A 57,067-nucleotide genomic window follows, 5' to 3' on the forward strand; every position below is an offset into this window, starting at 1 on the left:
GGGCCGGGGGCTCTATGCAGCCCGGCGAGCGTCGGCTATAACTAACTAGCTAGTACATTAACGCGGTTCGAACGGTCCGCCTGGTGGACCGGGTCGTTACTCCTGGACGCCGGCAGGAAGGCAGACCGGTCATGCTCATCGCCGAACATGACAGCGCCCCCGGTGAGACGGTCGGGCCGGCCGCTCGGCGGCGGCTGTCGATCTCCACCGCCTGCCTGTCCGGCACGCTCGAGGACAAACTCGCGGCCGCGGCCGCGGCCGGGTTCGACGGGATCGAGATCTTCGAGAGCGACCTGATCGCGTCGGCGTGGTCGCCAGCGCGGGTTCGCCAGGAGTGCGACCGCCGTGGCCTGACGATCGAGGTCTATCAGCCGTTCCGCGACTTCGAGGCGGTCCCGCCCCAGACGTTGCGGGCGAACCTGCGCCGTGCCGAACGAAAGCTTGACGTCCTGGAGAGTCTCGGCGCGGGCACGCTGCTGGTCTGCTCCTCGGAGTCGCCCGTCGCCGTCGACGACGATGAACTGGCCGCCGAGCAGTTGCGCGAACTGGCCGACCGCGCGGAGCGACGCGGGGTGCGGATCGCCTATGAGGCGCAGGCGTGGGGCCGGCACGTCCGGACGACGGCGCACGCGTGGCAGATCGTGCGCCGCGTCGGCCACCCCGCGCTGGGCCTGTGCCTGGACAGCTTCCACGTGCTCTCGCGGGGTGCCGACCTCGCCGCTATCGCGGTGATTCCCGGCGCCAAGATCTTTCACCTCCAACTCGCCGACGCCCCCCGGCTGAAGATGGACGTGGCGGAGTGGAGCCGGCACCATCGGCTCTTTCCCGGCCTGGGTGCCTTCGATCTGGCGGCCTTCGCCGGTCTGGTGCTCGGCACCGGCTATGCCGGGCCACTCTCGCTCGAGGTGTTCAACGACATCTACCGGCAGGCCGACCCGCGGCACGCGGCCATCGACGGCATGCGCTCACTGCTTGCCCTCCAGGAGGCGGTGACCGGCTTGCCACCGAGCGGCCTGCCGCCGGCTCCACGGCTTGGTGGGCAGGTCTTCAGCGAGTTGGCGGTCGACGACGTGTCCGGTCCGGTCGTCCAGCGGACGCTGCTGGCGCTCGGCTTCGTCAAGACCGGCAGGCACCGTTCCAAGCCGGTGGAGTTGTGGGAACAGGGCGCCGCCCGGATCCTTCTCAACTTCGCCCCGCAGCGGCTCGTGACCCCCGGCACGGCGGTGATCTGCGCCCTGGGCGTGGAGAGCGACGACCCGGCACGGTCGGCGGAGCGGGCGGACCGGCTGCTCGCGCCGGTGCTGCCGCGGGTCCGGCAGGCCGGGGAGGCGGATCTGAGCTCGGTTGCCGCGCCGGACGGCACCGCGGTCTTCTTCTGCCGAACCGGCGCCGACGGCAGCGGCTGGACGGCGGATTTCCTGCCGACCGGTGATGCGGCCCGTGGCGACGGCCTGGTGACCGGAACCGACCACATCGCGCTCACCGAGTCGATCGACGATTTCGACGAGGCGGCGGTCTTCTATCGCACGGTTCTCGGCCTGCGCCCGGGGCCGACGACCGAACTCGCCGCGCCGTTCGGCGTGCTGCGCAGCCGGTCGGCCACTGACGTCGGACAGACCGTACGGATCACGTTCAACACCGCACCGCTCCGCCGTGGCTTCTGGGCGCCCGGGATACCCAGTCCGCAGCATGTGGCGTTCCGCAGCCATGACGTGGTCGCCAGCGCGCGGGCGATGCGGGAACTCGGCGCACCGGTCCTGCGTATCCCGGACAACTACTACGACGACCTGGACGCCCGGCTCGCCCCGCCGCCGGCCCTGCTCGCCACGCTGCGCGAGTACTCGATCCTCTACGACAGCGACGACGAGGGCGAGTACCTGCACTTCTACACCCAGATGCTCGGCTCCCGGCTGTTCTTCGAGGTGGTGCAGCGTATCGGCAGCTACACGGGTTACGGCGCGGCCGCGGCTGTGCCGGTGCGGATGGCCGCGCACCGGCACACCCGGCTCCGCGACCTGCGCGACACCGCCGAACACCAGGACGGCCGGGTACACGACTACTCGCTGGCGCACCTGACCGCGCTGAGCCTGTCGCCGCCGGAACTGGTCGATGCCGCTGCGGAGGCGGGCTACCGGTATGTGGGTGTCCGGCTCACCAGGGTGACCGCCCAGGAACCGCACTATCCCCTGGCCACCGATCCGGCCCTGATGCGGGCCACCAAGGTGCGGCTGGCGGCCACCGGCGTCGAGGTGCTCGACATCGAGCTCGCCCGGATCGGCCCGGACGAGGATCCGCGCGACTTCCAGCGTTTCCTGGAGGCCGGAGCGGAGCTCGGTGCCCGGCACGTGATCACCCAGTTGCCGGATGCGGACCGGGTCCGCAAGGTGGACCGGTTCGCTCAGCTGTGCGAGATGGCGCGGCCCCTCGGCCTGACCGTCGACCTGGAGTTCCCGTCCTGGACCGAGACCCCGGACCTGACCGAGGCGGCCCGCGTCCTGCGCGCGGCCGCCCAGCCGAACGGTGGCATGCTCGTCGACCTGCTGCACTTCGCCCGGTCCGGGTCAAGCGTCGCCGACCTGCGCGAATTGCCGGCGGAGTGGTTCCACTTCGCGCATGTCTGCGATGCGCCCGCCGGGGTCCCGCCCACCAACGAGGGGCTGATCCATACGGCCCGGTTCGAGCGGCTCTATCCCGGGGAGGGCGGCATCGACCTGGACGGAATCCTGTCGGCGCTGCCGGCCGGTCTGCCGTACGCCCTGGAGATCCCGCGTGCGCAGCTGGTGGCGCAGATCGGTGGCAAGGAGCACGCACGCCTGGCGATCGCCGCGGCCCGGCGGCGGCTGGATGCGGTGCGGGCCGCCGCCTGACGGGGCCCGCACCGCCCGGTGGGCTATCTGCAGAACGGCTTGCGCCCCATGGTGGACTCGATGCCGCCGAGCACGTGAGCGAGGAAGTGCTCGTCGCCGGCCATCGGCGCGTCCGTCCACGCCTCGACCGCGTGGCCGAGAGTGGTCACCCAGGACCGGCCGCCGTCGTAGTACTGGCACCAGGAGACCGGGTGGTCGCGGCCGTGCCCGGGATGACCGCTGCCGCCGGTCGGACCGTCCGGGAGCGTGGCCTCGTCGATCCGGGCGAGGACGCGGACCTGGCTGGGAAACGGCACCAGGTTGTACCACTCGTCGGTGAACTCCCAACGGGCCGGGAGGCCCGCCGTGGACGCGTCCCGCCGGCTGGCGGTCACCACCGTGCCCGGCTGGTTGCGGCCGTGGTCGTAGTAGTTGGCCCCGCCGAGCAGTCCCTCGTACCACTCCCAGTTGTACTCGGTGCCGAAGGCGTTGTGGATCCCCACGAAGCCGCCGCCACCGCGGAGGTACTGCCGGAGAGCGGTCTGGGCCGGGTCGTCGAGCGTGTCGCGGGTCGTGCTCATGAAGATGACCGCGTGGTAGCGGAACAGACGACCGGGGGAGTTGAGCTGGGCGACGTCCTCCGTCCAGTCGACCGCGAAACCGTGGTCGGCACCGAGCTTGACCAGCGCGGACTGGGCGGCGTGTGCCGCGGTGAGCGGGGGGTTGAGGCCGGCGGCCAGCGCCGGGCCCAGGTGGGCGTGGCGTGGCCCGGCGGTGCGGCTGTAGACGAGTACCCGGTAGCCGCCGGCGGCCGGGTCGAAGTTGCCCCAGTCGTGGTAGCAGCCGGGGTTGGTGCCCCGGCAGACGCCGTAGTCGACGCGGCCGAGATTTCGCGCCGCGGTGTCCTGTTCGCCGGCCGGCTCCTGGCCGCCGGGGCGCAGCGCCGCGCCGCCGGCGAGCAGGACGGTGGCGGTCACCACGGCGGCGAGGCCGGCGCTGAGAGGTGCGGTGAGTCTTCGTCGCAGGGACATGATTTCTCCTTCCCGGCGGGGACCGGCCGTCAGGGGTCTCCGAGTTGGGTGGGCAGGATCGATGGCGGCATCGGTCCCTTGTTGCGCCGGCCCTGACCGGTCTCTTCCCAGGCGTGGGCCAGGATTCCGACGCTGCGGCTCAGGACGAACAGGCCACGGGCCAGCGGTGGGGGAAACCCGAGTTCGCCGTAGAGGACCGCGGTGCAGCCGTCGATGTTGATCGGAACCGGGTGGGAACGACCCTCGGCGAGCACCCGCTCGACCGCCCGGGCCGCACGTAGGTAGTGGCCGTCGACGGTTCCGTCGGCGGCGGCCCGATCGGCGAGGGTGAGCAACGGGTCGCGCCGGGGGTCGACCGAGTGGAACCGGTGGCCGAATCCCGGCAGGTACCGGGAGCGGGCCCGCCACTCGGCGGTGACCGTGGCCGCGGCGGCGTCGAGGTCGGTTCCGGCGTGGGCGGATATCTCGGCGAGCATGGTCATGCATTGCTCACCGGCGCCGCCGTGCACGTCACCGAGCAGGTTGACCCCGGTGGCGACGGCGTTGTTCAAGCCGACGCCGCAGGTGGCGGCGATACGCGCCACAGCGATCGACGGGGCGTGCGGTCCGTGGTCCACCGAGGCGACGAGCGCCGCCTCGAGCAGCCTCTCCTGCGCCGGGGTCGCGGTGGTGCCGCGGAGCATCAGCCAGATGATCCCGGCGAAGCTGGTCGAGCCGATCAGGCTCTGGACCGGCCGGCCGCGGAGTTCGATGACGTTCGGTTCGATCCGCGACACTGCGGTGGCCCACCAGTCGGCGACGTCGCGGACGGTCGGTGCGTGCTGATCCGGGGTCACGGGGCGGGTACCTCCTCGGAGGTGCTCCGGAACTCGGCGTTGTGCTCGCCGAGCAGTGGCGGCGGGGCGTGCGGGCGCAGTGGCGCGCCGTCGACCAGGACGCCGTTGCCGCTGACCCGCAGCGTGCGGTCCGGGCGAGCGGGAAACGCGAGATCGGTGAAGAATCCGCGCTCGTTGACCTGGTCGAGTTCCACGGCCTGCGGGACGGTGAGGATCCGGGCGGCCGGCACCCCCGCGGTGGCGAACAGGTGCTCCCAGTCCGCGGCCGGGCGCGCCGACAGCGCGCGGTTGATCTCTTCGTTGAGCTCGGCCCGGTGCTGTTTGCGGGCCTCGCGTTCGGCGAAGCGGTGATCGGTGACGAGGTCCGGGCGGTCGATGATCCGGCACAGCTGCTCGAACTGTTCCTGCCGGTTGGCGGCGATGTTGAGCGGGCCGTCGGCGGCGTGGAAGGTGCCGGACGGCGCGGCGGTGGCGTTCTGGTCGCCCATGGGTTCCGGCGGTACGCCACTGACCAGGTAGTTCGACACGGCCCAGCCCATCGCGGACAGCGATGTCTCCAACATGGAAACGTCGAGGAACCGCCCGTGGCCGGTGCGGTTCCGGCCGGCCAGTGCCGCGGCGATGGACATCGCGGCGACCAGGCCACCGACGGTGTCCGAGACCGGGAAGCCGACGCGCAACGGGGCGGTCTCCGGCGTTCCGGTGATGCTCATCATGCCGGCCAGGCCCTGAATGACCTGGTCGTAGGCGGGTGCGTGGCGCATCGGGCCGGTCTGGCCGAACCCGGAGATGGCGCAGTAGATCAGGCGGGGGTTGAGCCGGCGCAGCACCTCCCAGCTGTAGCCGATGCGGCTGAGCACGCCGGCCCGGAAGTTCTCCAGGAGTACGTCCGCGTCCCGGACGAGCTTCTCGAAGGTCGTCCGGTCGGCGGGGTCCTTGAGGTCGAGCTCGACCGACTTCTTCCCGGCGTTCTGGGCGAGGAACGAGGCGCCGAGCGCTGCCCGGTTCAATTCCGGGTCGGGCCCCAGCGAGCGGGCCAGATCGCCGCCGCCCGGTCTTTCGATTTTGACGACCTCGGCGCCGAAAAGCATGAGTTGATAGCTGCAGTACGGGCCGGCGAGAACGTTGGTGAGGTCCAGGACCCGCACGCCGTGCAGGGGTCGGTCGTCATCCATGAGTCGTGCCCTTCGGTCGTCTTGGGGCTCGCAGGCCGGTGTGCCGTAGGCGATCGATCGGCGCGCTGTGAGGTCCCGTAACGGTTTCCGCGGTCAGCCATTGCCAGGGGACTTCGCGGCCCGTACGTTACACCTAGTCCACAGAACGGTCTAGAAGGACCACAGAGCGGTTCGCACGAGGAGAACGGTGATGTCCGACAGCCCTGGCCGAACCACCCCCGAGAAACAGACGTCCGAGGTCGGATGCCTGATCGCCGGCTCCTGGGTGACGACCGGGATGCGGGCCGACCGGGTCGGTCCCTGGGCTCGGGTCGTCGTCAGCACCGCCAGGCAGGCGGACCTCGCCGACGTCGAGACCGCACTCGGATATGCCCGGCGGGGCGCCAAGGTGGTCGCCCGGATGGCGCCCGCCGCCCGTGCCGACATTCTCGAGCGGGCCGCCGCCGAGGCGGTGCGCCGCCGCGACGATCTGGCCGGACTGCTCGCCCTCGAGCTCGGCAAGCCGGTCAAGGACGGCCGCGGCGAGATCGACCGGGTGGCCGACACCTTCGCCGTGTCGGCCGCGGAGGCCCGCCGGATCGGCGGTGAGGTCCTGCCGGCGGCCGGCTGGGCCCGGGGCGTCGGCAACACCGCCTTCACCTACCGTGCGCCGGTCGGCATCGCGCTGGCGATCACCCCGTTCAACGCGCCCGCCAACCTGCTCGCGCACAAGCTCGGTGCCGCGTTCGCGGCCGGCAACACCACGTTGGTCAAGCCGCCGCCGCAGGCACCCGCTTCGTCGGCAGCCGTGGTGCAGCTCCTACTCGACTGCGGGATGCCGGCCGAGGCGGTGCAACTGCTGCACGGCGGAGGCGAGATCGGAGCGGCGCTCAGCTCGGCCCCGGACGTCGGTGTCATCAGCTTCACCGGCAGCCCGGAGACCGGTGCGGCCGTCGCCCGTGCCGCCGGTGCCAAACGGCTCGTCCTGGAACTCGGCGGGAACGCGGCCACCATCGTGTGCGCGGATGCGGACGTCGCGGCGGCGGCACGCAACTGCGCCGCAACCGGATACAGCAACTCCGGCCAGAGCTGCATCTCGGTGCAGAGGGTCTACGTGGATCGCCGGCGCTACGACGAGTTTCTGGACGCGTTCACCCGGGAGGTCGGGAAACTCTCCGTCGGCGACCCCGCCCTGCCCGGTACCGATGTCGGTTCGATGGTCGACGACGACGCGGCCGAACGCGTCGTCACCTGGGCCCGGGAAGCCGTGGCGGCCGGTGCGACGATCACCACCGGCGGTCACCGGGACGGCGCGACCGTCACCCCCACGATCGTGGCCGGGCCGCCGGCGGACGCCCGGTTGATCCGGGACGAGGTCTTCGGCGCGGTGGTGAGCGTGTCGCCCTTCGACGACTTCGACGACGTGCTCGCCGCGTGCAACGACAGCCGGTACGGCCTGCAGGCGGGTCTGTTCACGTTCGACGTCCGCCGGATCCTGACGGCCTGGCGGGAGCTGGAGGTCGGTGGCCTGATCGTCAACGGGTCGTCGAACTTCCGCCTCGACCACGTGCCGTTCGGCGGTGTCAAGGACTCCGGGTTCGGTCGCGAGTCGCCACGCTGGATGATCGACGACTACACGGTGGTCAAGACGCTCGTGCTGCGCGGCATGTCGCTGTTCGGTGACCAGGATGGCGCCCGATGAGCGCCGGCGAGACCCGGACCGCGGCCGAGGCGATGGTGGCGCAGCTCGAGTCGTACGGCGTCGAGCACATCTTCGGCACCTGCGGTCACACCAACATCGCCCTGCTGGACGCGATCGGGCGCAGCAGCATCCGGTTCGTCATCGCCCGGCACGAGCAGGCCGCCGCGCACGCCGCCGACGGGTACGCCCGCGCCACCGGCCGCACCGGCGTGGTCCTGATGCACGTCGGGCCGGGTCTGACCAACGGCGTGACCGGCGTGCTGACCGCGGCCCTCGACTCGGTGCCGCTCGTGGCGATCGCCGGCGACATTCCCTCCTACTACTTCGGCCGGCACCCGCACCAGGAGGTGAACCTCCACGCGGACGCCGACCAGACGGCGATCTACCGGCCCTTCGTCAAACGGGCGTGGCAGGTGCACCGCCCCGAGGACCTGGCTCGCTTCACCGAACGCGCCTTCTGGACCGCCGCGTCGGGACGTCCCGGCGCGGTGTTGCTCAGCGTGCCCATGGACCACTTCTCCCGGCCGGTGCCGCACGACGCCGCCACCTACCCGCTGGCCGCCCCGCAGCGGCCCGACCTGCCGGCGGACACCGCCGACCAGATCGCCGGAATGCTGCTCGCCGCCGAACGTCCGCTGATCTATCTGGGCGGGGGTCTGCACCGCGGCCCGGGTGTCGACGAGCTGCGTGCCCTGGTCGAACATCTCGACATCCCGGTCGTGCACTCGCTCATGGCCAAGGGCACGCTGCCCGACGACCACCCCCTGCTCCTCGGCATGCCCGGGTTCTGGGGCCTGGAGCTGACCAACCGCTTCACCCGGGAGGCCGACGTGGTCATGGCCCTCGCCACCCGGTTCGCCGAGACCGACGCCAGCTCCTGGGACCGTCGTTATACCTGGCAGTTCCCGCCCGCCAAGCTCGTGCAGATCGACATCGACCCCGCCGAGATCGGACGCAATTTCCCGGTCACCGTCGGCGCGGTCGCCGACGTGACCCGGGCGGTGCGGGCCGTCGCCGGCGCGGTGCAGGCCCGCCGGCCGGAACCCCGGCGGCGCGAAGGGCTGCGGGACACCATCGCCGCGGCCCGCCGTACCCTGTTCGCCGACAGCCGGGGTCGCGGCGCGAGTGACCGGTTCCCGCTGCGGCCGGAACGGATTCTTGCCGACCTGCGGGCGATCCTGCCGGCCGACGCGGTGCTCGTCACCGACGTCGGATGGAACAAGAACGGCGTCGCGCAGTGCTACGAGCTGCCCGAGCCGGGCCGGTTCATCACCCCCGGCGGCGCGTCCACCATGGGGTTCGGGCCGGCGGCGGCGGTCGGTGTGCAGATCGCCGATCCGCGCCGCACCGTGGTCGCCCTGATCGGTGACGGCGGCATGAGCGCGCAGTTGCCCGCCCTGCCGATGGCCGTCGAACAGGGCACGCCGGTGATCTTCGTGGTGATGAACAACCGCTCGCACGGAACCATCAGCGACCTGCAGTCGGCGAATTTCGGGCGCAGCCACGGCTGCGATTTCACCGACCCGGACGGCAACCCGTACAGCCCAGACTTCGCCGCTCTCGGGCGGGCCTGCGGTGCGGACGGCCACACCGTGCGCAGCGCCGACGAGTTCGGTGCCGCGTTGCGTGCCGCGCTCGTGGCTCGCCGGCCCGCGGTCATCGACGTGCCGATGGTGAACGAGCCGGTGCCGACCCCCGGCCACTGGAACATCAAGGACATCTACCAGGGCATCTTCGACTAGCTCGACCCTGAAGAAGAGGTGACTTCCGCGTGACCGCCCTCAACCGGAGAAATTTGCTCAAGGCGGCTGCGGCCGCGGCCGTCGGCGGCCCGGCCCTGGCCACCCCGGCCGCCGCCGGGCGTGCCCCAGCCGCGGCCGCTCTCAGCGCCTTCGACACGCCCGGGGACGCCGACTTCCCCAAGGTCGGCGGCAATCTCGGCAACCAGAACTACACCGCCCTGCGCCGCATCGAGCACGGCACCGTACGCCGCCTCCGCGGCGCCTGGATGAACTCGATCGAGGGCGGTCTGCGCACCGGCAACAACCAGAGCACGGCGGTGGCCGTCGACGGTGTGCTCTATATCGAGTCAGCGCTGGGCAATGTCGTGGCGGTCGACGGCGTGACCGGCCGGACCAGATGGCGGTACGACCAGACCCGCGGTGCGCTGACCCGCCGCGGCGTCGCCGTGGGCGGCGGATTCGTCTTCACGAAGACCAACGAGAACTACATCGTCGCGCTCGACCGGCACAGCGGCCAGGTCGTGTGGGAACGCCAGGTCGAGGGGTTCGGCAACATCGAGAAGGTGGCCGTGGTCTACCACGACGGCCTGCTGTTCTGCGGCACCAACGACGGTCCGCGCGGCGCGGCCGTCGCCGTGGACGCCCGCAACGGCGACGTGCTCTGGCACTTCTGGGGCACGCCGGGGCCGGGGGAGTTCGGCAACGACACCTGGGAGGGCGACTCCTGGGCCGAGGGCGGTGCGACGCCGTGGATCCACCCGGCCGTCGATCCGGAGCTGGGCCTGACCTACTGGACCTTCGGCAACGCCCGCGGCAGCAACTCATCGCAGGACGGCTCGAACCGCGGCGGGCAGAATCTGTTCGCGAACTCGCTGGTCGCGCTGGACATGCGGACCGGCGCGTACCGATGGCATTTCCAGTCGGTCCACCACGACATCTGGGACATGGACAACGTGATGTCCCCGGTACTGGCCGACGTTCGCATCCGGGGCCGGATGCGCAAGGTCGTCGTCTACGGCAGCAAGTCCGGGATGTTCTTCATCCTCGACCGAACCGACGGCACCGCACCGCTGGGCGTCGTCGAACGTCCCGTGCCACAGGAGCCCCGGCAGAAGACGTGGCCCACCCAGCCGTTCCCGGTGCAGGGCGGCTGGACCGAGCAACGGGTCACCGACCAGCCGCTCGGGACCTCGGTGCCGGGCGACCCCAACCGGGCGGTACCGAACTACGTGCAGGGGGCCTTGTACGACCCGCACTGGGAGACGCCGATCCTGTCCATTCCGGGTCACGGTGGTGGCGCGGACTGGTCACACCTGTCGTTCAGCCACCGCACCGGCCTGGTCTACACCGGATTCGGCTACGTGGCCGCGGCCCACTCGCTGACCGAGTCGAGCAACGGGCTGCGCCCACCCGGCGAATATCAGACCGGCGGTGTCGTCGCCGTCGACGTCAGCACGAACCAGGTGCGCTGGAAGCGGCGTATGCCGTACTCGCTCGGGCACGGCAACGGCATCCTCACCACGGCCGCCGACCTGCTGTTCATCGGCCAGCCGGACGGCAACCTGCTCGGCCTGGACGCGCGCACCGGCCGTGAGCTGTGGCGGTTCCAGACCGGTGCGGCGATCAGCTCCAGTCCGATCATGTACCGGGCCGGCGGAAAAGAGTACCTGGCGGTCCTCGCCGGTGGCACCAGCATCCCGTACGGGAACTCGGCGCCCCGCGGCGACTTCCTCTGGGCCTTCGAGATCGGCGGAGACCTCGGCCCGGTACCGGCACCGCCGCCCCCGGTCGTGCGCCGGCCCGTCTCCGGCGGCCCGGTGGACGGCGCAGCCGTGGCGAACACGGTGGTGATCGGCCGGACCTACGCCAACGGCACGGTGGGCGCCACGGAGTCGTTCGCGGTCGCCGGGATGGCGCCGACCCACCTCCGGGTGCCGCTCGGCACCACCGTCACCTTCACCAACCATCCGGGCAATGCCGGCCCGCGCGGGGTCACCCAGTTCTTCGAAGGGCTGTTCGACGTGGTGCTGGCGCCGGGGGAGTCCTACACCTACACGTTCCGGCGCGCCGGCGAGTACTTCTTCAACGACCCTGGAAGCCCGCGTTCCACCGGCAAGATCGAGGTCTACCTGCCGTGACCGAGCGGCTGTACATCGTCAACGGGCCGAACCTGAACATGCTCGGCCGGCGTGAACCCGCCGTCTACGGGCGGGTCACGCTGGCCGAGATCCGGAAGCGGTGCGAGACGCTCGCCCCGGAGCTCGGCTTCGACCTGTTCTTCGGTCAGTCCAACGCCGAGGGACAACTGATCGGCTGGATCCATCAGGCGTACGACGAGCAGGCCGCGGTGATCGTCAACCCGGCCGGCCTGTCCACCCGGTCGGTGGCCCTCTACGACGCGCTGCGCATGCACAGCAGGCCGGTCGTCGAGGTGCACCTGACCAACGTTTTCGGACGGGAACCGCTCTACCGGGAGCTGCTGACCGCGGCGGCCTGCTGGGGATTCCTGGCCGGCTTCGGCCCGCACGTCTACGAACTGGGCATGCGGGCGCTGGCCGGGCACCGCGATCTATAGCTTGCCAGGAGGCCGTCGTGCGTATCGGGATCATCGGCTGCGGCCGGATCGCCCGCAATCATGTGGCCGCTCTGCAGGCGATACCGGGGGTCGAGGTCGCCGCCGTGGCGGATGCCGTGCGGGAGCGCGCACAGGCGTTCGCCACCGCGCACGGCATCGCGCGAGCGTTCGGGGACGGCGCGGAGCTGCTCTCGTGCGGCGTCGACGCGGTGACGATCTGCACGCCGCACGCGGCCCACGAGGGTGCGGTGCTGGCCGCCGCACGGCACGGCGTACACGTTCTGTGCGAGAAGCCGGTGGCGCTCGACGTCGCGCAGGCCCATCGGATGATCGCGGCCGCGGACGCGGCCGGAATCAGGTTCGGAGTGATCTTCCAGCGCCGGTTCTGGCCGGCGGCCGCCCGGATCCGCGCAGCTCTCGACGACGGACGTCTCGGAGCGCCGATCTGCGGCGGCGTGCTCGCCCGGCTCAACCGGGACGCCGACTACTACGCCGAGCCGTGGCGCGGCAGCCGGGACGCCGAGGGCGGCGGCGTGCTGATCACTCAGGTGATCCACCACATCGATCTGCTGCAGTGGTACATGGGCCCGGCCCGGCGGGTCACCGGACACTGCGCGACCCTCGCCCATCCGGGCATCGACGTGGAGGACACCGCGGGCGCGCTCATCGAGTTCGGGTCCGGTGCGGTCGCCACGGTGCAGGCCGGGACGACCTTCCGGCCCGGGCTCGGCATCCAGGTGTGGGTCGCCGACGCGCGCGGCCGTACGGCGGGCGTGGCGGAGTTGCCGGAAGGCGTCGGGTTCACCGATGTCTGGACCGTTACCGGCGAGGAGGAGTTCACCGGCCGCTACCGCGGTGCCGATCTGCCGCTGGCTGCCATCCACGATCATCTCGCGCCCTTTCACGCCCGGCAGATCGAGGACTTCGTCGCCGCGGTGCGGGAGGACCGCGACCCGGCCGTCACCGGCCGGGATGCCGTACGTTCCCTGGAGATCGTGGAGGCGGTCTACGCGTCGGCGCGAACCGGCGCGACCGTGCTGTTGCCGGCGCCCGGATGACCCGGTTCAGCCGCCGTGGCCGAACGGCCGGTCGAAGCCGCGTTCGGACATCTGCTGGGCCATCTGTTTCAGGTCGTCGGCGAACTCGGCGACCCGGTCCGGTGTGAACCGGATCGAGGGACCGCTCAGCGCCAGTGCCGCCACCACGCCGCCGGACCGGCCGAGGACCGGTGCCGCCACGGCGGAGATCCCCGCCTCGCGTTCACCGTGGCTCTCCCCGTATCCCTGACGCGCTGCCTGGTCGATCCAGTCGCGCAGGACGGCGGCGTGTTCCCGGCCGTGCGGCGATTTCTCGGCGATGCGTTCCAGCATGCCGGGGTTGGCGTCGCGGAGCAGAACCTTCGAGGACGCGCCGGCCCACATGGGCAGCTCGTCGCCGACCCGGACGACGTGGCGCAGCGGTTGCGGGCTTTCCTGTTGCGCCACGCAGACCCGGTAGATGTCGCGGGTCACGTACAGGTTGACGGTCTCCCGGCGGCGGGCGGCGAGCTCCTGCATGCCGCGCCGGGTCTCGGCCGGCAACTCCCAGCTCTGCCGTGCCAGGTGCGCCCACCGCCATAGTCCGGGCCCGGCCATGTAGCCGTTGCCGGTGGCCCACAGCAGGCCGTTGTGCTCCAGGGTCGAGACGAGGCGCAGGACGGTGGTCTTGGCCAGCCCCGTGGCCTCGACGATCTCACGGACGGACACGATCGGACGGTCGTCGGTGAGCAGTCCGAGAATGCCCAGGGCGCGCTGGACACTGCGGACCCCCTGCTGATCGGCGGGTTCGGCGGAACTGCTCGTCGATGGCGCCTCCACGGTTGTCATTCTCCTCGCTGTCCGGTGCACGCGCTGCCGACCAATCGTGCCTGTCCGGCCGCGATTCTCGCGCAGCGGGGACCGGATTCACACATCCGTAACGGTCTGCGCTGCAGCTCTTGCCAGAACCGCCGGACGCCCGTACGTTACACGCAGTCCACAAGATGGTCCAGTTGGTCCGACTGGTGGTCCATGCAACGGTCCAGCATTCGGCACCGGCCGGGCGGCCTCGCCCGCACAGGTGTCATCCCGAGACAGACGCCCGCAGAGAGCGAGGTCCTTCGTTGTCCAGATTGATCCCCGTTGGCAGGCGCTCAGACGGCGAACAGCCGGTGCCGGCCGACTGGCGTGAGCCCGCGCCGCTGCGGGCCTGGGGCTCGATCGAGCTGTGGGTCGCCGTCGTGGCGCTGGTGGTCATCTTCGTCAGCGTGCTCTGGCAGGTGATCAGCCGCTACTTTCCTGCGCTGAACTGGCCCGGCGTGGGCGAACTGGCGGGTTACTCACTGATCGTCCTGACGTTCATCATGGTCGGCTACCTGATCGGCAACAACGGCCACATCACCATCCAGATCATCGACTATCTGGTGAAGGGCCGGGCCTTCGCCGTGGTCAAGGCAGTCTCGGCCGCCTGCACGGCACTGATCTGCGCGTTGCTCGCCTGGGAGGCGTACCACCTGATCCTGGCCTATCCGGGACGCCGCACCGCCGCCCTCGGCATCCCACTCTGGATCCTGTACGCGGTCCCGCTGATCGGATTCACGTCCGGTGCCGTGCGGGCCGTCGTGCGGATCTTCGCCGCCGGGCGACCGGATGCCCCCTTCGATGCGGCGGAGGCGAAATGATCCTCGAACTGTGGATGGTCGGCGTCGCCATCGCTGTCCTGCTGTTTATCCGGGTCCCGGTCGGGCTCGCGTTCATCGGCCCCGGCCTCTGGTATGCCCTCGCCGACGGGAGCTCCGCGGGCTTCTCCCTCAAGACCACTTTCGACGGCCTCAACAGCTTCCCCCTGCTCGCCGTCCCGCTCTTCATCCTCGTCGGCGTGCTGGCCAACCGCCTCGGCATCGCCGACCGGCTCTACGAGTTCTGCCTTGCGGCCCTCGGCCGGCTACGCGGCAATCTCGCGTACGTCAACGTCGGCTCGGCGGTCGGCTTCTCCTGGATGAGCGGCTCGGCACTGGCCGACGTGGCCGGGCTGGGCAAGATGCAGATCCCGCAGATGGTCAAGGCCGGCTACCCGCACGGGTTCGCCGCCGGGCTCACCGCGTCGTCGTCACTGATCAGCCCGGTGATGCCGCCGAGCATCCCGGCCGTCATCTACGCGGCGACCGCCACCGTCTCCACCGGGGCATTGTTCGCGGCGTCCGTGCTGCCGGCCTTCGCGATGGCCGCCGGACTCTGTGTCTACATCTTCCTCTGGACGATGCGCCGGCCCGAGATGACCTCGGTCCCGTTCGACCGGGCCCGATTCACCCGGGCGTCGCTGGGCGCGATCGGGCCGCTGTTGACCCCGGTCATCCTGCTCGGCGGCATCCTGTCCGGATTCTTCACCCCGACCGAGGCGGCGTCCGTCGCCGTGTTCTACATGCTCGTCCTCGGTGCGTTCTACCGAACCCTGCGCCGGCCGGTGATCCTGCAGGCGTTCCGCGAGACCGCGGTGATCACCGGCGGGATCATGCTGATCCTCGGAGCGGCCGCCCTGCTCGGCCTGATCCTCACCCGCGCGCACGTCTCGCGAAACGTCGCGGAGTTCCTCATCTCGGTCTCCGACAACCCCTGGGTCTTCATGATCCTGGTGAACGTCGTCCTGCTGATCCTCGGCTGCCTGATCGACGCGACCGCGATCATCCTGGTCACGGTCCCGGTCCTGCTGCCGATCGCGACGCAGCTCGGCATCGATCCCATCTACTTCGGCGTCGTCATGATCATCAACTTGATGATCGGCCTGCTCACCCCGCCGGTGGGCAGTGTCCTCTACATCACCAGCTCGGTGACCGGCAAGCCGGTCGACGTCATCTTCCGCGGCGTCGCACCGTTCCTGGTCCCCCTGCTGCTGGTCCTGATCGTGGTCACCGCACTTCCCGGCGTCGTGCTGTGGCTTCCCGGACTGCTCGGATTCTGATCGCCATTTCCCTGTCGGGGAGGAGAAGACCATGCTCCGTACGAAGATCGCCGCGGCGATCGTCCTGCCCCTCTTGCTGGTTACCGGATGCACCACCGAGGGCAACACGGCCCCGGCCGAGGGCGAGAACCCGAAGCTCTCGCTGAAGATCGGCAGTTCCCAACCGGAGTCACAGCCGAATTACTACTGCGGCATGAAGCTGCTCAAGGAACGGATCGAGGCGCAACAGGGCCTCAACCTCACCATTGACACGTTCCCGAACAGCCAGCTCGGGCCGGACGCCGAGCGATTCGCCGGCGTGCAGAGCGGCGACATCGACATCGACCTGCAGGGCGGATCGGCCATGTCGACGGCCTTCCCCAAGATCGGCGTGCTGGACGCGGCCTACGCCTTCAACGACATCGACCACTTCTTCAAGTGGGTCGACCAGAACGGCGAGGCGTTCTTCACCGAGTTCAACGGCGCCACCAACACCACCATCCTCGACGCCTGGTACTTCGGCATGCGGACGTTCACCGCGACGAAACCGATCCGCCAGCCCGCGGACCTGGCCGGCCTCAAGATCCGGTTCCCGAACACCCCGCAGTTCCTGGCCAACGCCAAGGCCCTCGGCGCCAACGCGGTCGCGATTGCCGTCGAGGAGCTCTACCTCGCACTCCAGCAGGGCATCGCCCAGGGCCAGGAGAACCCGGTCGTGGCCACCCACGCCCAGAAGTTCGACGAGATCCTCAAGGTCGCCAGCCTCACCAACCACCAGGTCGGTGCGCACTACGTCGTCGTCTCGGACAAGACCCTGGACAAGATGAGCCAGCCCCAGAAGGACGCGCTCGCCAAGGCCGTCCACGACATCCGCGCCGAGAACCGCAAGTGTGTCGACGACGAGACCGCGAAAGTCCTCGACGGATGGCGCGGCGACTCCACCCGCACCGTCGTCGAGATCGACCAGGTCGACCGGGATGCCTTCATCGGCAAGGCCGAGGCGTACTTCAACACCCACTACACCGGCGCGAACCTGGAGCTCTACAAGAGCATCCGGGCCTCCGCCTGACCGTTGTCCCGTCCCCGGGGGCCACGGCCCCCGGGGGGAACCGAGCGGTGAAAGGGGCACGGTGACAACCACGGCACCCGCACCTGTCCTGATCGGGCTGATCGGCGCCGGCATCCGGCAGTCGCACTCGCCGCTGCTGCACCAGCACGAGGCCGACCGGCACGGGATCCGGCTGCTCTACACCACCATCGACTCGCACGTGCTCGGGCTGCACGCCGCGGACCTCCCGGAGTTGTTGCGCTGGGCGCGCACCCTCGGTTACCGCGGCCTCAACGTGACGCATCCCTTCAAGCAGGAGATCGTCCGCCACCTCGACGATCTGTCGCCCGAGGCACGCACGCTGTGCGCCGTCAACACCGTCGTCTTCGACGACTCGGCCGTCGCGACGGGGCACAACACCGACGCGTACGGGTTCCGCACCAGCTTCGCCGAGCACTTCCCGGCGGCGCCCCGGGAACGGGTCGTCCAGCTGGGCGCGGGCGGCGCGGGTTCCGCGGTGGCCCATGCCATGCTGACCCTCGGCGCGCGGCACCTCACCATCGTGGACGTGGACCCGGACCGGGCGTCCACCCTGGCCCACGCGCTCGCCGGGCAGTTCGGTCCCGATCGGGTCGGCACCGGGTCGCCCGGTGACCAGAGCAGCCTGCTGGCCACCGCCGACGGTGTCATCAACGCCACCCCGATCGGCATGGCGCACCATCCCGGTTCGCCGGTGGCCACGGAGGATCTGCGGGCGAACCTGTGGGTGGCCGATCTCGTCTACCGGCCGGCCGACACCGCCCTGCTGCGGGCCGCCCGGGCGGCCGGAGCGGCGACCCTGCCCGGCGTTGCGATGAGCGTCCACCAGGCGGTCGCCGCCTTCGAACTGTTCACCGGGCTGCGTGCCGACCCTGGCGCCATGCTCGCCGACTCCGCCGAACTACTCCGGATCGGCGGCTGAATCCTCCAATGGCGGCACTGGGCGAGCGGCTGCCGGCGTGGAGCGTGGCGCCGTTCGTCCTGCTGCTGGCCGCGGTCGCCCTGCTCGAGGTGTTCGCCGCGGGGTGGTGGCGCCGCCTGGCCAACAAGGCGCTGGTGGCCGCGGCGCTCGCCGTCCCCGCCGCGGGCCACCTGCTGACCGAGCCCGGTGGCGCCGCGGCGCTCGGCCATTCCCTCACCGAGTACGTCTCGTTCCTGTCGCTCCTGGCGGCCCTGTTCGTCATCGCCGGCGGGATCGAGGTCCGCGGTTCGCTCGCCGGCACGCCGCTGGCGAACGCCGGCATGTTGGCCGTCGGCGCGGTCCTGGCGAACGTCATCGGCACCACCGGTGCCGCGGTCCTCCTGATCCGCCCGTTCCTGCGCGCCAACGTGCTCCGGAGGTCCCGGGCCCACCTGGTGGTCTTCTTCATCCTGATCGTCGCCAACGCCGGCGGACTGCTCACCCCGATCGGAGATCCACCGCTCTACCTGGGTTTTCTCAAGGGCGTGCCGTTCGGCTGGACCTTGCAACTGTGGGCGCCGTGGCTGTTCGTCAACGGCGTGCTGATCGTGCTCTTCAACCTGGTGGATCAGTTCGTGGTCAACCGCGAGGAGCGGCGTGACCGGGACGTCGGACTGCTGGACGAGCTGATCGAGCACCAACCGCTGCGCCTGGCGGGCCGGCGCAACCTGCTGTTGCTCGCGGTGGTCGTGCTCGTCCTGCTCAGCAAGAGCATTCAAGCCATCCCGTACGGCGTTCCGGAGGCGGCGCTGCTGGCGATCGCGTTCCTGTCGTACCGGCTCACTCCGCGCGCGATCCACCAGGGCAACCACTTCACCTTCGGCCCGATCGCGTCGGTGGCCGTCATCTTCGCCGCCATCTTCGTGACGATGACGCAGCCGCTGCTGCTCCTCAACGCCCACGCCGGGCGGATCGGTCTGCACCTGCCCTGGCAGTACTTCTGGGCCACCGGGGCGCTGTCGTCGGTGCTGGACAACGCCCCCACCTACCTGGTCTTCACCTCGGTCGCCGCCGGCCAGCAGGGCATCCAGGCGGACGACCCGCACTACCTGGCCGCGCTGGTCGGCAACCCGGCCGGTGACCGGCTGCTGATGGCCATCGCCTGCGGTGCCGTGATGATGGGCGCGCTGACCTACATCGGCAACGGGCCCAACCTGATGGTCAAGGAGATCGCCGAGCAACGCGGCGTGGCCATGCCGAACTTCTTCGGCTACGCCCTGGTCGCGGCGCTGTGCATGCTGCCGGTGCTGACGGCCACGACCTTCCTGTTCTTCGCGCCCGACCCGTAAGGAGGCCGAACATGATCAGTCGCACCGGCGCCGCATTGCTGGCGTCACTGCTTGCCGGAATCGTGGCCGCACCCGTACCCGCCACGGCGTCCGGACCGGGCACCGGAACTGTCCCGGTCCCCGTCGTCACCGGGCCGATCCCCGCCACCGGGGAGAGCCACCCCTTCTTCGCCACCGACCTCGACCTGGCCGCCCGCGGTTACCTCGAGCAGGAGTTCTTCTACCGCGGCGCGGCCAACGTCTACGACGCCACGGTGGCGCCGGGCATCGGCGCCCGGCCGTCGCCGTCACCGACCGCGGCCATCGTCAGCACCGGCCACCACTACCAGACGCGGATGGTGGTCCGGCGGCCCGCGCGGGCTGACCGGTTCAACGGCACCGTGATCGTCGAATGGCTCAACGCGACCAGCCAGTACGACGTCGAGGCTCTGTGGTTCCGCACCCACGAGTTCCTGCTCCGGGACGGTTACGCCTGGGTCGGCATCACCGCGCAGAGTGCCCCGGTCACCCACCCGGCGCTCGGTCTGAAGGCCTTCGATCCGCACCGCTACGGCGGTCTCGATCTCACCGCGGGCGGCACGCTCACGTCCGGTGACCCGCTGTCGTTCGACGTCTACGCCCAAGGCTTGCAGGCGGTCCGCCGGACCGGCGTGCTCGGCACCCTGCGGCCCGGGATCAGGACCGTAATCGCGGCGGGCGTATCCCAGTCGGCGGGTCGCGTCTCGGTCTTCGCCAATGCCATCCAGCCGCGCAACCGGCCGGTAGCCGACGCCGCGCTGCTCTACGTCGGCGGCGAGAGGTTGCGGGCCGACCTCACCATGCCGGTCTTCAAGGTCTTGTCCGAAACCGAGTTCGCCGCCGCACCGGCCTCGAACGCCAGCGAGGTCAGCTCGCTGCAGCCCGACACCGGGCTCATGCGGACCTGGGCGGTCGCCGGCACCTCGCATTCGGACTGGGCGTCCTTCGCGGTCCGGTACGCCCTGCTCCAGCGCGACCAGCCGACGGCAGCGCTGCAGGACAACTGTGCCCGGCCCAGCCGGAGCCGCATCCCGGACCGGTACAGCCTGTCCGCTGCCATGCACCATCTGGCCCGCTGGGCACAGCGCCGGGCCGTGCCGCCCACCGCGCCGCTGATCTCCCTGGCACCCGGCGGGCTCACCGTGGTCCGGGACGCCGGCGGCAACGCGCTGGGCGGTCTGCGTCTGGCGCCGTTCGAGGTTCCGGTGGCCGTGGACACCGGAGTCAACGAGAACCGCCCCGGCGCCACCGGGCTGTGTTTCCTGAACGGGACGCACCTGCCGTTCGACCGGGCGACGCTGACCAGCCGTTATCCCGACCGCCGCACCTATCTGACCAGGTTCACGGCGGCGGTCCGGGACAACCTGCGTGACGGCTACGTTCTCCCGGCCGACGCCGGCGAGATGCTCCGGGACGCCCGGAGTTCGCTGGCCGGCCGCGACCTGGAGTGCGCGGAGCTGTGCGCCAACGTCGCGCAGTTCCCGGTCCAGCCGTCCACCCAGCTCCTGCGCGACCACACCGCCTTCCTCTACCTGCGCGGCGCCGACCGCTTGCTGGACGCACTCGACCACGCCACCCTCGCGGTCGCCCGCGGCCAGACCGATCCGGCTCACCGGCAGACGCAGTATTCGCGGGCGATCCGGTGGCTCGAGACGTACCGGGTGCTGCTCGATCGCATGCGGCAGCACGGCCGGGTGACCGAGGGGCAGGCCCGCTTGCTCGACGGCTACTCCGCGGTGCTGATCGAACGGCTCTCGCCGGCGGATCCCGGCTGACCGGCCGTCCCGACCTGCTGCCCGGACCGGGCAGCAGGTCGACGTCGCCCGCGTGCATCGACCCGCCACAGTGGGCGCACCGCAGATCGCCGCGGCTGATCTCGCCGCACGCGTGGTGCCGGTACAGCAACCGGGTGGCTCGAGGGGACGAGGCGTGGGCGGTCATCGACCGGATCGCGATGAAGTACGTCGGGCAGCCCCATGGGCGCGACTAGGAGCGGGTGGTCGCGCTCATCGAGCCGGAGCAGCAGCGGGTCGGGATCGGCTAGCGGATCGGTCAGGACGACAGGCGGCGCCTGCGGTACTCGGCCACCACCAGGTCGGTCAGTTCCTCCACCGAGACCTGCGAGGTCGGCCGGTCGAACGTGATGGTGCCGTGCTGGAGCAGGTTGACCCGGTCGCAGACGTCCAGGACCTGGGCGTAGTTGTGGGCGATGATGATGACCGAGACGTCGCCGCGGGCCTTCAGATCGCGGATCAGATCCAGGATCAGCACGCCCTCCTTGGCGCCCATCGCGGCCAGCGGTTCGTCCAGCAGCAGGATCCGGGCGTCCGAATAGACGGCCCGGGCCACCGCCACCGCCTGGCGCTGGCCGCCGGACAGCTTGGCCACCTCGGAGCCCACGTCGGGGATGTTGACCCCCATGTCGGACAGGTGCTCGCGGGCCAGCCGGCGCATCGCCCGGTTGTTGAGCAGCGGGCCGATCCGCAGTTCCCGGTTGAGGAACATGTTGTGGTAGACGGACAACTCGTTGATCAGTGCCAGTCCCTGGTAGACGGTGTCGATGCCGAGCGCGCGGGCGTGGTCGACGCTGCGCAGCGTCACCTCCTGGCCGTCCACCACGATGCGGCCGGCGTCGGGGCGGTGGTAGCCGCAGATGATTTTGATCAGGGTGGACTTGCCGGCGCCGTTGTCGCCGATCAGGCCCAGCACCTCACCCCGGTCCAGCCGCAGGCTGACGTCGCGGAGTGCGGTGAGCGCGCCGAAGCGTTTGGCGACATTTTCGACGCGCAGCGCCTCCACCGTTTGCGCCTCAGCCATCACGTGCCTCCGGTCCGCCGCAGCCGCGACAGGTACTGGTTGGCGATCATCGAAAGGAGGATCGCGCCGCCGAGGATGAGGTTGAACGGGTTGGCACTGATCCCGATCAGGTTGAAGCCGTTCTGGAGTTCGGCCAGGATGAGCGCGCCGAGCAGGGCGCCGATCACCGTGCCGGAGCCGCCGGCCAGCGCGGTGCCGCCGATCACCGCGGCCGAGATGGCGGTGAAGACCAGCGCGGTGCCGCCGCCGATGTTCGGGTCGATGCTGTTGATCCGGAACGCCTCCAGCAGGCCGGCCAGCGCGCCCAGCATGCTCGCGATCATGAAGTTGCCGATCTTGATGCGGTGCACCCGGATGCCGGCCTCGGTGGCGCCGATCAGGTTGCCGCCCACCGAGATCGTGTGCAGACCCCATCTCGTCCGGGTCAGCACGACATGGAAGAACCCGACGATGCCGAGGCACCAGATCAGCGACGCCCAGTCGGCCGCCCCGAACATCGACTGGATCGTGCCCTTGGCCTCCTCGGGGATCTGCGCCGGGTAGGCGTGCGAGGTGGTCAGCAGCACACCGAGCAGGAAGTAGTACGAGCCCAGCGTGGCCACCAGCGACGGCACCCGCAGCTTGGTGACGATGAAGCCGTTGCAGAACCCGATGAACGCGGAGATCCCGAACGCCAGCAGGAACGCCGGGATGACCGGGACGCCGTACAGGTCGACCGCGTAGTGCACCAGGAACGGCGCCAGCGCGGCCACCACCCCGACCGACAGGTCGATCTCACCGCTGACCAGCAGCAGCACGATCCCCACCGCGACGATCGCGGCCGGCGCCGTGGCCTGCGCGATGTTGCGCAGGTTGTCGGGCGTGAGAAAGACGTCGGTGGCGGTGTAGAAGTAGATCGCCATGGCGACGGCGACCGCCAGCACGCTGGCCTCGCGCCACCGGACCAGCAGGGTGCCGACGCCGGGCCGGCGCACCGGGGGCTCGGCGGCGGGCGCCGAACCCCCTTGTTGCACGGTGTCGGAGCGGGTCATGAGTGAGCGATCGGGCCGGTACGCTCGACCAGCTTGACGTCGGTCGAGGAGCCCTCGTACCGGGTCTGCGTGGTCTGGTACTGGGTGACGTTGTCCTTGGTGACGAACAGCAGGCCGGTGTTGGTCTGCGGTGGCGAGATGAGGCCGCCGGAGACCTTGAAAAGGTACAGGTACAGCACCGGCAGGAAGCCCTGCAGGTACGGCTGCTGGTCGATGGTGTAGTCGAGATCGCCGTCCTTGATCGAGGTCAGCGTCTCCGGGATCAGGTCGAAACCGCCGGCCACCTTCAGCGACTTGCCGCGCATGTTGTACTTCTTGACCACCTGGCCGATGGACTGCGTCGACCCGGCGTCCACCGCGAGCATCCCGGCCAGGTCGGGATGGCCCTGCGCGTACGCGTCAATGATGGAAAGGCCCTTGGTGATGTCGGCGTTGGTCGCCACCGGGGTGAAGCGGACCGCGCCACCGGCGTCCTTGAACGCCTGCTGCGCGCCGTCGATCCGGGGCTGGATGTTGAGCTGGCCCGGCGTCGCGATGAAGCCGACCACCTCGCCGGACTGCACCTGGGCCAGCGCGCGCTGGCCCAATGCGTACCCGGACTCGTAGAGACCCTGGCCCACGTAGGTGAGCCGGTTGGTTCCCGGGTCGTCGCGCGCGCCGTCGGCGTTGTACGACACCACCGGGATGCCGGCGTCCAGGGCCTGGTCCACCGGGGCCTGGAACGCGGTCTTGTCCACCACGGCGAGGGCCAGCCCGTCGGCCTTGCCGCTGATCGCCGTGTTGGTGGCGTTGACCATCTCGGCCACCACCGAGTTCTGCGAGCCGGTCCATTGGTAGGAGACGCCGAGCAGCTTGCACGCGTCCTCGGCGCCGTACTGGGTGGGGGTGAAGAACGGGTTCGTGGTGACGTGGTTGATGAAGACGAACTTCCAGTTCGGCGTCTTCGGGAAGTTGCCGAGAGCGTCCGTGGTCTCCGGCTCTTGGCTGCACGCGGACAGCAGGCCGGTCGCCGCGAGCGAAGCACTCGCCAGCCCGGTGCCGGCGAGCAGGCGGCGACGCGTGACGCCGCCGGGAGAGAGTTTGTCGGCCGCCTCCGCGACCGTCGGATGAACAGGCATGTCACCACCTAGGGTTTAGCGCGCCACGCCGAGCCGGTAGATCGTCGTGGTCCGGTAGGTCTGTCCGGGCCGCAGGACGGTCGACGGGAAATTGGCATGGTTGGGCGAGTCGGGGAAGTGCTGCGTTTCCAGGGCGAACCCGTCGCCCTGCCGGTACATCCGGCCGCTCGTGCCGACGAGCGTGCCGTCCAGGAAGTTGCCGCCGTAGAACTGCAGCCCGGGCTCGGTGGTGAGCACGGTCAGCTGCCGGCCGCTGGACGGGTCGGTCGCCCGTGCGGCCACCTCGAGCTTGGTGAAGGTGGAGTCGCGCCGGTCGAGCACCCAGTTGTGGTCGTATCCGCGCCCGATGACCAGTTGTTCGAAGCCGGCCCGGTTGCGGGCTCCGATGGCGGTCGGGGTGCGGAAGTCCATCGGCGTGCCGGCCACCCGGTCGAGCGAGCCGATCGGGATGAGCGTGGCGTCCACCGGCGTGTACCGGCTGGCGTTCATGTACAGCTTGTGGCCGTCGATCGTCCCGGCGCCCTCGCCGGCCAGGTTCCAGTACGCGTGGTTGGTGAGGTTGACGACCGTGGGTTTGCTGGTCGTGGCGGTGTAGTCCATCCGGATGTCGCCGTTCACGGTGAGCGTGTAGGTCACCGTGGACCGCAGCTCGCCCGGGTAGCCCTGATCGCCGTCGGGGCTGGTGAAGGTCAGCCGCAGCGCCACGCCGTCGGCGGTGCGCATCGGGGTGGCCGCCCACACGTGCTTGTCGAATCCGACGGTGCCGCCGTGCAGGCTGTTCGGATCGTTGTTGATGGGCAACTGGTAGGTGACGCCGTCGAGCGTGAACCGCCCGAGCGCGATCCGGTTCGCGTACCGGCCGGTGATGCACCCGAAATACGGGCTCTTCGTCTCGTAATCGGCCAGATTACGGAATCCAAGTGCCACATTGGCGCGCTTGCCGTGCCGGTCCGGCATTTCGATGGTCTGCAAGATTCCGCCGTACGTGAGAATGCGTACCCGGATCTGCCCGGCGGTCAGGACGTAACGGTCGACGGACTCGCCGCCCGCTGTGGTGCCCCAACCTGCTTCCCTGGTGATGGTCGCCTTGCCGCCGGCCTGGGACGTAGCCGAACTGGCCACACCCATCCCGGCGACGATGAGCGCGACCGCTCCCAGCCGGATCATTGTCCGGCCTGATGAGATCATGGACATTGGTGCCTCGCCTCTCGTCACGCTGGAGGGCAGAGTGCATAGGAGAGCGACCCGGGGAGGGGGAGTGAGCACCCCGAGACGGGGAGAGTAACGTTTCGCCGGCCTGCGGTGACAGGGGCGAAACCAAGACGCGAAGTCGACGCTACAATTTGATCTAAAAATGTGTCAACATCGATCTCGAAATGCATTATGCGCGCATAGTATGCGTGCATGAGAAGCGGGGAAATGCGACCGCATTTAGCGCTTTATATCGCCCCGATAATCGATTTGTGTCGACGCGGCCCGGTCGGTACGCTGCCGCGGAACCAATCGACCATGGGGGATGTACCAGTGCCGAACCGACTTATCTCCACCCTGTCCTTCGCCCTGCTCGCCGCCGTCGCGCTGACCGCTTGCCAGCCGGCCGACGAGGCACCCGGGGCCGCGCCGGCCACCGCCGGGTCCGCGCCGGCGGCCACCACGCCGTCCTCGGCGGCGCCGGCCGGGCCGGGCACCGGCGAGACCTGCAAGAACGTGACCATGATCCTGATCGACGGGAGCGTGGAGATCGCCGACAACGCCGTGAAGTCGATCGACGAGCGGTGGAGCACCAAGAAGATCGCCGACGAGCTGCGCAACAGCTTCGGCGACATGGCCGGCAAGGTCTCCGCCGAGGCGGGCAAGGTCACCGACCCGGAGCTCAAGGCGGTCGTCGACAAGACGGCGGCCGAGCTGGCGAAGGGCGCCGAGGCGGCCAACCCGAACGGATTCCTGGACAAGGAGTTCCAGACCGTCAGCAAGGACCTCGACAAGGCGTGCGGCGCCTGAGCCCGAGGGGCCCAGACGCCGCAGGTGAAGCGGTTTGATCAGATGCCCGCGACCGACTGGATCCAGGCGCGGTTGTAGGCGACGCTGCCGTAGTACTGGCGGCTCGAGCCGTCCGCGGTCGACGCGACGCCCACCTGGGCGCCGTTGTAGACCTGCGGGCCGCCCGAGTCGCCACGCCACGCGTTGCCGTTGATCCGGGTGCTGCCGATCGCGCGGCCGCCGTAGGCGTCGGTCTGGTTCGTCGACGTGACCTGGACGGAGGCGGTCTTGAGGGTGGTCGAGGCGCTGCACCCGCTGTAGCAGGTCTGGCCCCAGCCGTAGATCGAGTTGGTCGAGCCGACCGGCGGGTACGCGCTCGACAGCGGCATGTAGCTGGTGGTGATCGGGCTCGACAGCCGCATGAGAGCCAGGTCGTACCGGCTCGACGTGCTGCTGACCGTGCGGGTGACGCCGCCGGAGCTGCGGTTGACGCTGCCCACCCGTACCGACATGGACCCGTTGATGCAGTGCCGGGCGGTCAGTACGTAGTTGGCCGAGATGATGGTGCCGGAGCAGGTGAAGCTGCCGTTGGCGAACACGGCGGCCGCCCACGGGGCGGACGACACGGTGCCGCCGCCGATGATGTTCTGAGGATCGCTGGGTGCTGCGACGGCCGCTGCCGGGATGGCCAGCACGGCGGCCATGGCGGTGCCGAGCGAGGCGCCGAGGATGCGGATCCGCATTCCGGGTCTCCTTCTTCCGAAGTTGGTCGATGCACCCACGGCACGAGGGGTTGGACGTCCCGTCGGTGTATCGAAACTCATCGAGGTGACCGTATGTGCGGCGGCCCCGTTCGGCTAGAACTCATTTGCCACATATCACCGAGTGATGACCCCGCCGGTATCAGCCGCTGGTGGCCCGCTCCACGAAGGTGATCACCTTGAGCGTCTGCTCCGGCCGGTCCGCGGCGTCGCATTGCGTGTACCGGATCACCTCGGAATTGACCCGGAGCACGTACGCGAAAGCATCCGCACACCGATTCGGCGGCACCTTACGGTCCGCCTCCCGAGCCAGTTGCGGCGCCGTCAGGAGGCCTTTCAGCTCGCCGAGCTGGCCGGCGTTCAGCTTGCCGGACACGGTGACCTTCTTGCCGTCGAGCCGCTGCCAGCTGCCGTCCGGCTTGACCGTGACGCTCTGGTTGACCCCGGCGAACCCGCCGGTCTTGGCCAGCTCGAGTCCCGTGAAGGCGGTGCTGGTCGACTCGGGCGTGCCGGGCCGGGTGGTCGCGCGGGTGGGCGGGGGAGTGGCGACCGGGGAGCGGGGCGGCGCGGCGGTCGGGCCGGCCGAGCTCGGCGGTGCTGCCACGCTGGTCGTCGGGGCCGGTCCCGGCGGCGTGGTGTCACCACCACCAGCGGAACACGCCGCCACCGCCAGCAGCGCCGCGACCGGCACCAGGCGCCGGAACTCCACTTTGATCATGGTTACCCCCGTCGATGACGGCCGAACGTATCCCGCGAGGGTAACCCGGTCACCTGACCCGGGTCGTACGGCACCTTTACCGAACCCGTACGTGGCGGGCCTAGCGTGACGCCCCATGAGCAACCGAAGCGTGGTGTCCCACGTCCTGCGCCGGCTCACCTTCGGACCGACCGCGGGCGAGGTGGACCTGGCGGAGCGGGACGGGCTGGCGGCCGTGGTCGAGCGCGTGCTCGCCCCGCAGTCGCTGCCGGGCCTGCCCGCCCTGTCCAATCGGCCCGGCCCGGACGAGGCCGCCGCGTGGTGGCTGGACCGGATGGCGGCCACCGGCGGCAACGCGGCCGAGAAGCTGGTGTTCTTCTGGCACGGGCACTGGGCGACCAGCGTGCGCAAGGTGCGTTCGGCCGCCCTGATGCTCGGCCAGCAGCAGACCTTCCGGCGGTACGGCACCGGCGCCACCGGTCCGCTGGTGCGGGCCATGCTGCGGGACCCGGCGCTGATCCTCTGGCTGGACGGGCGCCGCAACACCCGCCGGGCGCCGAACGAAAACCTGGCCCGCGAGGTGCTCGAACTGTTCACGCTCGGGGTGGGCAGCTATACCGAGGAGGACGTCAAGGCCGCCGCCCGGGTGCTCACCGGTTGGGTGGTCGACCGGGAGACGGGCGCCGCGCGGCTCGAACCCCGGCGGCACGACACCGGGCCGGTCACGCTGCTCGGGCGTACCGGGCGGCTGGACCTGGACGCGTTCGCCGACCTTCTGGTGCGGCATCCCGCCCACGCGCCGTTCCTGGCCGGCCGGGTCTGGCAGCGCTACGGCTCGGACGGCCCACCACCGCCCACGCTGGCCGCCGCCGGGACCAGCGTCACCGCGATGCTCCGGGCGCTGGCCCTCGACCCGGCCTTCCCGGCGACCGCCGGCCACCTGGTCAAACAGCCGGTCGAGTGGCTGGTCGGCGCGTGCCGTCAGCTGGCCCTCGGCGACGCCGGCCAACGCGGGCAGATGCTGCGGCAACTCGGCCAGGTCCCGTTCCGCCCGCCCAGCGTCGGCGGCTGGCCGGCCGGCGCCGCCTGGCTCACGACCGCCTCCGCGCAGGCCCGGTTGCGAGCCGGTCAGGCCCTCGCCGGTCAGGCTCCGGCCGCGGTCCAGGAACTCGCCGAGGCCGCCGCCACCGATCGCCTGGACGCGCTGGCCCGGCTGCTCGTGGTGGACGCGTGGACCGACCGCACCGCCGCGGTCCTACGGCCGCTCGCCGGCCAGCCGAGGCGGCTGCTGGCGCTCGCCCTGGCCACTCCCGAGTACACGGTCCACTGAGGAGATTCGATGGACACGATCACCCGGCGCCGGTTCCTGCTCGCCAGCGGGGTCGCCGCCACGGCCACCGGCGGCGCCGCTCTCGGGCTCACTGACCTGCTGGACACCGCGAGCGACCGCGATCCGGCGGCCGGCACGCTGGTCCTGGTCACGCTCTACGGGGGCAACGACGGCCTCAACACCGTGATCCCGTACGCCGATCCCGCCTACGCCCGGGCCCGGCCGGCCCTGGCCTATCCCGCCGACCAGGTGCTCGACCTGGACGGCACGTTCGGCCTCAACCCGGCACTGGCCGGCCTGCACCGGCTGTTCCGGGCCGGCCGGCTCGCGGTGCTGCACGGCGTCGGCTACCCGAAGCCGGACCGCAGCCACTTCCGTTCGATGGACATCTGGCAGACCGGCCGGCCGGACCGTCCGGAACGCACCGGCTGGCTGGGCCGCTGGCTGGACTCCGTGGGCGGCGACCCGCGGCTGGCGGTGTCGTTCGAGCCGGTGCTGCCGCCGCTGCTGGCCGGTGCGACCAGTGCCGGCGCCACCGTGACCGGCGCAACCGTGCGGCTCGCCGCCGACCAGTTGCGGACCCTCGGGCAGCCCGCGCCCGGCGAGTCCCCGCTGCGGGCCCGCGCGGCGGCCTGCTTCACCGACCTGGTCCGGGTCCAGGAGATGGTGCGCGACCTGGCCGCACCGGACGAGAACGAGCCGGACGACGCCGCGCCGGCCACCGCGACCGGCGGCAGCGCCCAGCCGCTCGACGCCCAGCTCGCGCTGGTGGCCCGGTGCGTCGAGGCGGGCGCCGCCACCCGGGTCTACTCGGTGTCGCTGGGCGGCTTCGACCTGCACGCCGACGAGCGCAAAGCGCAGGAGTCGCAGCTGGCCAAGCTGGACCGGCCGCTCACCGCGTTCGTCGAGCGGATGGCCGGCACCGAGCCCGGGCGCCGGGTGACGGTGGTCGTCTACTCCGAGTTCGGCCGCCGGGTGACGGCCAACGCCTCGGACGGCACCGACCACGGCACCGCCTCGCCGGTCCTGCTGCTCGGCGCCGGCGTGACCGGCGGCCTGTACGGCACCCCGCCCAGCCTCACCGACCTCGACCAGGGAGACCTCAAGCACACAACCGACTTCCGCAACGTGTACGCAACCCTGCTGAGCGACGTACTCGACACCGACCCCGCGCGGATCCTGCACGGCTGGACGGTGCCGGACTCCTTCCACTATGGACGACGCCCCTGACCGAAGTGCGGACCCGCAAGCAGAAGCTACTTGGCACCTTCGGCGTCGTTGATCAGAAGCTCAGGATGCCCCACCAGGAACTCAGCAAGCTTGTCCTCGGCCGTAGCCTTGAACAGATCCTGGGTGACGGCGTTGATGGTCTCCCCGGTCCCCGCCGCGTTGCTGGCGAACGTGCCGCTGTTGGTCTTGACCGGGATCAGGTCGGCTGCGGCCAGGTCCTTGAGGCCGAACAGGAAGTCGTTGACCTCGACGCCGTTCGTGTCCATCTTCAGTGACGAGCCCGCCGCCGCGAGAACCGATGCGACCTTGCCCGGGTTGGTCACGATGCCGGCGCTGGTTGCCTTCTTGGCCATCGCGCGCAGCAGTTGCTGCTGGTGCTTCTGCCGGTCGTAGTCGCCATTCGTGGAGTGCCGGATCCGGGAGAACTCGAGCGCTTCCCACGGCTGCATCGTGCGGCAGCCCTTCTTGAACCACAGCGCGTTGCGCGGCGGCGACTTGGGGTTGGCGCCGATCGCGTACTGGGGCTTGCCGTTCTTGTCGACGACGTAGTGGCTCGACCAGGCGTCCTTCTCGACGCACATGTAGACCCCGCCGAGCGCCTGCAGGATGCCCTGGAAGCCGGTGAAGTCGATCACCACGACCCCGTCGAAGCCGATCCCGGTCAGCTCGTGCACGGCCTTGGTGGCCAGCTTGGCGCCCCCGGTCCAGCCGCGTCCGTCCTTTGACCCGTACGCGTATGCGCTGTTGATCTTTTCTGTTGCCCCGCCGAAGTTCATCGACTTGTCGGCCGGGATGCGCGCGACCGTGTCCCGCGGGATGGAGATCATGTACGCCCGGTCGTGCGACGACGAGATGTGCAGGATCAGCATCGTGTCGGAGCGGGACAACTCGCCGGTCTGGTCCCAGCCGGCCCGGGTGTCCAGGCCGAGCATCAGCAGGTTCATCGCGCCCTCGGGCAGCTTGCCCTCGACCGCCGTCTTGCCGCTGGTGGTGTCGTCGAGGACGCTCGACGAGGTCTGGATGTTCTTGGTCAGCTTGCCGAGGAAGTATTGGACACCGACCACGCCGGCGACGCTGGCCAGAACCAGGACGAGACCGAACGCGGTGAGCAGTTTCGTCCATAGCGGCGCTCGCGGGCGTTTCTTCTTCTTTGGCGCGTTTTTGCCACTACCGTCGCCCGAAGCACCATTCTGTGCGTCCTTGGTGACGGTCTGTGCCGACATGCATCACTCCTCACTCCACGGGCGGTTTTGGCGCACGCCTCGCCCGTGCCGGGCGCAATGCCGCACAGAAATAGATATAGCTTCACGTTGCTTTCGTCAATCCGCCGGATGGTTGCGCTCCCGACTTGCAACCCATTGGCGCGGCTCTATTTAGCCGTACGCCGATTTCATCCCGGTTACGAGTTCCTGGGTATCCGGAGGAAAACGGCTCGGTACTCCTCAAGACCGGGCTGGAACCTCCGAACAAACTGAGGTGATCCAGCACCTGTCGTCCGGCCCGGCCATGCACCTCGTCCACGTGGCGCGCCAGCCCATCTTCGACCTGTCCGGTGACGTCGTCGCGTACGAGTTGCTGTTCCGGGGCCGGATGGACGCGATCGACGCGGAACGGCGCGACTCGTACGCCACCAGCCAGGTCATCGTGAACTCGTTCACCGAGTTCGGGATCGACGAGGTGGTCGGCGACCAGGCGTGCTTCATCAACCTGACCCGGGAGTTTCTGGTCGGCGAGCTGCCGCTGCCGTTCGGCCCGGAACAGGTGGTGCTGGAGGTGCTGGAGACGGTCGAGGTGGACGACGCGGTCGTGGACGGCGTCACCGCGCTCGTCGAGGCCGGTTACCGCATCGCGCTCGACGACTTCGTCTGGGGCTCCGGCCACGAACGTCTGCTACCCCTGGCCTCGTACGTGAAACTCGATCTGCTTCACGGCGACACCGGACATCTTGACGAATTGGTCGCGAATTGCCGGAAGTACCCCGGAATCCAGATCGTGGCCGAGGGCCTGGAAACGCCGGCCCACCTGGCGCTCAGTCATAAATACAACTGCGAACTGCGGCAGGGGTACGTGCTCAGCCGCCCGCAGGTGCTGACGGCCGCCTCGATCTCGCCGTCCCGGCTGCGCCGGCTGGAGCTGGTGGGTGCCCTGAGCAGCCCCGAGACTGACCTCGAGACGGTGCTCTCGATCATCGCGCACGACCCGGCCCTGACCATGCGGGTGCTGCGCGCCAGCAACTCGGCCGCGGTAGGCGCCGCGTTCCGGATATCCTCGGTGCGCCAGGCGGTCGTGATGGTCGGGCTGGACCAGATCCGGCACTGGGCCATGCTGATGGTCGTCGACGACGTGACCGAGGCGACCGAGGCGCAACTGGTCGAGGTCCTGACCCGGGCCCGCCTCTGCGTCAACCTGGCCGGCACGTTCGGCGCCGACCCGGACGCCGCGTTCGTGGCCGGCCTGATCACCGCGGTCGCCGCGATGATCGGCATGTCGCCCGCGATGCTGGCCCACCACCTGCCGCTCACCGACGACATCGAGACGGCGCTGGGGCGCGGGGCGGGCCAGCTGGGCCGGCTGCTGCGCACCGTCGAGGCGTACCAGCGGGGCGACTTCGAGGGCCTGGCCGAGCAGTACTCGGGCACCGACCTGACCCGCACGGTGATGGACGCGATGCGCTGGTCAAAGGCGGCGGCCGTCCCCGTGCGGTGAATTAGGCCAGCGCCTTTTCCAGCGCGTCGGCGGCCGGGCAGGCGACGTCCGGCACCACCCCGGTGCCCTCCCAGTTGCCGCCGCTGTGCGCGTCGATCACTTCCGCCTCGGGCAGCAACCCCAGCACCCGCCGCGACAGATGCACCGGTACGACGTGATCGGCCGCCCCGCGCGTCGGCTCGCCCACCACGGTGACCCGCCCGCGCGCCGCCAGGTGGTAGGCCAGCGCCTCGGCCGACGAGTACGTCCGCGCGCTGACCAGCACCGTCACGTCGCCGGTGAACGCGCTGCCCGGCGGACGGTCGGCCGTCCACCACTGCCGGCGCCGGTCCCGGTAGATCACCTCGGAGAGCTGGGTGGCCCGGTCGCCGAGCAGCCATCCGGCCACGGCCGCCACGGTGCCCGGGTCGCCGCCGCCGTTGGCCCGCAGGTCGAGCACGAGCCGGCGGCTGCCCCGCGCCAGCGCCGCGGCGGCATCCAGGTATGGCCGGGCCGGGCCCACGGCGTCCAGGGTGTCGAGCGCGACCACGCAGGTGCCGTCCTCGAGCCGGCGCACCGCACCGACGCCGGCGCCCCGGGACCGCACCTCGTCCGGGTCGGGCGGCGGCCAGCCGGGCATCTCCACGTCGCTGCCGGTGCCGTCCGGGGCGAAGTGCAGTTCGAGGTGCTGGGAGTGCCGCTGGGCCAGCGCCTCGACGGCCCTGCACGCCGAGCCGTCGACCGGGGAGCCGTCCCCGGCGTACGCGGCCGTCAGTTCCGCGGTGAGCCGGTCGAGACGGCCGCCGGCCGGCATCAGCCGGCCGAGCCGGTCGGTCAGCCGGGCGGTGAGCTCACCGACCGTGCGCAGGTCCTCGATCGCCATGGTCCCGAGATTAGGGCGCAGCGCGCCCACCGCGTCCGATTCAGCTTCTGCTGACCGCAGAAAGGCCGCCGGCCGCAGCGACGGCCGCTGACGGCAGAGCGGCCGCGGCCGTTACGCCGCCGCGCGGCGGGACTGCTTGTTGCGGTACATCTCGGCGTCCGCGTCGCGCAGCATCCGGTCGGCGTCGGCGGGGGTGCCGACCGCGATCCCGATGCTCGCGCCCACCGACACCACCGCGCCGGTCACCGGGATCGGCTCGGCCACCGCCGCGGCCAGCACGCCGGCCAGGACCGTGGCGGCCGCCTGGTCGGCGCCCGGCAGCAGCACCGCGAATTCGTCGCCGCCGAGCCGCGCCACCGTGCCGGCGTCACCCAGCAGCGCGGTGACCCGCTGGGCCACGGCGATCAGCACCTGGTCGCCGGCGTGGTGCCCGTGCTCGTCGTTGACCTGCTTGAACCCGTCCAGGTCGACGAGCAGGACGCCGAGCCGGGTGTGCGGGACCGCCTCGCGCACCCGCTGCTGGAGCAGCGCGCGGTTGGCCAGTCCGGTGAGCGCGTCGTGGGTCGCCTGGTGCCGCAACTCGTCCTGGAGGCGGCGGGACTCGGTGATGTCCCGGCCGTTCCAGACGATGCCGGCGATGCTGGAGTTGCCGCGCAGGTCGGTGCCGACCACGTGCAGCCAGCGGTAGGAGCCGTCGGTGTGCCGCAGCCGCACCTCGGCGTCGGCGTGCGTGCCCGGAGCGGCCGCGAGCCGGGCCAGCAGGTCCAGGATGACCGGCATGTCGGCCGGGTGCGCCCACTCGCCGATCGGCACTCCGGCGAGGTCGGCGCCGAGCACCCGGGAGGCGGCCGGGCTGGCGTAGCCCACGGTGCCGTCGTCGCGGGTCACCACGGTCAGGTCCCAGGCGTGCTGCACCAGCGCGCTGAACCACTCCTTCTGGTCGCTGAGCTGCACGACCAGGCGCTCGTTGTCGTGGAACGCGACCATCTGGCGGACCAGGACCAGCGCGGTGCTGAGCACCACGCCGGCCGTGACGCCCCAGATCGACAGGCCCAGGTTGCCGCCGATCAGGGCGACGACCAGCAGCATCTGGGTGGCGGCCACCGCCACGTACGGCAATTTGCTGAAACCCCGGCGCTCGGCGGTCTCGCGACGCCCGCCGAGACGGCGGATCTGCACCTCCTGGATCCGCAGGCTCATCGGGATCAGCAGGCACGGCAGCAACTGCGCGATCTGGAGGATGCCGGGGTCGGGCCGGGCGGTGAGCGCGGTCATCACCGGCGCGCCGATCGCGGTGCCGGCCACGCCCAGCGCGCCGATCATCCCGGCCAGGCGGGTAAAGGGCGCGGTCGGGCTGAAGATGAGCTTCACCAGGCCGAACGTCACCAGCATCATCGAGATTGCGGTGGCGGTGGCGGCCAGCCGGTCGGCGGCCTTGCCGCCGGAGAGCTCGCCGGCGAGCAGGAAGTACCAGAGGAAGGCGGCGACCGCGGTGAGGACCGTGCTGGCGTCGAGCCAGAGTCGCAGGCGCTGCCGGCCCGCGCCGCCGAGCGGGTGGCAGAGCATGGTGATCACCACGGTGACCATGCCGGTGACCACGAACGCGGTCTGCACCGGGCTGATCACGCCGTGGTCCAGGCCGGTGAGCACCAGGGTGCTCTGGTAGACGTCGCCGATGCCGCTCAGGCTCATGCTGACCGCGGTCGCGAGCCAGAACCGCCGCGCGTGCCGGGTGGTCCCGGGGAGCCGGTAGAGGCGGACGGCGATCACCACGGTGGTCGCGTCGATGGCGCTCTGCAGCAGCCAGCCGGAGGCCGGTCCGGCGCCGGCCGGGGCGAGCAGGAACCAGGGCGCCATCAGGAGGCCGGCCAAGCCCAGAACGAGCAGGACCGGGTCGGCGGGTGTGCGCACCCAGCGTGGCCGCATGGTGTCCCCGTTCCTCGACATCCGTGCCAGTACACGCGGTTCCGGGTGCAGGACGGTTGCCGGCCGAGGGCTTGCCGGTGGCGACCCGTGCACCCGCCTCTCGACATTTCCTATCGGCTATATAGACTCACTGCCATGCGTCGTACCGTTGCCCTCATCGCCACCCTCACTCTCGCTGCCGGCATGCTCGCCGGCTGCGGGTCCGACGACGGGGACGCCGCCGCCGGACCCGGCCCACTCCGCATCGGCTACCAGCGCTTCGGTGGCCTCAGCCTGGTCAAGGCGCGCAACGACGCGCCCGGCGTGACCTGGTCGCTGTTCGAGAGCGGGCCGGCGCTCACCGAGGCGATCAAGGCCGGCGCCATCGACCTCGGCCAGACCGGAGAGGCGCCGCCGATCTTCGCGGCCGCGGCGAAGACGCCGTTCGTGATCGCCGCGACCAGCGAGCCGGTGCCGCAGGCCGAGGCCGTCCTGGTCAAGCAGTCGCGCGGGTTCAAGACCTTCGCCGACCTCAAGGGCAAGACCATCGCGCTCAACAAGGGCTCGAACGTCAACTGGCTGCTGATCAAACTGCTCGAAAAGCACAACCTGACCCTGAACGACGTGAACGTGAAATACCTCAAGCCGGCCGAGGGGCGTCCCGCGTTCGACAACGACCAGGTCGACGCGTGGATCATCTGGGATCCGTACTTCGCCCTGGCCGAACAGCCCGGCGTCCAGGTGCTCGCCGACGCCACCGGTGTGGCCAACAATCGCGAGTACGTCCTGGTGGCCAAGGACTCCGCGGAGAGCAAGACCCAGCAGATCAAAGACTTCCTTGCCACGTACGAGAAAACGACCGCCTGGGGCATCGCCAACCCGGACGAGCGTGCGAAGGTCCTCGCGCCCGAGCTCAAGATCGACGAAGCGACCACGAAGCGGGCCCTGGCCCGCGCCGCGAAGCCGCTGACCCCGCTCACCCCGGAGATCGGCACCGAACTGCAGGCGATCGCGGACGGCTTCACCGAGCTCAAGCTGATCCCCGGCAGCATCGACGTGAAGTCGCTGATCGATCCGCGCTTCTCCGGCACGGCAGCACAATGACCGTCACCGAGGCGCCACCCGCCGCGGTCGCCAATGCCGCGCCGGTCGCCCCGGCCCGCGCGAAACGCCGCCTGCGCTGGCAGCGTGCGGTCAGCCCGCTGGCCATCCTGCTGGTGTGGGAGGTCACCGCGCGGGCCGGGCTGATCCCGCCGGAGAAACTGCCCGCGCCCAGCGAGGTGCTGCGGACCGGCTGGCGGCTCGCCGCCGACGGCACCCTCGCCGACCACCTGTTCACCTCGCTGAGCCGGGCCGCGGCCGGCCTGCTGATCGGCGGCGTCCTGGCACTCCTGCTGGGCGCCACCGCCGGCCTGCTGCGGCTCGGCGACGACGCCATCGACCCGCCGGTGCAGATGGCCCGCATGCTGCCGCACCTCGCGCTGGTCCCGCTCCTGATCATCTGGGTGGGCATCGGCGAGTCCATGAAGATCACGCTGGTCTCGCTGGGCGTCTTCTTCCCGCTCTACTTCAACGTGTACGCGGGCATCCGCGACATCGACGAGCGGCTGGTCGAGGCCGCGCGCACCTGCGGGCTGGGCACCTGGCAGCGGATCCGGCACGTGGTGCTGCCCGGGGCGATGCCGGCCCTGTTCCTGGGGTTGCGGCTGGCCATCGGCGCGGCCTGGCTCAGCCTCGTGGTGGGCGAGCAGACCAACACTCAGAACGGCATCGGGTTCCTGATGATGGAGGCCCGCGAGTTCAGCCAGACCGACGTGGTGGTGCTCGGCCTGTTCGTGTACGCGGCCCTCGGGCTGCTCTCGGACGTGCTGCTGCGCACCCTGGAGAAGCGGGTGCTCGGGTGGCGCCGCGGATTGCAGGCGACATGACGGCGGTGGTCCAGGCCCGCGGGGTGCGCCGGGCGTTCGGGCCGGTGACGGTCCTCGACGGCGTCGACCTGACCATCGCGTCGGGCGAGGTGGTCGCGCTGCTCGGTGGCTCGGGATCGGGCAAAAGTACGCTGCTGCGCATCCTGGCCGGGCTCGACCCGGCCGCGACGGGCGAGTTCACCGTCCCGCGCCGGCACGCGGTGGTCTTCCAGGAGCACCGGCTGCTGCCCTGGAAGCGGGTCATCGACAATGTCGCGCTCGGCGTGCCCGGCGACCGGTCGAAGTGCACGGATGCGCTGGCCGAGGTGGGTTTGGCGGACCGCGCCCGGGCCTGGCCAGCCGAAATGTCCGGCGGTCAGGCGCAGCGGGTTGCGTTCGCCCGGGCGCTGGCTCGCGACCCGTCCGTCCTGCTCCTCGACGAACCGTTCGGTGCCCTGGACGCGCTGACCCGCCTGCGCATGCAGCAACTGTTCGGCCGCCTGAGGTCCGCGCACGGCTTCGCGGCGCTGCTGGTCACGCACGACGTGGACGAGGCGCTGCTGCTGGCCGACCGCGCGTTGGTGCTGGCCGACGGCCGGATAGCGGCGGATCTGGTGGTGCCGCTCGACCACCCCCGGGCCCCCGACGACCCCGGCTTCGGTGAGCTGCGGCGCCGGTTGCTCGACCTGTTGGGCGTACCACTTGCCAGTTTTGGGGGTGCACATACGGGTACCTAATTGTTTGCTGCGTCAAGCTATCGAAGGGAATCGCCATGGCACAGGTCAAGCTAGCCGTCATCTACTACTCGTCCACCGGCACGGTGCACGGGATGGCGGGGCGGCTCGCCCAGGCCGGCGAGAAGGCCGGAGCCGAGGTGCGGCTGCGCCAGGTGGCGGAACTGGCGCCGCCGGAGGCCATCGCCGCGAACGCCGGGTGGAGCCAGCACTTCGACGCCACCCGCAACGAGCCCAGGGCCACGCCCGACGACATCGTGTGGGCGGACGCGGTGCTGTTCGGGACGCCCACCCGCTACGGCAACGTGGCGAGCCAGCTGAAGCAGTTCATCGACACGCTGGGCCCGCAGTGGTCGAAGGGCCTGCTGGCCGACAAGGCCTACGCCGGCTTCACCGCGTCGATGACCGAACACGGCGGCCAGGAGTCGACGCTGCTGGCCCTGTACAACACGATCTACCACTGGGGCGGCGTGGTGGTGGCCCCCGGCTACACCGACCAGCTGAAGTTCGTGGACGGCAACCCGTACGGCGTCTCCCACGTAACCGGCGGCAACAACGACACCCCACTGGGCGACGCCCAGTTGGCCGCCCTCGACCACCTGGCCGAGCGAATCGTGAAGATCGCCGCCAAACTCTCACGGGTCGAGTAACCCGGCGAGACGCACCAGCGCGGCGGCCACAGCTCGACATCCTCAAGTTGAAGCCGCCCGCTGGTGACATGCAGCAATTCCCGTCGGTCGGACCCACCTGGACTGTCTGGTCCCGCCGTCGTTCTGGTCCCGCCGTCGCTGCCCGGCCGAGCCACGACGGAAGCGAGCAGGAGGAGGCTGCCAAACCGCCCGGACCGTCGCAACCCTGTCCCGGGCCGCGGGTCAGCGGGGGAGCGGCGGCTCGCCGGCGCTCAGCTGGTCGCCCATCCAGTCGGCGATCATCGGGCGGGCCCTGGACGGAAGGTTGGAGACGCCGTGGTTGCCCTCGGGGAAGCACACGAACGTGCCCTTCGGTGACTCCTCGGCCTGACGCTGGGTCTGCTGCCACGGGATCAGCCGGTCCAGGCGGCCGGTCACGTACAGGGCCGGCACGCTGATCCGCTGGCACTGGCCGGCCAGGTCGAGGGTGAGGGCCAGGCGGCGGCCCTCCTCGTCGTCGCGGGCGCCGGACTTGACCACGAAGGTCTGCCTGGTCATCGGCGGCAGGTCGTCCCACATGTCGCCGAAGCAGAAGGGCCCGCTGATGCCGGCCACCGCGACGATGCGCGGCTCGTGGGCGGCCACCCGGGGCGCGTAGTAGCCGCCCAGGCTCACCCCGACCGCCCCGATCCGCTCGTGGTCGAGGTCGGCACGGCTGCCCAGCAGGTCGAGCAGTGCCCGGACGGCAACCTCGTAGTCGTGGCGGATCGGCAGTACCAGGCCGGTTTCACCCTGCCCGGGGCCGTCCAGCGCCACGGTGGCCATGCCGCGGTCCAGGAACGACTGCTCGAAGTAGAAGAACTCCTCCTTCGTCGAGTCCAGGCCCGGGATCAGCACCACATAGGGCGGCAGGTCGATGCCGGGCGGCCGCCGCAGATTTGCGTACGCCAGGCCCTCCGGTAGCGGGACCTCGAGCCGCTGCGCCGACGGGTCGAGGCGGGCCAGCGCGGTCCGCGTCTCCTCCACCGAGCGACGGGTCGCCTCGGCAGCCAGGTCGAGGTCGACCATCCAGACGAACTTGCCGAAGTGCCGGTTGACCGACGCGCGTCGCCAGGCCTGCCCGGCGGTGAGGTGGTGACCGGTGGCGTCAGCCTCCCGGGCGAACTCGGCCTGCTCGTCCGCGGTCCGGTTCCACTGCGGAAGCCAGTCCGCCCAGGTCTCGGTGCGCGCGATGGTCACCGTCATGTCGTTGTAGTCGACCCCGTTCTGGATCAGCCGGGGCGCCCAGTGGGCGAGCGCGGTTTCGATGGCGGCGTCGGGCATGGTCGGTCCTCCATCAGGCCAGGATGCGAACGGGTGTCTCGAGCAGGCCCAGGAAGTGGGCCATCCAGCGGGCGGCGAGCGCGCCGTCGACTGGCCGGTGATCGATCGACAGGGTCACCCGCAGCACGGTGGCCACGGCCAGCTGTCCGTCGATCACGACGGCCTCCTGCCGGGCGGCGCCCACGGCCAGGATCGCGGCCTGCGGCGGGTTGATCACCGCGGTGAACTCCTCGGTGCCGAAGACGCCGAGGTTCGTCACGGTCAGCGTCCCGCCCTCCAACTCGTCCTGTCGGAGCCGCCCGTCGCGGGCCCGGGCCACCAGGTCGGCGCTCGTCCGGGCGAGGGCGCTGACGGTCATCTCCGAGGCCCGGCGGACCACCGGCGTGACCAGGCCCTTGTCGGTGGCGACCGCGACCGAGACGTCGACATCGCGGAACCGGTGCAGGGCGTCGGCGGTCCACACGACGTTCATGTCGGGCACCGCCACGTGTGTGCGGGCGGCGGCCGCGACGATCAGGTCATTCAACGAGATCTTGACGTCGGTGGCCTCGTTGAGCTGCGCGCGAAGGGCAAGCAGCGCATCCACCCGCGCACTCCCGCGGATCGTGAAGACCGGCGTCTCCCGCGCGCTCTCCGCCAGCCGGGTGGCGATCGCCCGCCGCATCCGCGAGTGCGGCACCACCTCGTAACCGGACTCGCCGGCGACCCTCGCGGTCTCGGCCGGTGCGGGCGACGCTGCCGGTGCGGGCGACGCTGCCGGTGCGGGCAGCGGCTGGCCGGGCGCCTCGATCGGGACGGCGGAGCGTTCGCTCAATGCCCGTCGGACGTCGTCGCGGACGATCCGGCCGTTGGGGCCGGTGCCGCTGAGGTCCTCGACGCGCAGACCGTTTTCCCGGGCCAGCCGCCGGGCCAGCGGACTCGCGAAGATCCGCGCCCCCGACAGGCCCGATTCGGCAGGTGTTGCGGTGGACGAGCCCGCGAGAAGATCCGGGACATCCTCCGCCGCGGCGGAGCTGTCTGCCGAGCCGGCCGGGGTTTCGTCAGCGCCGAGCAGGAGGGCAACCAGGCCGTCGACGTCGTCGATGACCTCGCCCGGTGCGGCCAGCACGGCCATCGGGGTGCCCACCGACACCGCCTTGCCGGGCTCGACCAGGAAGCGGACCAGCACCCCGTCGGACTCGGCCGGCACGTCCACGACTGCCTTGTCGGTCTCGACCGTGGCGATCGGGTCGCCGGCCGCGAAGGCCGCACTCTCGGCGACGGGCCACTCGTTCAGGACCGCCTCCACCATGTTCGCGGAGATCTCCGGCATCCTCAGCAGGCTCGCCATCTCACGCCTCCTCGATCTGGCGAAGGGCGATCTGGCGAAGGGCGGCGGCGACCTCCTCGCGGCGGGCGATGGCGGCCCGCTCGAGCACCTTGCTGATGCTCGGCGACGCCTCGCCCCCGGTGACCCGCTCGATCGGGGCATCCAGCCAGTCGAAGAACCGCCGCTGGATCTCGTCGGCCAGCCAGCCGCCGTACGAGGTGCCGGCGGCGCCCTGCTCGACGATGAGGATCCGGTTGGTCTTGCGGATGCTGGCGCCCAGCGTGTCCCAGTCGATGCTGGCACGGTCGAGCCAGCGCAGGTCGATCACTTCGGCGTCGACGCCGGTCTCGTCGACCGCCGCGAGTGCCTCGGCGACCATCGACAGGTAGGCCACGACGGTGACCGCCTCGCCCGACCGTCGCACCGCGGCCTTACCGACCGGGAGGCAGTAGTCGTAGTCGTCGACCGGGCCCGGGCCGGTGCCGTTGTAGAGGTCGACGTGCTCGAGCACCACCACCGGGTCCTCGCAGCGCAGCGCCGCGTTCATCAGCCCGACGTAGTCGAACGGCGAGGACGGCGCGACGATCCGCCAGCCCGGCGCGGTGGCGAACACGCCAGCCGGGTCCATCGAGTGCTGCGAGCCGTATCCCGAGCCGGTGGCCACCTTGCTGCGCAGCACCAGCGGCACCGGGCCGTCGCCGCCGAACATGTGCCGCGCCTTGCCGATCTGGTTGAACAGCTGGTCGGCGGCGACCCACATGAAGTCGGCGTACATGAACTCGACCACCGGCCGGAACCGGCCGTCGAGCGCGATGCCGCCGGCCAGGCCGGTGAACGCGTTCTCGCTGATCGGGGTGCCGAGGATCCGGTCGCCGAAGGCGTCCTTCAGGCCCTTGGTGGCGCCGTTGGTGCCGCCGCTGAGCCGGTGGATGTCCTCGCCCATCACGACGATCCGGTCGTCGGTCTCCATCCGCCGCCGCATCACTCCGGCCACGGCGTCGATGAACTTGATGTCCTGGACGGCGATGTCGTCGTCGGCGAGGCGGGCACCCTCGAACTCGGCGAGGTCGCCTCGAACCCCGACGTTCACGAACGCCGGATCGGGCCACTCGTCCGGCCGGATCCGACGCTCGCCGGGTTTCCCGCCGGGCACCGGATCGAGCAGCGCCGCTCCGGCGTTCGTCATGGCCTCGCGCGCGGCGGCCGTGGCGGCCTCGCGGTCCTCGGCGGTGAGCAGACCTCGGCGGATGAGGTGACCGGCCACCTGGTCGATGGGGTCGCGGGCCCGCCACTGCGCCTCCTCCTCCTTGGTGCGGTAGCGGAAGGCGCTGCCCGGGAACGGCCCGTTCTGGTGGAAGTATCGATAGGTGTCCGCCTCGATGAGCGTGGGGCCGCGGCCGGCGCGCATGTGTGCGGCCGCCTCGCGCATCGCCAGATGGACCGCGAGTGGATCCATGCCGTCGACCCGCCAGCTGGCGATGCCGAAGCCCGGGCCGCGCGCGGACAGGAGCGGCTCGCCGGTGGCCTCCGCGACAGTGGTGGAGACCGCGTACTGGTTGTTTTCCAGGAAAAAACAGATCGGCAGCCGCCACGCGGCGGCCAGGTTGAACGTCTCGAGCGTCGAGCCGATGTTGGCCGCACCGTCGCCGAAATAGGTGACCGCCACCGCCTCGGTGCCGGCCTGCCGGCTGGCCCAGGCGTATCCGGCTGCCAGCGGCACGCCGCCGCCCACGATGGCGTTGGTGCCCATCGCGCCGGCCTCGATCCACTGGAGGTGCATCGAGCCGCCCCGACCGTGGCTGTAACCCCGGTCGAGCCCACAGATCTCGGCGAGCGTGCGCAGCAGCACCGTGCGGACGTCGTCGCTGAGTCCGGTTGTGAGGTCGAGACCCTTGGGCGCGACGTGCTGGAGCGCCTTGGCGAGGAACTGGTGATGGCCGCGATGTGAGCCGTTGACCTGGTCGCCCGGTGCGAGCGCGAGCACCGAACCGACCGCTCCGCCCTCCTGGCCGATGCTCGAGTGCGCCGGGCCGTGCACCAGGCCGGCGGCGGCGAGCTCCAACACGTATTCCTCGAAAGCCCGGATGAGGACGAGCTGGTGGAACATCGCGCCGAGGACCTCGGGATCGGCGGCGTCCCAGTCGGCCTCGGTGGCGACGAGCTCCGTCCAGGCGGCGTCCGGGTGTAGTGGGCGGTGTTCCGGCATCGGGGACCTCCTTCGTCCGGACCAGCCTGGCACGGATTGGATCCAATTTCCAGAGCGGATCCCCTGTTTCTCATGCCGGAGCGGATGCGGTACGTTCGATTGGATCCAACCGGACACCCGAGATCGGGGGACGCCATGGGAATGCCCGGCCTGCAACGACTCGACCACGTCGGCTTCACCGTGCCCGATCTCGACGTGGCCCAGGAGTTCCTGGTCGACGTGCTCGGCTGCGAATACCTGTACTCGCTAGGCCCGTTCGCCGACCCCGGCGGCTCGTGGATGGCCGACCATCTCAACGTGCACCCGGACGCCACCATCCCGGAAAACCGGTTCTTCCGGCTGGGCGGTCAGGCGATCTTCGAGGTCTTCACCTACACCGCGCCCGGTCAGCGCCAGGACCCGCCGCGCAACAGTGACGTCGGCGGCCATCACGTCGCGCTGTACGTCGACGACCTGGATGAGGCGGTCGCCCACCTGAAACGTCACGGCGTCACCGTGCTCGGCGAGCCCACGGCGAGTCGCGGCCCGCATGAGGGCCAGCGCTGGGTCTACTTCCTGGCACCATGGGGCATGCAGTTCGAACTGGTCTCGTACCCGCACGGCCGGGCTTTCTTCCGGGACGAGCAGTCATGACCGTCGCCACCCAGCGCGTCGCCGACCACCTGCGCAGCGCCATCCTCGGCGGGCACATCGCACCCGGCGAGCGGGTCCGCCAGGAAGACATCGCCCAGCAACTGGGTGCGAGCCGTCTGCCGGTCCGCGAGGCGCTGCAGATGCTCGCGGCCGAGGGGCTGGTCGAGCACGAACCCAACAAGGGTGCCCGGGTGCCGTGGCTGTCCATGCACGAGGTCGATGTCATGTACAAGATGCGCGAGCAACTCGAGCCGCTGGCGCTGGGCGAGAGCCTGCCGATGCTGACCCCCGGCGACTTCCTGCGCCTCGAGGAGATCCAGGACGAGATCGAGAACGGGGTGGACGTCGAGGGCTTCCTCGCCCTCGACCGGGAGTTCCACCTGCGCACCTACAGCGCCTGCGGGATCGATCAGCTCACCACCACGGTGACCCGGCTTTGGAACTCCACGCAGTACTACCGGCGCATGTTCATGCAACTCACCGGTCCGAGCCGGCGCTGGGTGGTGAATGCCGAGCATCGCCTGCTGATGGACGCGATCGAGCGCCGCGACGAGGTCGACGCCGGTCGCTTCCTGGCCGGCCACATCCGGCGGACGCGTATCGAGCTCGGCCGGCATCCCGAGGTGTTCGGAGACTGATGATGATCGAGTTTCGAGTCAACGGCGAGTCCCGCACGGTCGAGGCCGATCCCGATACGCCGCTGCTGTACGTCCTGCGCAACGACCTCGGCCTGCTGGGCGCCCGGTTCGGCTGCGGCCTCGGTCTGTGCGGCGCCTGCTTCGTGCATGTCGACGGCCATCCCGTGCCGTCCTGCGACACCCCGATCTGGTCGATCGAAGGCAGGGCGGTGACGACCGTGGAGGGCCTGACGCCGCATCCGGTGCAGCAGGCGCTCCTCGACGAGCAGGCGGCGCAGTGCGGCTACTGCGTCACCGGCATCGTGATGACCGCGGCCGCGTTGTTGGCACGCGAGCCGCACCCGACCGCACCGGCGGTGGCCGCGGCGCTCGACCGTCACCTGTGCCGGTGCGGCGCCCAGCAGCGCATGGTCCGCGCCGTCGTCAAGGCGGGTGAGGGCGATGACTGAGGCGGCGCTCCCCAAAGATCTCGCGGCCAATCCGATCCTGGCCCGCTGGATCCGGGTGCACGGCGACGGCAGCATCGACGTCCGCGTCGGTAAGGTCGAGCTGGGGCAGGGGATCCTGACGGCGCTCGCGCAGATCGCGGCCGACGAACTCGGCGTCGGCCTGTTCACGATCCGCATGCTGGCGGCCGGCCCCGACGGCCCGGACGAGGGCATCACCTCGGGCAGCATGTCGATCATGGATTCCGGTGCGGCGCTCCGGCTGGCCGCGGCGAACGTGCGGGCATTGTTCACGGCCGCCGCGGGGGATCCGGCGTTCTCGTACGGTGAATGGGCCGACCGCGTCGACCTGGCGGTGCCCGCCGACCCCGGGGTGCCGTTGCGGTCCGAGCCCGTCCTGGTCGGCCAGGCCGTTCCGCGGCTCGATCTGCCCGACAAGGTCTACGGCCGGCCGCGCTACATCCAGGACATGCGGCTCCCGGGCCAGCTGTTCGGACGGGTCGTGCGCCCGCCGTCCCGCGGCGCGCGGCTCGTCACGGTCGACGACTTCCCGACGCCGGACGGGGTGGTGCTGGTCCGCGACGGGTCGTTCCTCGGTGTGGTGGGACCCGACGAGGCGGTGGTGGTTCGTTCCGGGGAGACGCTGGCCCGGGCCGCCCGATGGGCCGAACACGACTCGCTACCGGACGAGGACGAGCTCGACAAGTTCCTGCGTACCGGCCCGCACGAGACGATCCCGGTGGTCGACGACGGCGCCGCCCGGCCCGCCGGTCCGCAGTTGCGAGCGACCTACAGCCGGCCGTTCGTGGCGCACGCCTCCATGGCACCGAGCTGCGGCGTCGCGATCTGGCACGGGGACGGCCGGGTCGACGTGTGGTCGCACAGCCAGGGCGTGCGACCGCTCGGCCGGGCCATCGCCGCCGCGCTCGACCTGGACCCGGACGGCGTGCGGGTCGAGCACGTCGAGGGCGCGGGCTGCTACGGGCACAACGCGGCCGACGACGCCGCCTTCGACGCGGTGCTGCTGGCGCGGGTGGTGCCCGGTCGCCCGGTGCAGGTGCTGTGGAGCAGGCAGGACGAGCTGTCCTGGGCACCGTTCGGTTCGGCGATGACCGCGGACGTCGTCGCGACGCTCGCGGCCGACGGTTCGATCTCCTCCTGGCAGTATGACGTCTACAGCCAGGGGCACACCTCGCGCCCCGGATACGCGGGCGGGGTGCCGGGTCTGCTGTCGGCGACCTTCCTGGAGCACCCCGCGGAGTATCCGGCGGCCGTCGACCCGTCCACCGCGACCGGCGCCGGCGGCACCCGGAACGCGCTGCCCGGCTACGACCTGCCGGCGCGCCGGATCACCGGCCATCGGTTGCTGCATTCGCCGATCCGCAGTTCGGCGATGCGGGCGCTGGGTGCGTTTCTCAACGTTTTCGCGATCGAGTCGTTCCTGGACGAGGCCGCCGCGACGGCCGGCCGCGATCCGCTGGAATACCGGCTGGCCCACCTCAGCGACCCGCGCGGCCGCCGGGTCCTCGAGGCAGCGGCCGAGGCCGCCGGCTGGGGGCGGCCGGTCGCGGAGGGCGTCGGGCTCGGGTTGGGCTACGCCCGGTACAAGGGGCGCGGCGCCTACTGCGCCATCGTGGCCGAGGTGGAGGCCGAGAGCGACATCCGGGTACGCCGTCTCACCGTCGCCGTCGACGTCGGCCAGGTGGTGAACCCGGACGGCGTGCGCAACCAGATCGAGGGCGGCGCCGTCCAGGCGGCGAGCTGGACACTGGTGGAGCGGGTGCGCTTCGACCGGCGGCGCGTGGTCAGCGACAACTGGGAGTCCTATCCGATCCTGCGCTTCTCGCAGGCGCCGCGCGTCGACGTGGTGATCCTGGACGCGGGAGGTGAGAAGTCGGTGGGCGCCGGCGAGGCAGCGCAGGGCCCGACCGCCGCCGCCATCGGCAACGCGGTGGCCGCCGCGGTGGGCGTGCGGGTGCGCGACCTACCGCTAACCGCAGACGCCGTGGTCGCCGCCATCGAACGCGACGGCTGACAAGGATCCGCAGGCCGCCGCCCGCAATGCGGCGCGGTGGTGCGGTGCGGCGGTGCGGTGCGGCGCGGCGCGGTGGTGCGGCGCGGCGGTGCGGCGGTGCGGTGCGGCGCGGCGCGGTGGTGCGGCGCGGCGCGGTGGTGCGGCGTGGCGGCTCGGCGCAGACAGCAAAGAGTCCGGGCCCCGGCGGAGCGTCATTGACCCGCCGAGACCCGAACCTGCTCAACACCGCCCAAACAACAGCCCCTACCAGTTGACTGCGATGTACTTAGACTCGGTGTAGTCGAGCAGCCCTTCGTGACCACCCTCGCGGCCGATTCCGCTCTGCTTCACACCCCCGAACGGCGCCGCCGGGTCGCTGACCAGGCCTCGGTTCAGGCCGATCATGCCGGCCTCGATGGCCTCGCTGATCCGCAAGCCTCGGGACAGGTCCTGGGTGTAGAGGTAGGCGACCAAGCCGTATTCGGTGTCGTTCGCGTAGGACACCGCCTCCGCGTCCGAGTCGAAAACTACGATCGGGGCCACCGGGCCGAAGATTTCCTCGCGCAAGATGGCGGCGGTCGGTGGCACGTCCACCAGGACGGTCGGCGGGTAGTAGAAGCCCGGCCCCGAGGGCCGGGTGCCGCCGGTCGTCGGCTGCGCGCCGTCGGCGACCGCTGACTTGACCAGGGCGTCCACCTTGCCGACGGTGTCCTCGTTGACCAGCGGGCCTACCTGGGTGTCCTCCGCCACGCCGGGACCTACCCGGAGGGCGGCCATCCGGTCGGCCAGGCGGCTCGAGAACTCGGCAGCCACCGAGCGGTGAACGTAGAAGCGGTTGGCCGCGGTGCACGCCTCGCCGCCGTTGCGCATTTTGGCGATCATGGCGCCGTCTACGGCGGCGTCCAGGTCGGCGTCTTCGAAGACCAGGAACGGGGCGTTGCCGCCCAGCTCCATCGACGTGTTCACGACGTTGTCGGCGGCCTGGGCCAGCAGGAGCCGGCCCACCTCGGTCGAACCGGTGAAGGACACCTTGCGGACGCGGGGGTCGTGCAGCATCTTCCCGACGACCTTGCCGGAGCTTCGGGACGGCAGGACGTTGACCACGCCGTCGGGGACGCCGGCCTCGGCCAGCAGCGCCGCCATCGCGAGTGCGGTCAGCGGGGTGTCGCTGGCCGGCTTCAGGATCACCGTGCAGCCGGCGCCCAGGGCCGGACCGATCTTGCGGGTGGCCATGGCGGCCGGGAAGTTCCACGGGGTGACCAGCACGCAGACGCCCACGGGCTGGCGCACCACCAGGATCCGGTTGGCGCCCGAGGGTGCCGTTGCGACCGTTCCGTTGGCGCGCACCGCCTCCTCGGCGTACCACCGGAAGAACTCGGCGGCGTAGGCCACCTCGCCGCGAGCGTCGGTCAGCGCCTTGCCGTTCTCCAGGCTGATCAGCCGGGCCAGTTCGTCCGCGCGTGCCGTCATGAGTTCGAAGGCCCGGCGCAGCACCTCGGCACGGGCCCGCGGGGGAGTGGCGGCCCACGCCGGCGCGGCGACCGCGGCGGCGTCGACCGCGGCGATCGCGTCGGACTCGTCGCCGTTCGCGACCGCGGCGATCACGTCGCCGGTCGCGGGGTCCAGGACGTCGAAGCGGGCGCCCGACGCGGCGGGCACCCACTTGCCGCCGATGAAGAGATCGGTCTCCACGAAAGCTCCTAGTACGGGTTGGCGACCACGAGGTCCTGGGCGGGGAAGAGGGTGAGGATCCGCGGGCCGTCGGCGGTGACCACGACCTCCTCCTCGATGCGTGCCGCCGAGAAACCGTCGTCCGCGGGGCAGTACGTCTCCAGCGCGAACACCATGCCGACCTGGAGTTCCACCGGGGCGGTCATGCTGTTCAGCCGGGAGATGATCGGGCGCTCGTGCAGGCCCAGGCCCAGGCCGTGGCCGAACTGCAGGCCGAACGCCGCCATCTCGTTCTCGAAGCCGAACTCCGTGGCCTTCGGCCACACCGCCGCGATCTCGTCGGTGCCTACTCCTGGGCGCACGGCGTCGATCGCGGCGTCCATCCATGCACGAGCTTTGGCGTACGCGTCGCGCTGCGACGCGGTCGAGCGGCCCACACTGAGCGTGCGGTAGTAGCACGTCCGGTAGCCGTTGAACGAGTGGATGATGTCGAAGAACGCCTGGTCGCCGGGGCGGATGATGCGGTCCGAGAAGTTGTGCGGGTGCGGGTTGCAGCGTTCGCCGGACACCGCGTTGATCGCCTCGACCTGGTCGGAGCCCATCTCGTACAGCCGCTTGTTGGCCATCGCGACGATCTCGTTCTCCCGGATGCCGGGCTTGAGCACCTCGACGATGTCCTGGTAGACCCCGTCGACCATGGCGGCGGCCTGGTTGAGCAGCATGATCTCGTCGGCCGACTTGATCAGGCGGGCGTCGAGCATGAGCTGCTGGCAGTCGACGACGGTGAGGCCCTGGCGCTGCATCTCGAACAGGAACGCCGGCTCGACGATGTCGACGCCGACCGGCTGGGCGGCCAGCCCGGCGTCCTCGAGCATGCCCTTGATCTCGCGGACCGCCGACTCCATCAGCCCGGCGGACGGGGCGATCGCGCCGCGCATCCCCAGCATCCCGGCCCGGCAGTCGTCCTCGGCGAGCCACGGCGAATAGAGCTTGTGGTGCCGCGCCGCCGATCCGAAGTCCCACAGGGTCGGGCCACCGGACCGTGTCAGCAGCGCATACCGGGTCATTTTGTCGCCGAGCGCACCGCCGATCCAGGTCTGCGTGGTGTAGCGGATGTTGTAGAAGTCGAACAGCAGGAACGCGCCGCACTCGGAGCCGGCGAGGGCCTTCTGCGCCCGCTCCAACCGATAGCGCCGCAGCCGGTCGAAGTCGACCCGCGTCTCGTAGTCGACACCCATATGACCCGGCGCCGGAATGGGCCGGCCAGCGCCAAAAAAGCTCATGACGCGCTCCCGAGGCCGTCGTCCACCGCGGTCTCCTCCGGCTTCAGGGCCAACCCCGATGCCGCGGCCTGCTGGTCCAGCAGGATCGCAAAGTCCTCCGTGACGCGCCCGCTGGCAACCGTCTGCTGCACCAACTGGGCCGTCAGCGCCGCCAGCGGCATCGGCACGTCGAGCTCGTGTCCCGCCGCCAGGCCCAGGTCGAAGTCCTTGCGCAGCAGCAGCGGGGTGAACGTCGGCGTGTAGTCGAGGTGCACGAACGCCGGTGACTTGTACCGGGTGAACGTCGAGCCCATCACGCTGTCGTTCAGGAACTCCAGGAAGGCCGCCCGGGACACGCCGCCCTTCTCGGCCAGCACCGTCACCTCGGCCATGCACTGGGTCACGACCCCGAGCATCAGGTTGTGGCAGATCTTCACCAGCCGCGAGACATCACCCTCACCGACGTAAGTGACCGTCCGCCCGATGGCCCGCAACAGGTGCGCGACCCGCTCGAAATCGGCAGCGGGCCCCGACACCGCGATGCTCAGCTTGCCGGCCGACACCACCTTGCCGTTGCCGCTCACCGGCGCCGCCAGGAAGGACACCCCGCGAGCCAGACATTCCGCCCGCAGGGCGACCGAGGACTCGGTGGAGACCGTCGAACAATCCACGACGATCCGCGGAAAAACCGAACCGGCTAGCAGCCCGTCCGGCCCGAGCAGCACCTCGGAGAGGTCGGCCGGGGTGGAGACCATCGTGAAAACCACGTCCCGGTCCCGCAGAGAAGCGATCGAATCGGCCACCGCGCAACCCGTCGCCTCCGCCTTGGACCGGGTCCGGTTCCAGACTGTCGGGGCATAGCCGGCCTTGGCCAGCCGCTTCGCCATGGCGGCACCCATCCGGCCCGCGCCGATCCAGCCGACGGTGAGGTCGTTGTCAGCCATGTTGTTCTCCCAAGCTTTCAGTTGGCGGGGGTAGGTGCGGATCCGCCCAGATAGAGCGAAGCCATCTCGGGGTGGTCCCGGACCTCGGCCGCGGTGCCGGTGAGCCGGACCTTGCCGCCCTCCATCACCACGCCGTGGGTGGCCAGGCCGAGCCCGAGGCGGACGTTCTGTTCGACCAGCAGCATCGTGGTGCCGGCCTGGTTGAGGCTCTGGATCAGCGCGGCGACCCCGGCGAGGCTGCGCGGGTCGAGGCCCAGCGACGGCTCGTCGAGCAGCAGCAGCTTCGGGTCGAGCATCAGGCAGCGGGCGATCTCCACCATCCGGCGCTGGCCTCCCGACAGGTTGCCGGCCGGGTCGCCGGCCCGTTCGGCGACGATCGGGATGCGTTCCCGGATCGCGTCGTAGCGGGACGCCAGCAGCTTCCGGTTGCGCCGGATCAGGTAGCCGCCGAGCAGCACGTTCTCCCGCACGGTCATGCCCGGGAACAGCGCCTGCGACTGCGGCACCTGGGTGACGCCGAGGGCCAGGACCTGCTCGGGCGGCAGGTTGTCGGTGCGGGTGCCGGCCATCTCGACCGTTCCGGTGCGGCAGCGCAACAGGCCGCTGATCACCCGCAGCACGGTCGACTTGCCGGCGCCGTTCGGTCCGACGATGCAGGTCACCGTGCCGGCCTCGCAGTGCAGGTCGACGCCCTGCAGCACGTTGCCGCCGCCGTAGCCGGCCGTGACGTCGCTAAGCGTGAGCATCCTGCGGCCTCCAGTCGTCGCCGAGGTAGGCGTCCAGCACCACCGGGTCGTTGCGGATCTGTCCGGGCGGCCCGGACGCGATGCAGGCGCCGCGGGCGAACACGTGCACCGGGTCGCACAGGTCGAGCACCAGCGGGATGTTGTGCTCGACGATCAGGAACGTGATGCCGCTGCGATTCAGCTCCCGGATCACCTCGGTGAGCCGGCCCAGCAGGCTCGGGTTGACGCCGCCGGCCGGTTCGTCCAGCAGGATCAGCTGGGGTTCCAGCATCAGGACCTGGGCGAGCTCCACCAGCTTCTGTTGGCCGTACGAGAGGGCACCGGCCTTCTGCTGCTCGAAACTGCCCAGGCCGACGATGTCCAGCAGTTCCCGGGCGCGGGCGGCCTCGGAGCCGCTGACCGCGTCGGCCAGCATGGTCCGCAGCTTGCCGTCCGGCTGCGGCGCCACCACGTTCTGCAGCACGGTCATGTCCTTGAACAGCCGGGTCACCTGGAACGTGCGGCCCAGTCCGAGGTGGCCGCGCGACCACGGCGGCAGCTTCTCGATCCGCTTGCCGTCGAATGTGATGGTGCCGGCGTCGGCGGCCATGGTCCCGGTGATCAGGTTGAACAGCGTGGTCTTGCCGGAGCCGTTCGGCCCGATCAGGGCGGTAATCGATCCTCGTTCCACGGTCAGGTCGGCGCCGTCGACCGCGGTGAGGCCGCCGAATCGCTTGGTCGCCCCGCGTACCTCCAAAAGGGGTCCGGTCGAAGCCGGCTCCGGCACGCGCTCCCGGACCACCGCGGTGTTGTGCGACAGCGCGCCCACCTGGTTGGTGAACTCGACCTTGACCGGGTGCCGTTTGCGCCACGCCTTCTCGATCGTCGGCAGCAGGCCGGCGGGCAGGAAGAGCACCACGGCCACCAGGATCAAACCGAGGATGAGTACGCGTGCCTGCGAGCTGCCGCCGTAGACCGTTGCACCCTCGTTGATCAGGCCGACGATGAACGCGCCGAGGACCGGGCCGTAGAGCGTGCCGCGGCCGCCGACCAGGGCGGACAGCACGATCAGGACGCTGCCCAGGATGGCGAACGCGCCGACCGGGTTGAGGAAGGTCTGGTAGTACGCGTACACGCCGCCGGCCACGCCGATGAAGAAGCTGCTGGCCCCGTACGCAATGATCTTGAAGATTGTGGTGTTGACCCCGATCGACGCGGCTTTGCCCTCATCCTCGCGGATCGCGATCAGGCCGGTGCCGAACTTGGTGCGCGCGATCCACGCGCTGAACAGCACAGACAGCACGAGTAGCAGCAGGAACGCGTAGTAGAACGGGATGTTCTGGAAGTCCGCGCTCCAGAACGGCAGTTCCAGGGTGATGCCGTCGGAGCCGTTCGTGAGCGACTTCCAGTTCGTGGCCACGATCTGTGCGGAGAGCAACAGCGCGATCGTGATGATGACGAACGCGTGACCGCGGGTCCGCAACACGATGTAACCGAACGCCATCGCGATCACCACGGCCGTGACGCCGCCGATCGGCGCCACCCAGAGCGGGTTCACCCCGGTGTGCAGTGCGATGATCGCCGCGGTGTAGGAGCCGAGCCCGAGGAACATGCTGTGGCCCAGCGAGATGTAGCCGGCGAAGCCCGAGATGATGTTCCAGCCGGTCGCCTGGATGGCCAGCAGGAACATCAGGAGCAAAACCCCTTGGGGGTACGGCTGCCAGGGGTTGACGACGGGGTAGAGCACCAGCACGAGCAGTGCGATCCCGGCGATCAGGTGCTGACGGGGAATCCTGCGTATCAGACTCATGTGGCGGCGTCCTCCCGCAAGCGGGCGCCGAACAGGCCCTGCGGCCGGACCAGCAGCACCGCCATGATCACCAGATAGAAGACCAGCGTGGACCACTGCAGTGACCCGTAGGTCGCGGTTAACGTCTCGGCCAGGCCGAGGACGAGCGCGCCGATCAGCGCGCCGGGCAGGCTGCCCATGCCGCCCAGCACCACGATGCCGAGCAGGCGCGAGATCCAGTCGTAGTGCGACGCCGGGAAGAACGGGTAGAGCACCGAGAGGATGGATCCCCCGACGCCGGCGCTCGCGCTGCCCAGCGCGAACGCCAGCGCGGCGGTGGCCGCGGCGCCGATACCGACCAGCGAGGCCGCTGACGGGTTCTGCGAGGTGGCCCGGATGGCCCGGCCCGCCCAGGTCCGGGTGAGGACGAGGTACAGCGCGCCCAGCACGGCGACCGCGGCCAGGAAGCCGTAGACCTGTGCCTTGGGCAGCAGTACGTCGCCCACCCGGAAACTCGACTCGAAGTACTCCGGGGTGGCTGAGCGGAACCGGTTGTTCGTGACGATGCTCAGGAAACCCTCGATGACCAGCGCGATCCCGAAGGTGAGCAGCACCGACATCGACGGCGCCTGGCCGCGGATGCGAACCACGACGAACCGGTAGAGCAGCCACCCGAAGCCGAACATCAGCGGGGCGGTGATGACCGAGGCGAGGATCGGGTCGATGCCGATCGCCGACCACAGCCACCAGGTGAACGTCGCGACCAGGATGAGGAACGCACCCTGGGCGATGTTGACGATCCGCAGGACCCCGAAGATGAGCGTCAGGCCGGAGGCCATCAGCGCGTAGATGCCGCCGATCAGTACGCCGAGCGCGAGTGCCTGGACGAGCTGAGCCATCAGCGGATCACTTCCAGTCGGGCTTGGGGTGGATGGCCGTCGGCACCGTCGCGGCCTCGGCCGGAGCCACCACCTGGGCCTTGCCGGACTGCCACTGGCCGAGCAGGAACTTGCCCTTGGGTTCGCCGGTGTCCTCCCAGGCCAGCGGCCCGAGGATGGACGGCACCGTGTTCGACTTCAGCCAGTCGCGGATCTTCACCTGGTCGATCGCGCCGACCGCGGTGACCCCGGACGCCAGCACCTCGGCCGCCGCGTACGCGTCCGCGGCGTCCTCGGCCGGGTCGGCGTTCTGGTACTTCTGCTTGTAGGTCGCCACGAACTCGGGGTTCTTCGGGGTCTTGGCGTCCTGGTGCCAGCTGACCGTGTAGAAGATGCCCTCGGTGTTCTCCACGCCGACACCGGTGCTGTACTGCCCGGCGTTGCTGGGCGCCGACGTCTGGAACAGGATCTTGGGCGAGTAGTCCAGCTGCTTGAGCGACCGGACCAGGCCCACGCCGTCCTCGAACACCGCGCCCTGAGCGATCAGGTCGGGCTTCTTGGCCGCCATCTGGCTGGCGATCGACTGGAAGTTGGTGGTGTCCGGCGGGTAGACCGAGCTGAACACGGTCTGCACACCGAGCGCCTCGAGCTGCTTCTGCATGCTCTCGATGACCGGCGCCGCGAACGGGTCGTCCTGCGACGGGTACGCCGCGGTCTTCGGCTTCTGGTCCTCGGGCAGCGACTTGATCCACTCGACGAACACGTCGGCCTGGTGCGGCGCGGTGGCCGGCTGGGCGAAGAACAGGAACTTGAAGCCGCGGGTGAACATGTTCGGCGCGCCGCCGGCCGGCTCCACGAACACCATGCCGTTCTTCTCCGCGACCGCCGAGGCCGGGAAGTTGAGCAGCGAGGAGAACGTGCCGAGCAGCAGGTCGACCTTGTCCTGGGTGATCAGCTTGGTGTAGTCGCTGACCACCGTGTCCTGGTTGCTGGCGTCGTCGACGATCTTGAGCTGCACCTGCCGGCCGAGCAGGCCGCCGGCCGCGTTGATGTGGTCGGCCCAGACCTCGTAGCCGCGCTTGGCCTCGGTGCCGGGCTGGGAGAAATCGCCGGTCAGCGGCAGCGAGATGCCGATGACGATGGGCTTGTCGGTGTCCGCCGCGGCCTTCTCGGAGGGGCGGTCACCGCAGGCGGCGAGCCCCATCGAGAGGGTGGCAACCAGCGAAGCCGCAAGGAAGGAACGTCGGGGGACGGATTTTTCGATCATCAAGGCCCTCCACTTTGAGGTGTCCCCGGGGGCTGCCCCACCAGGGGAGTCGAGGCCGCAATCGTTTGCGTTGCAAGAATGTACGTGGTGTTACAGCGATGTCAAGCATCCTGCTCAACAGGCCTTGCGTTGCTGCAATCGAGTGCGGTTATGCTGCGGACGTGCCCCCCATCCGCCTCGGCGCCTTCACCCCGTCCGTGCTGTTGCGCGTCGCGCGCCGGCTCGGCCACCTCGACGTGACCGAGGCCCTGGTGCCCTCGTCACCGGCCCAGTTCCGCGCCCTGCTCGACGGGGCGTACGACGCCGTGCTGACCAGTCCCGACAACGTGCTGGCGTACCGCTACAGCCCGGTCAACCCGCTCGGCGTGACCGCGCCGGTCGCCATGGTCTCGGCGGTCGACCGGGGCATGGGCCTGGCCCTGTACGCCCGGCGGACCGATCTGCGCGGCGCCCGGTTCGCGGTCGACGTGCCCGGTTCCGGCTTCGCGTTCGCCATGTACGCCCTGGCCGAGTCGCTCGGCCTGGGACGCGACGACTACGAGGTGGTGGCGCTCGGCTCCACCCCGAAGCGGCTGCGCGCGCTGCTGGCCGGCGAATGCGACGCCACCATGCTCAACGCCGGCAACGAACTGCACGCCGAGGCCGCCGGCGTCGAGGCCGTCGCGCGGGTGAGCGAGATCTGCCACCCGTACCTGGGCACGGTTCTGGCCGCTCTTGACCCGGCGGCGATCGGCGGGCTGGCCGCCGCGCTCACCGCGACCGCCGAGGCCGTGGTCGCGGGGCGGCACGCGGACCTGGTCGTCGAGGAGGCGATGACGGCCCTGTCGCTGGACCGGCCGCTGGCGCTCCGCTACCTGGACCGGTTGCGCTCGCCGGCTGAAGGACTGGTACCCGACGGGGTGGTCGACAAGTCGTCGCTGCGCACGCTGGTCAATCTGCGCCGCCGCTTCGGCCCTTCGCTGGACGGCGACCCGCTGGCCGCGGCCCTGCAATGATCAGACCGCTGCGGCTGCTGCAGGCCACCACGTTCGTCAGCACCATGGACCGGTTCTCGATGGCG

General features: G+C 70.5%; 49 protein-coding genes (1 of these 49 cut by a window edge). 26 read left to right on the forward strand and 23 right to left on the reverse strand.

Going from position 1 to position 57,067, the window contains the following annotated elements:
- Positions 1-131: 131 nt before the first annotated feature.
- Positions 132-2,867, forward strand: coding sequence for a TIM barrel protein (locus Ari01nite_RS08370; RefSeq protein WP_203780539.1), 2,736 nt, complete (start codon positions 132-134; stop codon positions 2,865-2,867).
- Between the two features lie 23 nt (positions 2,868-2,890).
- On the opposite strand, the gene Ari01nite_RS08375 is transcribed toward Ari01nite_RS08370, so the two are convergent.
- From Ari01nite_RS08375 to Ari01nite_RS08385, 3 genes are read right to left on the reverse strand one after another with little or no spacing between them, the layout of a single operon-like run.
- On the reverse strand, positions 2,891-3,877 hold the full coding sequence (locus tag Ari01nite_RS08375) for a ThuA domain-containing protein (protein WP_203780540.1): 987 nt from the start codon (positions 3,875-3,877) through the stop codon (positions 2,891-2,893).
- A gap of 29 nt (positions 3,878-3,906) precedes the next feature.
- Positions 3,907-4,713 (reverse strand): citryl-CoA lyase, encoded by an 807-nt coding sequence (locus Ari01nite_RS08380; protein WP_203780541.1) that lies wholly within the window; start codon positions 4,711-4,713, stop codon positions 3,907-3,909.
- Positions 4,710-5,888 carry a CaiB/BaiF CoA transferase family protein gene (locus tag Ari01nite_RS08385; protein ID WP_203780542.1) on the reverse strand — a complete coding sequence of 393 codons (1,179 nt, stop codon included), beginning with the start codon at positions 5,886-5,888 and terminating at the stop codon, positions 4,710-4,712. Before Ari01nite_RS08385 ends, Ari01nite_RS08380 begins: the two co-directional genes overlap by 4 nt.
- A 190-nt stretch (positions 5,889-6,078) precedes the next feature.
- On the opposite strand from Ari01nite_RS08385, the gene Ari01nite_RS08390 reads away from it, so the two are divergent.
- From Ari01nite_RS08390 to Ari01nite_RS08410, 5 genes are read left to right on the forward strand one after another with little or no spacing between them, the layout of a single operon-like run.
- On the forward strand, positions 6,079-7,569 hold the full coding sequence (locus Ari01nite_RS08390) for an aldehyde dehydrogenase family protein (protein WP_203780543.1): 1,491 nt from the start codon (positions 6,079-6,081) through the stop codon (positions 7,567-7,569).
- The gene (locus tag Ari01nite_RS08395) at positions 7,566-9,311 is read left to right on the forward strand and encodes a thiamine pyrophosphate-binding protein (RefSeq protein ID WP_203780544.1); all 1,746 of its coding nucleotides are present in this window, start codon (positions 7,566-7,568) and stop codon (positions 9,309-9,311) included. The genes Ari01nite_RS08390 and Ari01nite_RS08395 overlap by 4 nt, the downstream gene beginning before the upstream one ends.
- A gap of 29 nt (positions 9,312-9,340) precedes the next feature.
- A complete protein-coding gene (locus Ari01nite_RS08400; protein ID WP_203780545.1) occupies positions 9,341-11,449 on the forward strand; it encodes an outer membrane protein assembly factor BamB family protein in 2,109 nt (702 codons plus the stop codon).
- Positions 11,446-11,886, forward strand: coding sequence for a type II 3-dehydroquinate dehydratase (locus Ari01nite_RS08405; RefSeq protein WP_203780546.1), 441 nt, complete (start codon positions 11,446-11,448; stop codon positions 11,884-11,886). The genes Ari01nite_RS08400 and Ari01nite_RS08405 overlap by 4 nt, the downstream gene beginning before the upstream one ends.
- A gap of 17 nt (positions 11,887-11,903) precedes the next feature.
- Positions 11,904-12,944 carry a Gfo/Idh/MocA family protein gene (locus Ari01nite_RS08410; protein WP_203780547.1) on the forward strand — a complete coding sequence of 347 codons (1,041 nt, stop codon included), beginning with the start codon at positions 11,904-11,906 and terminating at the stop codon, positions 12,942-12,944.
- A gap of 6 nt (positions 12,945-12,950) precedes the next feature.
- On the opposite strand, the gene Ari01nite_RS08415 is transcribed toward Ari01nite_RS08410, so the two are convergent.
- Positions 12,951-13,742 (reverse strand): IclR family transcriptional regulator, encoded by a 792-nt coding sequence (locus Ari01nite_RS08415; RefSeq protein ID WP_239162577.1) that lies wholly within the window; start codon positions 13,740-13,742, stop codon positions 12,951-12,953.
- Between the two features lie 332 nt (positions 13,743-14,074).
- Here Ari01nite_RS08415 and Ari01nite_RS08420 point away from each other — a divergent pair, with 332 nt between their 5' ends.
- From Ari01nite_RS08420 to Ari01nite_RS08445, 6 genes are all read left to right on the forward strand, one after another.
- Positions 14,075-14,584, forward strand: a complete 510-nt coding sequence (locus Ari01nite_RS08420) for a TRAP transporter small permease (RefSeq protein WP_203780549.1) — start codon at positions 14,075-14,077, stop codon at positions 14,582-14,584.
- Complete coding sequence (locus Ari01nite_RS08425) at positions 14,581-15,861, forward strand: TRAP transporter large permease (protein ID WP_203780550.1); 1,281 nt, start codon at positions 14,581-14,583, stop codon at positions 15,859-15,861. The genes Ari01nite_RS08420 and Ari01nite_RS08425 overlap by 4 nt, the downstream gene beginning before the upstream one ends.
- 31 nt (positions 15,862-15,892) lie before the next feature.
- Entirely contained in the window at positions 15,893-16,909 is a 1,017-nt protein-coding gene (gene dctP, locus Ari01nite_RS08430; RefSeq protein ID WP_203780551.1) for a TRAP transporter substrate-binding protein DctP, read from the forward strand.
- A gap of 61 nt (positions 16,910-16,970) precedes the next feature.
- Positions 16,971-17,849, forward strand: coding sequence for a shikimate dehydrogenase (locus Ari01nite_RS08435; protein WP_239162578.1), 879 nt, complete (start codon positions 16,971-16,973; stop codon positions 17,847-17,849).
- 8 nt (positions 17,850-17,857) lie between these two features.
- Entirely contained in the window at positions 17,858-19,177 is a 1,320-nt protein-coding gene (locus Ari01nite_RS08440) for a sodium:proton antiporter (RefSeq protein ID WP_203780553.1), read from the forward strand.
- Between the two features lie 11 nt (positions 19,178-19,188).
- Positions 19,189-20,970 carry an alpha/beta hydrolase domain-containing protein gene (locus Ari01nite_RS08445; RefSeq protein WP_203780554.1) on the forward strand — a complete coding sequence of 594 codons (1,782 nt, stop codon included), beginning with the start codon at positions 19,189-19,191 and terminating at the stop codon, positions 20,968-20,970.
- A 277-nt stretch (positions 20,971-21,247) separates the two neighbouring features.
- Here the strand turns inward: Ari01nite_RS08445 and Ari01nite_RS08450 are convergent, their stop codons facing one another.
- The 4 genes from Ari01nite_RS08450 to Ari01nite_RS08465 are packed head-to-tail and all read right to left on the reverse strand — an operon-like array spanning position 21,248 to position 25,328.
- Complete coding sequence (locus Ari01nite_RS08450; RefSeq protein WP_239162579.1) at positions 21,248-22,012, reverse strand: ATP-binding cassette domain-containing protein; 765 nt, start codon at positions 22,010-22,012, stop codon at positions 21,248-21,250.
- Positions 22,012-23,043 carry an ABC transporter permease gene (locus tag Ari01nite_RS08455; protein WP_203780555.1) on the reverse strand — a complete coding sequence of 344 codons (1,032 nt, stop codon included), beginning with the start codon at positions 23,041-23,043 and terminating at the stop codon, positions 22,012-22,014. The genes Ari01nite_RS08450 and Ari01nite_RS08455 overlap by 1 nt, the downstream gene beginning before the upstream one ends.
- A complete protein-coding gene (locus tag Ari01nite_RS08460) occupies positions 23,040-24,161 on the reverse strand; it encodes a sugar ABC transporter substrate-binding protein (RefSeq protein WP_203780556.1) in 1,122 nt (373 codons plus the stop codon). The genes Ari01nite_RS08455 and Ari01nite_RS08460 overlap by 4 nt, the downstream gene beginning before the upstream one ends.
- A 15-nt stretch (positions 24,162-24,176) precedes the next feature.
- The gene (locus Ari01nite_RS08465; protein ID WP_239162580.1) at positions 24,177-25,328 is read right to left on the reverse strand and encodes an aldose epimerase family protein; all 1,152 of its coding nucleotides are present in this window, start codon (positions 25,326-25,328) and stop codon (positions 24,177-24,179) included.
- Positions 25,329-25,685: 357 nt separating this feature from the next.
- Between Ari01nite_RS08465 and Ari01nite_RS08470 the strand changes: the two genes are divergently transcribed.
- On the forward strand, positions 25,686-26,162 hold the full coding sequence (locus Ari01nite_RS08470; protein WP_203780558.1) for a hypothetical protein: 477 nt from the start codon (positions 25,686-25,688) through the stop codon (positions 26,160-26,162).
- Positions 26,163-26,200: 38 nt separating this feature from the next.
- Here the strand turns inward: Ari01nite_RS08470 and Ari01nite_RS08475 are convergent, their stop codons facing one another.
- Together Ari01nite_RS08475 and Ari01nite_RS08480 are read right to left on the reverse strand one after the other, a co-directional pair.
- On the reverse strand, positions 26,201-26,884 hold the full coding sequence (locus Ari01nite_RS08475) for a S1 family peptidase (protein ID WP_203780559.1): 684 nt from the start codon (positions 26,882-26,884) through the stop codon (positions 26,201-26,203).
- A 160-nt stretch (positions 26,885-27,044) separates the two neighbouring features.
- Positions 27,045-27,620 carry a hypothetical protein gene (locus tag Ari01nite_RS08480; protein ID WP_203780560.1) on the reverse strand — a complete coding sequence of 192 codons (576 nt, stop codon included), beginning with the start codon at positions 27,618-27,620 and terminating at the stop codon, positions 27,045-27,047.
- A 115-nt stretch (positions 27,621-27,735) separates the two neighbouring features.
- On the opposite strand from Ari01nite_RS08480, the gene Ari01nite_RS08485 reads away from it, so the two are divergent.
- Positions 27,736-28,929 (forward strand): DUF1800 domain-containing protein, encoded by a 1,194-nt coding sequence (locus tag Ari01nite_RS08485; RefSeq protein WP_203780561.1) that lies wholly within the window; start codon positions 27,736-27,738, stop codon positions 28,927-28,929.
- 9 nt (positions 28,930-28,938) lie between these two features.
- Complete coding sequence (locus tag Ari01nite_RS08490) at positions 28,939-30,159, forward strand: DUF1501 domain-containing protein (RefSeq protein ID WP_203780562.1); 1,221 nt, start codon at positions 28,939-28,941, stop codon at positions 30,157-30,159.
- Between the two features lie 26 nt (positions 30,160-30,185).
- Here the strand turns inward: Ari01nite_RS08490 and Ari01nite_RS08495 are convergent, their stop codons facing one another.
- Positions 30,186-31,382, reverse strand: a complete 1,197-nt coding sequence (locus Ari01nite_RS08495; protein WP_203780563.1) for an LCP family protein — start codon at positions 31,380-31,382, stop codon at positions 30,186-30,188.
- A 253-nt stretch (positions 31,383-31,635) separates the two neighbouring features.
- Here Ari01nite_RS08495 and Ari01nite_RS08500 point away from each other — a divergent pair, with 253 nt between their 5' ends.
- Entirely contained in the window at positions 31,636-32,865 is a 1,230-nt protein-coding gene (locus Ari01nite_RS08500) for an EAL and HDOD domain-containing protein (RefSeq protein WP_239162581.1), read from the forward strand.
- A gap of 1 nt (position 32,866) precedes the next feature.
- Here the strand turns inward: Ari01nite_RS08500 and Ari01nite_RS08505 are convergent, their stop codons facing one another.
- Positions 32,867-33,727, reverse strand: coding sequence for a S41 family peptidase (locus Ari01nite_RS08505; protein WP_203780564.1), 861 nt, complete (start codon positions 33,725-33,727; stop codon positions 32,867-32,869).
- Between the two features lie 111 nt (positions 33,728-33,838).
- Positions 33,839-35,674 (reverse strand): diguanylate cyclase domain-containing protein, encoded by a 1,836-nt coding sequence (locus Ari01nite_RS08510; protein WP_203780565.1) that lies wholly within the window; start codon positions 35,672-35,674, stop codon positions 33,839-33,841.
- Between the two features lie 114 nt (positions 35,675-35,788).
- Between Ari01nite_RS08510 and Ari01nite_RS08515 the strand changes: the two genes are divergently transcribed.
- The 4 genes from Ari01nite_RS08515 to wrbA are packed head-to-tail and all read left to right on the forward strand — an operon-like array spanning position 35,789 to position 38,923.
- Positions 35,789-36,736, forward strand: a complete 948-nt coding sequence (locus Ari01nite_RS08515) for an aliphatic sulfonate ABC transporter substrate-binding protein (RefSeq protein WP_203780566.1) — start codon at positions 35,789-35,791, stop codon at positions 36,734-36,736.
- Positions 36,733-37,560: an ABC transporter permease gene (locus Ari01nite_RS08520; protein ID WP_203780567.1), complete on the forward strand. Its 828-nt coding sequence runs from the start codon at positions 36,733-36,735 to the stop codon at positions 37,558-37,560. Before Ari01nite_RS08515 ends, Ari01nite_RS08520 begins: the two co-directional genes overlap by 4 nt.
- Positions 37,557-38,276, forward strand: a complete 720-nt coding sequence (locus Ari01nite_RS08525) for an ABC transporter ATP-binding protein (protein WP_203780568.1) — start codon at positions 37,557-37,559, stop codon at positions 38,274-38,276. The genes Ari01nite_RS08520 and Ari01nite_RS08525 overlap by 4 nt, the downstream gene beginning before the upstream one ends.
- A 35-nt stretch (positions 38,277-38,311) precedes the next feature.
- Positions 38,312-38,923 carry an NAD(P)H:quinone oxidoreductase gene (wrbA, locus tag Ari01nite_RS08530; protein ID WP_203780569.1) on the forward strand — a complete coding sequence of 204 codons (612 nt, stop codon included), beginning with the start codon at positions 38,312-38,314 and terminating at the stop codon, positions 38,921-38,923.
- Between the two features lie 222 nt (positions 38,924-39,145).
- Here the strand turns inward: wrbA and Ari01nite_RS08535 are convergent, their stop codons facing one another.
- From Ari01nite_RS08535 to Ari01nite_RS08545, 3 genes are read right to left on the reverse strand one after another with little or no spacing between them, the layout of a single operon-like run.
- Positions 39,146-40,225: an alpha/beta hydrolase family protein gene (locus tag Ari01nite_RS08535; protein WP_203780570.1), complete on the reverse strand. Its 1,080-nt coding sequence runs from the start codon at positions 40,223-40,225 to the stop codon at positions 39,146-39,148.
- A gap of 13 nt (positions 40,226-40,238) precedes the next feature.
- On the reverse strand, positions 40,239-41,555 hold the full coding sequence (locus Ari01nite_RS08540; RefSeq protein ID WP_239162582.1) for a dihydrolipoamide acetyltransferase family protein: 1,317 nt from the start codon (positions 41,553-41,555) through the stop codon (positions 40,239-40,241).
- A gap of 1 nt (position 41,556) precedes the next feature.
- Positions 41,557-43,740 carry an alpha-ketoacid dehydrogenase subunit alpha/beta gene (locus tag Ari01nite_RS08545; RefSeq protein WP_203780571.1) on the reverse strand — a complete coding sequence of 728 codons (2,184 nt, stop codon included), beginning with the start codon at positions 43,738-43,740 and terminating at the stop codon, positions 41,557-41,559.
- Positions 43,741-43,875: 135 nt separating this feature from the next.
- Between Ari01nite_RS08545 and Ari01nite_RS08550 the strand changes: the two genes are divergently transcribed.
- From Ari01nite_RS08550 to Ari01nite_RS08565, 4 genes are read left to right on the forward strand one after another with little or no spacing between them, the layout of a single operon-like run.
- Positions 43,876-44,373 (forward strand): VOC family protein, encoded by a 498-nt coding sequence (locus Ari01nite_RS08550; protein ID WP_203780572.1) that lies wholly within the window; start codon positions 43,876-43,878, stop codon positions 44,371-44,373.
- Positions 44,370-45,011 (forward strand): GntR family transcriptional regulator, encoded by a 642-nt coding sequence (locus Ari01nite_RS08555; RefSeq protein WP_203780573.1) that lies wholly within the window; start codon positions 44,370-44,372, stop codon positions 45,009-45,011. The genes Ari01nite_RS08550 and Ari01nite_RS08555 overlap by 4 nt, the downstream gene beginning before the upstream one ends.
- 2 nt (positions 45,012-45,013) lie before the next feature.
- The gene (locus tag Ari01nite_RS08560; RefSeq protein WP_203780574.1) at positions 45,014-45,460 is read left to right on the forward strand and encodes a (2Fe-2S)-binding protein; all 447 of its coding nucleotides are present in this window, start codon (positions 45,014-45,016) and stop codon (positions 45,458-45,460) included.
- Entirely contained in the window at positions 45,453-47,492 is a 2,040-nt protein-coding gene (locus Ari01nite_RS08565; protein WP_203780575.1) for a molybdopterin cofactor-binding domain-containing protein, read from the forward strand. The genes Ari01nite_RS08560 and Ari01nite_RS08565 overlap by 8 nt, the downstream gene beginning before the upstream one ends.
- 243 nt (positions 47,493-47,735) lie before the next feature.
- On the opposite strand, the gene Ari01nite_RS08570 is transcribed toward Ari01nite_RS08565, so the two are convergent.
- The 7 genes from Ari01nite_RS08570 to Ari01nite_RS08600 are packed head-to-tail and all read right to left on the reverse strand — an operon-like array spanning position 47,736 to position 56,007.
- A complete protein-coding gene (locus tag Ari01nite_RS08570; protein ID WP_203780576.1) occupies positions 47,736-49,163 on the reverse strand; it encodes an NAD-dependent succinate-semialdehyde dehydrogenase in 1,428 nt (475 codons plus the stop codon).
- 8 nt (positions 49,164-49,171) lie between these two features.
- Positions 49,172-50,425, reverse strand: coding sequence for a M24 family metallopeptidase (locus Ari01nite_RS08575; RefSeq protein ID WP_203780577.1), 1,254 nt, complete (start codon positions 50,423-50,425; stop codon positions 49,172-49,174).
- On the reverse strand, positions 50,422-51,348 hold the full coding sequence (locus Ari01nite_RS08580) for an NAD(P)-dependent oxidoreductase (RefSeq protein WP_203780578.1): 927 nt from the start codon (positions 51,346-51,348) through the stop codon (positions 50,422-50,424). The genes Ari01nite_RS08575 and Ari01nite_RS08580 overlap by 4 nt, the downstream gene beginning before the upstream one ends.
- Before the next feature lie 17 nt (positions 51,349-51,365).
- Positions 51,366-52,094 carry an ABC transporter ATP-binding protein gene (locus tag Ari01nite_RS08585; RefSeq protein WP_203780579.1) on the reverse strand — a complete coding sequence of 243 codons (729 nt, stop codon included), beginning with the start codon at positions 52,092-52,094 and terminating at the stop codon, positions 51,366-51,368.
- Complete coding sequence (locus Ari01nite_RS08590) at positions 52,081-53,883, reverse strand: branched-chain amino acid ABC transporter ATP-binding protein/permease (RefSeq protein ID WP_239162583.1); 1,803 nt, start codon at positions 53,881-53,883, stop codon at positions 52,081-52,083. Before Ari01nite_RS08590 ends, Ari01nite_RS08585 begins: the two co-directional genes overlap by 14 nt.
- Complete coding sequence (locus tag Ari01nite_RS08595; protein WP_203780580.1) at positions 53,880-54,761, reverse strand: branched-chain amino acid ABC transporter permease; 882 nt, start codon at positions 54,759-54,761, stop codon at positions 53,880-53,882. Before Ari01nite_RS08595 ends, Ari01nite_RS08590 begins: the two co-directional genes overlap by 4 nt.
- A gap of 7 nt (positions 54,762-54,768) precedes the next feature.
- Entirely contained in the window at positions 54,769-56,007 is a 1,239-nt protein-coding gene (locus tag Ari01nite_RS08600) for an amino acid ABC transporter substrate-binding protein (RefSeq protein ID WP_203780581.1), read from the reverse strand.
- A 161-nt stretch (positions 56,008-56,168) separates the two neighbouring features.
- Here Ari01nite_RS08600 and Ari01nite_RS08605 point away from each other — a divergent pair, with 161 nt between their 5' ends.
- Together Ari01nite_RS08605 and Ari01nite_RS08610 are read left to right on the forward strand one after the other, a co-directional pair.
- Positions 56,169-57,002 (forward strand): substrate-binding domain-containing protein, encoded by an 834-nt coding sequence (locus Ari01nite_RS08605; protein ID WP_203780582.1) that lies wholly within the window; start codon positions 56,169-56,171, stop codon positions 57,000-57,002.
- Positions 56,999-57,067 carry the 5' portion of an MFS transporter gene (locus Ari01nite_RS08610; RefSeq protein WP_203780583.1) on the forward strand. It continues 1,161 nt past the right edge of the window, so the window shows 69 of its 1,230 coding nt (coding positions 1-69); its start codon is at positions 56,999-57,001; the stop codon falls past the right edge of the window. The genes Ari01nite_RS08605 and Ari01nite_RS08610 overlap by 4 nt, the downstream gene beginning before the upstream one ends.

This window comes from Paractinoplanes rishiriensis (assembly GCF_016862375.1).
Classification (GTDB): Bacteria; Actinomycetota; Actinomycetes; order Mycobacteriales; family Micromonosporaceae; genus Actinoplanes; species Actinoplanes rishiriensis.

Bases quoted from the DNA above. Each gene is read 5' to 3' on its own strand.
- Ari01nite_RS08485 (WP_203780561.1), top strand. From the start codon at position 27,736: ATGAGCAACCGAAGCGTGGTGTCCCACGTCCTGCGCCGGCTCACCTTC.
- Ari01nite_RS08595 (WP_203780580.1), bottom strand. From the start codon at position 54,761: ATGGCTCAGCTCGTCCAGGCACTCGCGCTCGGCGTACTGATCGGCGGC.
- Ari01nite_RS08475 (WP_203780559.1), bottom strand. From the start codon at position 26,884: ATGCGGATCCGCATCCTCGGCGCCTCGCTCGGCACCGCCATGGCCGCC.
- Ari01nite_RS08390 (WP_203780543.1), top strand. From the start codon at position 6,079: ATGTCCGACAGCCCTGGCCGAACCACCCCCGAGAAACAGACGTCCGAG.
- Ari01nite_RS08600 (WP_203780581.1), bottom strand. From the start codon at position 56,007: ATGATCGAAAAATCCGTCCCCCGACGTTCCTTCCTTGCGGCTTCGCTG.
- Ari01nite_RS08425 (WP_203780550.1), top strand. From the start codon at position 14,581: ATGATCCTCGAACTGTGGATGGTCGGCGTCGCCATCGCTGTCCTGCTG.
- Ari01nite_RS08565 (WP_203780575.1), top strand. From the start codon at position 45,453: ATGACTGAGGCGGCGCTCCCCAAAGATCTCGCGGCCAATCCGATCCTG.
- Ari01nite_RS08460 (WP_203780556.1), bottom strand. From the start codon at position 24,161: ATGCCTGTTCATCCGACGGTCGCGGAGGCGGCCGACAAACTCTCTCCC.
- Ari01nite_RS08375 (WP_203780540.1), bottom strand. From the start codon at position 3,877: ATGTCCCTGCGACGAAGACTCACCGCACCTCTCAGCGCCGGCCTCGCC.
- Ari01nite_RS08370 (WP_203780539.1), top strand. From the start codon at position 132: ATGCTCATCGCCGAACATGACAGCGCCCCCGGTGAGACGGTCGGGCCG.
- Ari01nite_RS08575 (WP_203780577.1), bottom strand. From the start codon at position 50,425: ATGAGCTTTTTTGGCGCTGGCCGGCCCATTCCGGCGCCGGGTCATATG.
- Ari01nite_RS08440 (WP_203780553.1), top strand. From the start codon at position 17,858: ATGGCGGCACTGGGCGAGCGGCTGCCGGCGTGGAGCGTGGCGCCGTTC.
- Ari01nite_RS08490 (WP_203780562.1), top strand. From the start codon at position 28,939: ATGGACACGATCACCCGGCGCCGGTTCCTGCTCGCCAGCGGGGTCGCC.
- Ari01nite_RS08495 (WP_203780563.1), bottom strand. From the start codon at position 31,382: ATGTCGGCACAGACCGTCACCAAGGACGCACAGAATGGTGCTTCGGGC.
- Ari01nite_RS08585 (WP_203780579.1), bottom strand. From the start codon at position 52,094: ATGCTCACGCTTAGCGACGTCACGGCCGGCTACGGCGGCGGCAACGTG.
- Ari01nite_RS08580 (WP_203780578.1), bottom strand. From the start codon at position 51,348: ATGGCTGACAACGACCTCACCGTCGGCTGGATCGGCGCGGGCCGGATG.
- Ari01nite_RS08455 (WP_203780555.1), bottom strand. From the start codon at position 23,043: ATGACCCGCTCCGACACCGTGCAACAAGGGGGTTCGGCGCCCGCCGCC.
- Ari01nite_RS08515 (WP_203780566.1), top strand. From the start codon at position 35,789: ATGCGTCGTACCGTTGCCCTCATCGCCACCCTCACTCTCGCTGCCGGC.
- Ari01nite_RS08560 (WP_203780574.1), top strand. From the start codon at position 45,014: ATGATCGAGTTTCGAGTCAACGGCGAGTCCCGCACGGTCGAGGCCGAT.
- Ari01nite_RS08445 (WP_203780554.1), top strand. From the start codon at position 19,189: ATGATCAGTCGCACCGGCGCCGCATTGCTGGCGTCACTGCTTGCCGGA.
- Ari01nite_RS08480 (WP_203780560.1), bottom strand. From the start codon at position 27,620: ATGATCAAAGTGGAGTTCCGGCGCCTGGTGCCGGTCGCGGCGCTGCTG.
- Ari01nite_RS08545 (WP_203780571.1), bottom strand. From the start codon at position 43,740: ATGCCGGAACACCGCCCACTACACCCGGACGCCGCCTGGACGGAGCTC.
- Ari01nite_RS08550 (WP_203780572.1), top strand. From the start codon at position 43,876: ATGGGAATGCCCGGCCTGCAACGACTCGACCACGTCGGCTTCACCGTG.
- dctP (WP_203780551.1), top strand. From the start codon at position 15,893: ATGCTCCGTACGAAGATCGCCGCGGCGATCGTCCTGCCCCTCTTGCTG.
- wrbA (WP_203780569.1), top strand. From the start codon at position 38,312: ATGGCACAGGTCAAGCTAGCCGTCATCTACTACTCGTCCACCGGCACG.
- Ari01nite_RS08450 (WP_239162579.1), bottom strand. From the start codon at position 22,012: ATGGCTGAGGCGCAAACGGTGGAGGCGCTGCGCGTCGAAAATGTCGCC.
- Ari01nite_RS08395 (WP_203780544.1), top strand. From the start codon at position 7,566: ATGAGCGCCGGCGAGACCCGGACCGCGGCCGAGGCGATGGTGGCGCAG.
- Ari01nite_RS08535 (WP_203780570.1), bottom strand. From the start codon at position 40,225: ATGCCCGACGCCGCCATCGAAACCGCGCTCGCCCACTGGGCGCCCCGG.
- Ari01nite_RS08590 (WP_239162583.1), bottom strand. From the start codon at position 53,883: ATGAGTCTGATACGCAGGATTCCCCGTCAGCACCTGATCGCCGGGATC.
- Ari01nite_RS08520 (WP_203780567.1), top strand. From the start codon at position 36,733: ATGACCGTCACCGAGGCGCCACCCGCCGCGGTCGCCAATGCCGCGCCG.
- Ari01nite_RS08465 (WP_239162580.1), bottom strand. From the start codon at position 25,328: ATGATCCGGCTGGGAGCGGTCGCGCTCATCGTCGCCGGGATGGGTGTG.
- Ari01nite_RS08385 (WP_203780542.1), bottom strand. From the start codon at position 5,888: ATGGATGACGACCGACCCCTGCACGGCGTGCGGGTCCTGGACCTCACC.
- Ari01nite_RS08540 (WP_239162582.1), bottom strand. From the start codon at position 41,555: ATGGCGAGCCTGCTGAGGATGCCGGAGATCTCCGCGAACATGGTGGAG.
- Ari01nite_RS08555 (WP_203780573.1), top strand. From the start codon at position 44,370: ATGACCGTCGCCACCCAGCGCGTCGCCGACCACCTGCGCAGCGCCATC.
- Ari01nite_RS08505 (WP_203780564.1), bottom strand. From the start codon at position 33,727: ATGGCGATCGAGGACCTGCGCACGGTCGGTGAGCTCACCGCCCGGCTG.
- Ari01nite_RS08510 (WP_203780565.1), bottom strand. From the start codon at position 35,674: ATGTCGAGGAACGGGGACACCATGCGGCCACGCTGGGTGCGCACACCC.
- Ari01nite_RS08525 (WP_203780568.1), top strand. From the start codon at position 37,557: ATGACGGCGGTGGTCCAGGCCCGCGGGGTGCGCCGGGCGTTCGGGCCG.